This is a genomic window from Idiomarina sp. ST10R2A5 (assembly GCF_051842325.1).
Taxonomy (GTDB): Bacteria; Pseudomonadota; Gammaproteobacteria; order Enterobacterales; family Alteromonadaceae; genus Idiomarina; species Idiomarina abyssalis.
Window position 1 is genome coordinate 1 of the sequence record NZ_JBNIEX010000006.1, and the last position, 57,671, is coordinate 57,671.

General features: G+C 48.7%; 51 protein-coding genes (1 of these 51 running past the window's edge). 33 read left to right on the plus strand and 18 right to left on the minus strand.

The features are described 5' to 3' along the window. The first annotated feature begins 244 nt into the window (after positions 1-244). On the plus strand, positions 245-2,590 hold the full coding sequence (locus ACP7FG_RS08745) for an Ig-like domain-containing protein (RefSeq protein WP_439226155.1): 2,346 nt from the start codon (positions 245-247) through the stop codon (positions 2,588-2,590). Positions 2,591-2,625: 35 nt separating this feature from the next. Further along, entirely contained in the window at positions 2,626-4,059 is a 1,434-nt protein-coding gene (locus ACP7FG_RS08750; RefSeq protein ID WP_439226156.1) for an OmpA family protein, read from the plus strand. 43 nt (positions 4,060-4,102) lie between these two features. Here ACP7FG_RS08750 and ACP7FG_RS08755 read toward each other — a convergent pair whose 3' ends face one another. Then, positions 4,103-4,867: a Crp/Fnr family transcriptional regulator gene (locus ACP7FG_RS08755; RefSeq protein ID WP_439226157.1), complete on the minus strand. Its 765-nt coding sequence runs from the start codon at positions 4,865-4,867 to the stop codon at positions 4,103-4,105. A 235-nt stretch (positions 4,868-5,102) separates the two neighbouring features. Between ACP7FG_RS08755 and ACP7FG_RS08760 the strand changes: the two genes are divergently transcribed. Together ACP7FG_RS08760 and ACP7FG_RS08765 are read left to right on the plus strand one after the other, a co-directional pair. Then, positions 5,103-5,651 (plus strand): cytochrome b, encoded by a 549-nt coding sequence (locus ACP7FG_RS08760; protein WP_222236036.1) that lies wholly within the window; start codon positions 5,103-5,105, stop codon positions 5,649-5,651. 2 nt (positions 5,652-5,653) lie between these two features. Continuing rightward, a complete protein-coding gene (locus ACP7FG_RS08765; RefSeq protein ID WP_439226158.1) occupies positions 5,654-6,235 on the plus strand; it encodes a YceI family protein in 582 nt (193 codons plus the stop codon). Between the two features lie 18 nt (positions 6,236-6,253). Here the strand turns inward: ACP7FG_RS08765 and ACP7FG_RS08770 are convergent, their stop codons facing one another. The 4 genes from ACP7FG_RS08770 to hemC are packed head-to-tail and all read right to left on the minus strand — an operon-like array spanning position 6,254 to position 10,208. After that, the gene (locus tag ACP7FG_RS08770) at positions 6,254-7,417 is read right to left on the minus strand and encodes a heme biosynthesis HemY N-terminal domain-containing protein (protein WP_199494860.1); all 1,164 of its coding nucleotides are present in this window, start codon (positions 7,415-7,417) and stop codon (positions 6,254-6,256) included. Continuing rightward, positions 7,414-8,538 (minus strand): uroporphyrinogen-III C-methyltransferase, encoded by a 1,125-nt coding sequence (locus ACP7FG_RS08775; protein ID WP_417440266.1) that lies wholly within the window; start codon positions 8,536-8,538, stop codon positions 7,414-7,416. The genes ACP7FG_RS08770 and ACP7FG_RS08775 overlap by 4 nt, the downstream gene beginning before the upstream one ends. Then, a complete protein-coding gene (locus tag ACP7FG_RS08780) occupies positions 8,531-9,292 on the minus strand; it encodes a uroporphyrinogen-III synthase (RefSeq protein ID WP_439226159.1) in 762 nt (253 codons plus the stop codon). Before ACP7FG_RS08780 ends, ACP7FG_RS08775 begins: the two co-directional genes overlap by 8 nt. Then, entirely contained in the window at positions 9,267-10,208 is a 942-nt protein-coding gene (gene hemC / locus ACP7FG_RS08785; RefSeq protein ID WP_222236032.1) for a hydroxymethylbilane synthase, read from the minus strand. Before hemC ends, ACP7FG_RS08780 begins: the two co-directional genes overlap by 26 nt. 92 nt (positions 10,209-10,300) lie before the next feature. On the opposite strand from hemC, the gene lptM reads away from it, so the two are divergent. The 8 genes from lptM to ACP7FG_RS08825 all read left to right on the plus strand — a co-directional run bounded on the left by lptM (position 10,301) and on the right by ACP7FG_RS08825 (position 17,620). Then, a complete protein-coding gene (lptM, locus tag ACP7FG_RS08790) occupies positions 10,301-10,447 on the plus strand; it encodes an LPS translocon maturation chaperone LptM (protein ID WP_126783178.1) in 147 nt (48 codons plus the stop codon). Next, entirely contained in the window at positions 10,444-11,706 is a 1,263-nt protein-coding gene (gene lysA / locus ACP7FG_RS08795; RefSeq protein WP_439226160.1) for a diaminopimelate decarboxylase, read from the plus strand. Before lptM ends, lysA begins: the two co-directional genes overlap by 4 nt. Before the next feature lies 1 nt (position 11,707). Further along, positions 11,708-12,535: a diaminopimelate epimerase gene (gene dapF / locus ACP7FG_RS08800; RefSeq protein WP_278357925.1), complete on the plus strand. Its 828-nt coding sequence runs from the start codon at positions 11,708-11,710 to the stop codon at positions 12,533-12,535. Next, positions 12,532-13,227, plus strand: a complete 696-nt coding sequence (locus ACP7FG_RS08805; RefSeq protein WP_054490489.1) for a DUF484 family protein — start codon at positions 12,532-12,534, stop codon at positions 13,225-13,227. The genes dapF and ACP7FG_RS08805 overlap by 4 nt, the downstream gene beginning before the upstream one ends. Continuing rightward, complete coding sequence (locus ACP7FG_RS08810) at positions 13,214-14,116, plus strand: tyrosine recombinase XerC (RefSeq protein ID WP_439226161.1); 903 nt, start codon at positions 13,214-13,216, stop codon at positions 14,114-14,116. The genes ACP7FG_RS08805 and ACP7FG_RS08810 overlap by 14 nt, the downstream gene beginning before the upstream one ends. Before the next feature lie 26 nt (positions 14,117-14,142). Continuing rightward, positions 14,143-14,853 (plus strand): HAD-IA family hydrolase, encoded by a 711-nt coding sequence (locus ACP7FG_RS08815; RefSeq protein ID WP_439226162.1) that lies wholly within the window; start codon positions 14,143-14,145, stop codon positions 14,851-14,853. A 97-nt stretch (positions 14,854-14,950) separates the two neighbouring features. Then, positions 14,951-17,122: a DNA helicase II gene (gene uvrD / locus ACP7FG_RS08820; protein ID WP_439226163.1), complete on the plus strand. Its 2,172-nt coding sequence runs from the start codon at positions 14,951-14,953 to the stop codon at positions 17,120-17,122. Positions 17,123-17,197: 75 nt separating this feature from the next. Further along, positions 17,198-17,620 (plus strand): OsmC family protein, encoded by a 423-nt coding sequence (locus ACP7FG_RS08825; RefSeq protein WP_054490482.1) that lies wholly within the window; start codon positions 17,198-17,200, stop codon positions 17,618-17,620. Here ACP7FG_RS08825 and rarD read toward each other — a convergent pair. Next, positions 17,597-18,532, minus strand: coding sequence for an EamA family transporter RarD (rarD, locus tag ACP7FG_RS08830; RefSeq protein ID WP_271332192.1), 936 nt, complete (start codon positions 18,530-18,532; stop codon positions 17,597-17,599). The genes ACP7FG_RS08825 and rarD overlap by 24 nt on opposite strands. Positions 18,533-18,557: 25 nt before the next feature. Continuing rightward, positions 18,558-19,022 carry a thioesterase family protein gene (locus tag ACP7FG_RS08835; protein WP_054490478.1) on the minus strand — a complete coding sequence of 155 codons (465 nt, stop codon included), beginning with the start codon at positions 19,020-19,022 and terminating at the stop codon, positions 18,558-18,560. Positions 19,023-19,082: 60 nt separating this feature from the next. On the opposite strand from ACP7FG_RS08835, the gene recQ reads away from it, so the two are divergent. From recQ to ACP7FG_RS08850, 3 genes are read left to right on the plus strand one after another with little or no spacing between them, the layout of a single operon-like run. Then, the gene (gene recQ, locus ACP7FG_RS08840) at positions 19,083-20,927 is read left to right on the plus strand and encodes a DNA helicase RecQ (RefSeq protein ID WP_439226164.1); all 1,845 of its coding nucleotides are present in this window, start codon (positions 19,083-19,085) and stop codon (positions 20,925-20,927) included. Between the two features lie 9 nt (positions 20,928-20,936). Next, complete coding sequence (locus tag ACP7FG_RS08845) at positions 20,937-21,197, plus strand: DUF3630 family protein (RefSeq protein ID WP_439226165.1); 261 nt, start codon at positions 20,937-20,939, stop codon at positions 21,195-21,197. Beyond that, the gene (locus tag ACP7FG_RS08850) at positions 21,190-23,973 is read left to right on the plus strand and encodes an EAL domain-containing protein (protein ID WP_439226166.1); all 2,784 of its coding nucleotides are present in this window, start codon (positions 21,190-21,192) and stop codon (positions 23,971-23,973) included. The genes ACP7FG_RS08845 and ACP7FG_RS08850 overlap by 8 nt, the downstream gene beginning before the upstream one ends. Positions 23,974-24,009: 36 nt before the next feature. Here the strand turns inward: ACP7FG_RS08850 and ACP7FG_RS08855 are convergent, their stop codons facing one another. Then, entirely contained in the window at positions 24,010-24,483 is a 474-nt protein-coding gene (locus ACP7FG_RS08855) for an Hsp20 family protein (RefSeq protein ID WP_199494850.1), read from the minus strand. A gap of 229 nt (positions 24,484-24,712) precedes the next feature. On the opposite strand from ACP7FG_RS08855, the gene ACP7FG_RS08860 reads away from it, so the two are divergent. After that, positions 24,713-25,717: a hypothetical protein gene (locus ACP7FG_RS08860; RefSeq protein ID WP_439226167.1), complete on the plus strand. Its 1,005-nt coding sequence runs from the start codon at positions 24,713-24,715 to the stop codon at positions 25,715-25,717. Between the two features lie 20 nt (positions 25,718-25,737). After that, positions 25,738-26,562, plus strand: a complete 825-nt coding sequence (locus ACP7FG_RS08865) for a mechanosensitive ion channel family protein (protein WP_278355206.1) — start codon at positions 25,738-25,740, stop codon at positions 26,560-26,562. Here the strand turns inward: ACP7FG_RS08865 and ACP7FG_RS08870 are convergent. Beyond that, positions 26,559-28,391 (minus strand): ABC transporter ATP-binding protein, encoded by a 1,833-nt coding sequence (locus tag ACP7FG_RS08870; RefSeq protein ID WP_439226168.1) that lies wholly within the window; start codon positions 28,389-28,391, stop codon positions 26,559-26,561. The genes ACP7FG_RS08865 and ACP7FG_RS08870 overlap by 4 nt on opposite strands. A gap of 114 nt (positions 28,392-28,505) precedes the next feature. Here ACP7FG_RS08870 and ACP7FG_RS08875 point away from each other — a divergent pair, with 114 nt between their 5' ends. Next, complete coding sequence (locus ACP7FG_RS08875; protein WP_439226169.1) at positions 28,506-28,931, plus strand: DUF6746 family protein; 426 nt, start codon at positions 28,506-28,508, stop codon at positions 28,929-28,931. Positions 28,932-28,935: 4 nt separating this feature from the next. Here the strand turns inward: ACP7FG_RS08875 and ACP7FG_RS08880 are convergent, their stop codons facing one another. Both ACP7FG_RS08880 and ACP7FG_RS08885 read right to left on the minus strand, forming a co-directional pair. Beyond that, on the minus strand, positions 28,936-30,042 hold the full coding sequence (locus ACP7FG_RS08880) for a threonine aldolase family protein (protein ID WP_439226170.1): 1,107 nt from the start codon (positions 30,040-30,042) through the stop codon (positions 28,936-28,938). Between the two features lie 7 nt (positions 30,043-30,049). Further along, positions 30,050-30,301: a hypothetical protein gene (locus tag ACP7FG_RS08885; RefSeq protein WP_053953456.1), complete on the minus strand. Its 252-nt coding sequence runs from the start codon at positions 30,299-30,301 to the stop codon at positions 30,050-30,052. A 94-nt stretch (positions 30,302-30,395) separates the two neighbouring features. Between ACP7FG_RS08885 and ACP7FG_RS08890 the strand changes: the two genes are divergently transcribed. After that, positions 30,396-32,249, plus strand: coding sequence for a DUF885 domain-containing protein (locus ACP7FG_RS08890; RefSeq protein WP_439226171.1), 1,854 nt, complete (start codon positions 30,396-30,398; stop codon positions 32,247-32,249). A 15-nt stretch (positions 32,250-32,264) separates the two neighbouring features. After that, a complete protein-coding gene (locus tag ACP7FG_RS08895; RefSeq protein WP_439226172.1) occupies positions 32,265-33,131 on the plus strand; it encodes a tetratricopeptide repeat protein in 867 nt (288 codons plus the stop codon). Here the strand turns inward: ACP7FG_RS08895 and ACP7FG_RS08900 are convergent. From ACP7FG_RS08900 to ACP7FG_RS08910, 3 genes are all read right to left on the minus strand, one after another. Beyond that, complete coding sequence (locus ACP7FG_RS08900) at positions 33,128-34,237, minus strand: sensor domain-containing diguanylate cyclase (RefSeq protein ID WP_439226173.1); 1,110 nt, start codon at positions 34,235-34,237, stop codon at positions 33,128-33,130. The two genes, ACP7FG_RS08895 and ACP7FG_RS08900, sit on opposite strands and share 4 nt — an antisense overlap. Before the next feature lie 87 nt (positions 34,238-34,324). Beyond that, the gene (locus tag ACP7FG_RS08905) at positions 34,325-34,939 is read right to left on the minus strand and encodes a LysE family translocator (RefSeq protein ID WP_273021753.1); all 615 of its coding nucleotides are present in this window, start codon (positions 34,937-34,939) and stop codon (positions 34,325-34,327) included. A gap of 12 nt (positions 34,940-34,951) precedes the next feature. Further along, complete coding sequence (locus ACP7FG_RS08910; RefSeq protein ID WP_439226174.1) at positions 34,952-35,272, minus strand: hypothetical protein; 321 nt, start codon at positions 35,270-35,272, stop codon at positions 34,952-34,954. A 120-nt stretch (positions 35,273-35,392) separates the two neighbouring features. Between ACP7FG_RS08910 and ACP7FG_RS08915 the strand changes: the two genes are divergently transcribed. The 9 genes from ACP7FG_RS08915 (at position 35,393) to ACP7FG_RS08955 (ending at position 50,599) form a co-directional block, all read left to right on the plus strand. Next, positions 35,393-35,659 carry a hypothetical protein gene (locus tag ACP7FG_RS08915; RefSeq protein ID WP_439226175.1) on the plus strand — a complete coding sequence of 89 codons (267 nt, stop codon included), beginning with the start codon at positions 35,393-35,395 and terminating at the stop codon, positions 35,657-35,659. A 178-nt stretch (positions 35,660-35,837) separates the two neighbouring features. Then, positions 35,838-36,209, plus strand: coding sequence for a hypothetical protein (locus ACP7FG_RS08920; protein WP_439226176.1), 372 nt, complete (start codon positions 35,838-35,840; stop codon positions 36,207-36,209). 90 nt (positions 36,210-36,299) lie between these two features. After that, the gene (recC, locus tag ACP7FG_RS08925) at positions 36,300-39,767 is read left to right on the plus strand and encodes an exodeoxyribonuclease V subunit gamma (RefSeq protein ID WP_439226177.1); all 3,468 of its coding nucleotides are present in this window, start codon (positions 36,300-36,302) and stop codon (positions 39,765-39,767) included. Beyond that, positions 39,764-43,474, plus strand: coding sequence for an exodeoxyribonuclease V subunit beta (recB, locus tag ACP7FG_RS08930; protein WP_439226178.1), 3,711 nt, complete (start codon positions 39,764-39,766; stop codon positions 43,472-43,474). Before recC ends, recB begins: the two co-directional genes overlap by 4 nt. Next, complete coding sequence (gene recD, locus ACP7FG_RS08935) at positions 43,471-45,411, plus strand: exodeoxyribonuclease V subunit alpha (RefSeq protein WP_439226179.1); 1,941 nt, start codon at positions 43,471-43,473, stop codon at positions 45,409-45,411. Before recB ends, recD begins: the two co-directional genes overlap by 4 nt. Next, positions 45,404-48,562, plus strand: coding sequence for a DUF3427 domain-containing protein (locus ACP7FG_RS08940; RefSeq protein ID WP_439226180.1), 3,159 nt, complete (start codon positions 45,404-45,406; stop codon positions 48,560-48,562). The genes recD and ACP7FG_RS08940 overlap by 8 nt, the downstream gene beginning before the upstream one ends. Before the next feature lie 193 nt (positions 48,563-48,755). Then, on the plus strand, positions 48,756-49,817 hold the full coding sequence (locus ACP7FG_RS08945; protein ID WP_439226181.1) for an alpha/beta hydrolase: 1,062 nt from the start codon (positions 48,756-48,758) through the stop codon (positions 49,815-49,817). 93 nt (positions 49,818-49,910) lie between these two features. Beyond that, positions 49,911-50,204 carry a type I toxin-antitoxin system antitoxin YafN gene (gene yafN / locus ACP7FG_RS08950; RefSeq protein WP_011235749.1) on the plus strand — a complete coding sequence of 98 codons (294 nt, stop codon included), beginning with the start codon at positions 49,911-49,913 and terminating at the stop codon, positions 50,202-50,204. Beyond that, positions 50,201-50,599: a type II toxin-antitoxin system YafO family toxin gene (locus tag ACP7FG_RS08955; RefSeq protein ID WP_224798424.1), complete on the plus strand. Its 399-nt coding sequence runs from the start codon at positions 50,201-50,203 to the stop codon at positions 50,597-50,599. Before yafN ends, ACP7FG_RS08955 begins: the two co-directional genes overlap by 4 nt. On the opposite strand, the gene ACP7FG_RS08960 is transcribed toward ACP7FG_RS08955, so the two are convergent. After that, positions 50,596-51,243: a hypothetical protein gene (locus ACP7FG_RS08960; RefSeq protein ID WP_439226182.1), complete on the minus strand. Its 648-nt coding sequence runs from the start codon at positions 51,241-51,243 to the stop codon at positions 50,596-50,598. The two genes, ACP7FG_RS08955 and ACP7FG_RS08960, sit on opposite strands and share 4 nt — an antisense overlap. A 182-nt stretch (positions 51,244-51,425) precedes the next feature. Between ACP7FG_RS08960 and ACP7FG_RS08965 the strand changes: the two genes are divergently transcribed. After that, positions 51,426-51,914: a DNA-binding protein gene (locus tag ACP7FG_RS08965; protein WP_439226183.1), complete on the plus strand. Its 489-nt coding sequence runs from the start codon at positions 51,426-51,428 to the stop codon at positions 51,912-51,914. Between the two features lie 20 nt (positions 51,915-51,934). Here the strand turns inward: ACP7FG_RS08965 and ACP7FG_RS08970 are convergent, their stop codons facing one another. Together ACP7FG_RS08970 and ACP7FG_RS08975 are read right to left on the minus strand one after the other, a co-directional pair. After that, positions 51,935-52,258: a HigA family addiction module antitoxin gene (locus ACP7FG_RS08970; protein ID WP_011235745.1), complete on the minus strand. Its 324-nt coding sequence runs from the start codon at positions 52,256-52,258 to the stop codon at positions 51,935-51,937. An 11-nt stretch (positions 52,259-52,269) separates the two neighbouring features. Further along, positions 52,270-52,563 carry a type II toxin-antitoxin system RelE/ParE family toxin gene (locus ACP7FG_RS08975; protein ID WP_114982298.1) on the minus strand — a complete coding sequence of 98 codons (294 nt, stop codon included), beginning with the start codon at positions 52,561-52,563 and terminating at the stop codon, positions 52,270-52,272. Between the two features lie 202 nt (positions 52,564-52,765). Between ACP7FG_RS08975 and ACP7FG_RS08980 the strand changes: the two genes are divergently transcribed. Next, complete coding sequence (locus ACP7FG_RS08980) at positions 52,766-54,046, plus strand: anti-phage deoxyguanosine triphosphatase (RefSeq protein WP_439226184.1); 1,281 nt, start codon at positions 52,766-52,768, stop codon at positions 54,044-54,046. Positions 54,047-54,048: 2 nt separating this feature from the next. Next, the gene (locus tag ACP7FG_RS08985; RefSeq protein WP_224798420.1) at positions 54,049-54,756 is read left to right on the plus strand and encodes a ZIP family metal transporter; all 708 of its coding nucleotides are present in this window, start codon (positions 54,049-54,051) and stop codon (positions 54,754-54,756) included. A 64-nt stretch (positions 54,757-54,820) separates the two neighbouring features. Here ACP7FG_RS08985 and ACP7FG_RS08990 read toward each other — a convergent pair whose 3' ends face one another. Further along, positions 54,821-56,758 (minus strand): S8 family serine peptidase, encoded by a 1,938-nt coding sequence (locus tag ACP7FG_RS08990; protein ID WP_439226185.1) that lies wholly within the window; start codon positions 56,756-56,758, stop codon positions 54,821-54,823. A 336-nt stretch (positions 56,759-57,094) separates the two neighbouring features. On the opposite strand from ACP7FG_RS08990, the gene ACP7FG_RS08995 reads away from it, so the two are divergent. Next, positions 57,095-57,671, plus strand: the 5' portion of a protein-coding gene (locus ACP7FG_RS08995) for an epoxyqueuosine reductase QueH (protein ID WP_054490416.1). Its footprint extends 80 nt past the window's final position; 577 of the gene's 657 nt are visible here — the first part of the coding sequence; the start codon lies at positions 57,095-57,097; its stop codon lies off the right edge, out of view.

Below are 57,671 nucleotides of genomic sequence, written 5' to 3' on the forward strand. Positions count from 1 at the left end.
TGGGGTCTCCCCATGCGAGAGTAGGTCACCGCCAGACTACAAATAAATAACCCCAGCCCAATCGGCTGGGGTTTTTTTATGTCCGTTTATAGCCAAGCGACTAATTTCGCACATATTTCTCAATATAAGTGTGGTAGCGCACAGACGACTCTCCGAGATAAGAAGATAGTGGCGACATAACCGACCGTACATCATTCAGATGTACCCGGAAATGTTTACAAACTATACCGAGAGGGCTTATCTAATGCGTTTCAATTTATCTACTCTTATCAGTTTAAACAAATGGCTGATACTGGTTTTTGCCAGTGCCTTTTTAGCTGCTTGTGGAGACGGCGGTCGTGACCCCATATTAGGTAACCCGGGCGATGTTGCATTAGCGCCGACAGTAACTGCCGTGACCCCCGAAAATAATGCAGAAGACGTTGTTATTGCGGAGGTCCAAATAACAGCAGAATTCAGTCAGTCGGTTGCCCCATTGACAGAGAATGACTTCACTCTCGACTGCGCAGACCCTTGTATTAGTCCTACCGGTACAATAACGATGAATGACGCTGGCACCATTGCGATATTCACACCTGACGACGCAGATGCCTTTGATGAGTCCACATTGTACACTGCAACCATTCACAATGCTGTTGGTAGCAGTAACGGTCTCGCGCTCGAAGAGTCCTATTCATGGTCTTTTACCACAGCAGCAGTACTGGATACGACACAGCCAAAGGTTAGTTCAACACAGCCGCTGACAACATTAACGGGTCCAACAACAGATATTCCGATAAACACGACTATTTTTGCTGTGTTTAATGAGAGTATGCTGGCATCAACAGTCACTGCTGCCCGCTTTACTGTTTCCTGTGAAACACCATGCGTAGCACCCACCGGTGTCGTTTCCTATGATTCAGCGTCCAAAACCGTGTTATTTGCGCCGGAACAAGAGCTGGATTCAGAAACGACTTATACCGTCACTGTGAGCAGTGCAGTCACCGACTTGGTGGGCAATAGGCTTGAAGGTAATCAAGCCGCTCAGGGTACTGCTAGCGACTATATTTGGCAGTTTACTACTGGGTTAACGCCCGATGCCACGCGTCCGCGTGTCACTATCACCGAACCGCTAACCACCAGCCCGGGCCCAACCGAAGATGTTCCGGTGAATACAGCAATTACCGCCATATTTACTGAAGATATGCTGCCGGCAACCATCACAGACAGTAGCTTTACCGTAACTTGTGAAACGCCCTGTGTGTCTCCTGTTGGTGACGTATCCTACGTCCTTGGTTCAAGAAGCGCCGTATTTACACCAGAGCAGAATCTGGAAGAATCAGCTGTCTACACTGTGACACTAGAGAGTTCGTTAACCGATGTAGCCGGCAATGAATTAGCTGGAAACCAGGCACCGGTTGCTGAAGCGAGTGATTATATTTGGACTTTCACAACCGTAGAGGCAATACCTGATGCAACTATTTCAGTGGCATCTACAGATCCTTTAAACGGTGGAATGCCTCCTGTCTGCCCTAATGCCAGTGTCAACGCTACTTTTGATATCCCATCAGGAACGCGCTTAAACCCGGCTACCGTCAATGACTTAACCTTTATTTTGGTGGAGGATGATAACCCAGCGAATGCCGTGGTAGCAGAGTCTATTGAGATTGATGTTGATACGGGAACGGTTGTCACTTTCATACCTCAGGATCAGCTTGCTGAAAATGTCACTTATCGCGCCACTCTTAAAGGTGGAGCGAACGGAGTGAAAGACTTAATAGTACCGGGAAATGAAATGGAGGAAGACTATGTATGGACATTTACTACAATTCCTCCTGTTGAAAGCTGTTTAGAGCCTATACCTCTTCAGACAGTTGCACCATTTGGCTCTTTTGGTGGAACTGCAGGTGTCACTAACGAAGGTTTACTGACTGTCGTTAACGGTGATCTTGGTACGACAGCTGTATCGACGCTTGTAACCGGTTTTGTTTCTGAACCAGGCTGTGAGTACACCATTACTCCGCTTAATGAAGGACAGGTTAACGGTAAGATCTTTACCGCCCCGCCTCCGCCAACAGTTGCCTGCCCTCAGGACGGAACTGCGGTAACTGAAGCTATTGCCACTGAGGCGAGACTTGACGCAGAAGAAGCCTATATAGCTATGACACCTGCAAATATGCCAGGTGGTCAGGACCCCGGTAACGATAACTTGGGAAGTTTGACCTTAGTTCCTGGCATTTATACAGCGCAAAGTGGTGCCTTCAGTATTCAGGGTGGTGATCTGACTCTGGATGCGCAGGGAAATCAAAATGCGGTCTGGGTGTTCCAGATGGCCACCACACTTACCGTGGGTGGGCCCGGAGCAGACTTTCCTCAAAGCGTGACTTTAATTAACGGCGCACAAGCGAAGAATATATTCTGGCAGGTAGGTAGTTCGGCAACAATTAATGCGGCCGGTGGTGGCTTCATGAAAGGCACTATCATAGCGCAGTCGGGTGTCAGTATCTCTACCGCAGGAAACGTGAATATTGTGACCCTGGACGGTCGGGCTCTTTCTCTGGGTGCATCCGTTACGGTCGTTAATACCGTGATAAATGTGCCAGCAGAGTAACGATCAATATCAACAAGGTTTCAGCGGAGATTAAGATGAAAACGAATAAAATTACACAAGCAATTATGGCATTAGCGTTGGCCGGAATGGCGCTTCCTGCGTTGGCAGCTAACCAGGATGGATGGTACCTGGGTGTAGGTGGTGGTGGCTCAAAATCACATATTGATGATGAAGAGATTGTTGCCAATATGCTTGAGCAGGGTTACCAGGTAACAGGCTTCAAGCTGGATGATAAGGATGTTGGTTACAAGCTTTTTGCTGGCTATCAGTTCAATAAAAACTTTGCGATTGAAGGTGGTTACTTTGACCTTGGTAAGTTCAACTACAATGTGACAACTGCCCCTGAAGGAAGTCTCGCTGGTGAACTCGATTTCAGCGGGTGGAATCTTGATTTACTCGGGATTCTGCCAGTAGCAAGTCGATCAACACTATTTGCAGTTATCGGTGTTCACAGAGGCTCCGCATCAGTAGATTTTGTTGGTACGGGTGCGGTTAACGTTCTTACTCCACGCTATAGCGAAGACGATACCAATTATAAATTTGGTGTTGGATATCAACTGCAAATGAATGACCGATTTGCCATAAGGCTTGAAGCAGAGCGTTATCATATGGATGACGCGGTTGGGAATAATGGCGACTTGGATCTCGTCTCACTGAACCTGATTTATCGATTCGGAGCGTCTGGCTATTCACATACTCCGAAAAGCCGAACTCAACCAGTCGCAGTGCAAAGTGCTGCGGTAACAGAGCAATACTGCAGTGCTTTAGAGATTCAGTTCGAGATAGCGAAGGATGATATCGAACGAGTTAACCGTGAGCATATGCTGGTTCTTGCTAGGTTCCTCGACAAGTACCCGGAAACTAACGCATTAATTGAAGGGCACTCCGATAATGTTGGCAACGATGCTGACAATATGCGGTTGTCGAAGCAGCGTGCGCAAAGCGCTGTAAATTACTTAGTAAGAGAGCATAATATTGCCAGAAACAGGCTCAGTGCAGTGGGTTATGGAGAAACTCAACCGATTGCTGACAACAGTACAGATGTCGGCAAGCAAATGAATCGGCGTATCAACGCAGTTATCGGTTGTGCGACTGACATGGAAGGTTTACAGCCCTTGCCAGCCAGAATAACCCTGGCCATGGAGCTTGAGTTTGACACCAATGACTCAAAAGTTCATCCGAAGTATCATGATCAGCTGGGAACGGTTGCTAAATACCTGCAAACACACCCGGATTTAACGGCCACCCTGGAAGGACATACAGATAACGCCAGTCCTGACAGAGCACAACGGATATCGCGGGCCCGGGCGCAAAGTGTCGCTGATTATTTAGTGGATGAGTTTAAAGTCGATAGTTCACGTCTTAATGTCGAAGGCTTCGGCGGGACTCGTCGTAATACTTACAACATTACAGAGTCAGAACGTCAGGATAATCGTCGGGTAAATATTATTCTTGGTTACCCCGAGTAACGGTTTGTTTTCAGCGCATGCCTACATTATGTCGGCATGCGCTTTATTCGTCTGAGTCGTAATCTTCCGGAAGATAATGAAGCAAGCGATAACATTCTTTTTTTACCGCCTCGTAACACTCGCAACTTAAAGTCTCTAACTTTTCCCGGTCAGTTACTGTAACTACCCCGCGGTGGTACTCTATAACACCGAGTTTTTGTAGTTTACCGGCTGCGACAGAAACCCCCTCACGCCTGACACCGAGCATATCGGCAATGAGTTCCTGAGTCATGGTCAGAACATTTGATGGTATACGGTCCAAAGAAAGTAATATCCAGCGGCACAGCTGTTGTTCAATGGTATGGTGGCGATTGCATACCGCCGTTTGAGCCATTTGAGTCATTAAAGATTGCGTATAACGTAATAGCAGATCATGCAGTTTCTCATGGAGTTTAAACTCTTCTTTTAACATACGCGCGGGAAGCCGATAAGCACTACCGGCGCTTTGAACAATGGCTCGGTTTGGTGTGCTTCCACCACCCATAAAGAGAGATGTGCCAAGTATACCTTCGTTACCGACAACTGATATTTCTGCAGAGTCGCCATTAAACATAACGTAAACCAATGAAATAATTGAGTTTGTTGGAAAGTAGACATATTTTTGCTCGTCGCCGGATTCATACAAACACCGGCCCAGAGGCAGTGAAACCAGCTCAAGGTGAGGAGTGAGTCGCTTTTTCACATCGCCAGGCAAGGCGCTCAATAAGTAGTTTTGTTCCAGCGATGGTTTTGGATGTTCACCAATAGGGAGTTCCTTTATCGTATTCAAGTCAGCTACCCTGCCTTTTTAATTTGAATCCAACTAGCTAGCATAGCTTATTCTCAATAAAACGTATCATTAATGTCGAATATAAACGCTCTAAAACGTTCTAATAAGTCGTTGGTAAGGAAGTTAATAAAACCTTTATTTCTATTTTTTAGAAAATAAACGGCGATATTTACTGATATTCATTTCATATAATTGGACTAAGATACTATTTGTACGAACGAAAGAGATGAAAGCAATGTTTAGAAATACACAGACAGGCTACGGTGCCATTACCATCGTTATTCATTGGTTAACGGCTCTGATGGTTATCGGGCTTTTCGCCCTTGGCTGGTGGATGCTCACTCTAACCTATTATGACGAGTGGTATCGATTGGGGCCTTGGTGGCATAAGTCCTTCGGTATCGTATTACTTGCTTTAACTGTTCTGCGAGTCATCTGGACTTTATTGAATACTAAGCCTAAACCTTTAGGCAGCAGGTTGGAACGTGTTGGTGCTAAGGCAGGCCATTTGTTGCTTTATGTACTGTTATTTACGGTCATGATCAGCGGTTTTTTAATATCCACCGCAGACGGCAGTTCTATCAGCGTTTTTGATTGGTTTTCGGTGCCTGCTGTGATTACCGATTTACCAAAACAAGAAGACATTGCCGGTGAAGTGCATTGGTATTCCGCGTTGGCGTTAGTAATTTTAGCCGGCGGTCATGGTTTAGCGGCAATGAAACATCACTTTATTAATAAAGACAGCACCCTAATTCGAATGTTTGGAAAAACTAAGAGGAAATGATTATGAAAAAGACATTAATTGCAGCCGCTGTAGCGGGTAGCGCATTATTTACTTCGGCAGCTATGGCAGAAGATTATCAAATTGATATTGAGGGTCAACATGCCTTTATTCAATTTAAAATCAGTCACTTAGGTTATAGTTGGTTATATGGTCGTTTTAATGATTTTGAAGGGTCTTTTAGTTACGACGAAGATGCCCCTGAAAATGCGTCAGTGAACGTAACCATCGATACTTCCAGCGTTGATACAAACCATGCTGAGCGTGACAAGCATTTACGTGGAGACGACTTCTTAAGCGTATCTGATCATCCGACGGCGACATTTAAAAGCACCAAGTACGTGCCGGATGAAGATGATAAAGAGGAAGGTACTCTACATGGCGAATTCACACTTAACGGTGTTACCAAAGAAATCGCTATCGATGTTGAGCATGTCGGCGCAGGCGAAGACCCCTGGGGCGGATTCCGTCGCGGTTTTGCGGGTGAAGTTGATTTAACCCTGGCGGACTATGGAATTGACTACAACTTAGGCCCGGATGCCAAAGAAGTACAGTTGATGCTGTCTATTGAAGGTGTACGTCAATAATCACAGCACCAACCTTAGTTAGTGAGCTAACGCCTCTTTGTAGGCGTTAGCTGCTAATTGGCTATCGCCCAGCGCATGGTAAGCATCGCCTAAAAGACGATAAACATGACTGCTAGGCTCAATCTCCGCTAGTTTCTTCAACGCTCGCTGCGCTAACGAGAAGTCCTGATTGTCCATCGCAATTTGCGCCAGAGCATACAAGTAGTCTCTGCTCTCAGGGTTTTGCTTTAACTGAGCCTGTACAAATTCCAGCAGTTTTTCCGATTTCGCATTAAATAGATGCAGAGAGTTTACCGCAGCCGGCTCTAAGTCACCTCTTTTAAGCCCTTTTAGAATCACTCTTGCGGATATTTCGTGATCGCCCAAATGCTTCAACGCGGCGGCATAACTTAAACGAACGGTTGCATCAGCACGTTGCTTACTTGGTAAGCTGCGCCACTCGTTGTAGAGCATTTCGTTACTTTTACGCCCTTCAGCAACAAAGCGTTCGAAATACACCTGATACTCAAGGCGTTCGAACTCAGCTGGAGCAAGGTCAGTTACCTGGCGAAGCTCCGGCAAAAGATCCTTAAGTTGCTGCCAGTTTCCCGACGCGCTAAATACGCGGTAAGCCAATTTCAATACGTTAGCCGTATGAGGTTTTGTTTTTAACAGGCTTTGGATTTTGCGGTCAGCTTCTGCCGGGTTCACTTTAACCTGTTGCTCAATAACGACCAATTGTAAGAGTGTGTCGGAGTTTTCATAAAAACTGCCGGCTTCTTCCTGCCAGTAGGTTGCTTTACCAGCATCTTTATCAAGACAGGCGGCAGCGGCAGTTAATGCCGCAAGGTTATTATCAGGCGCCTTTTTATAGGCTTTGGCAAAGCTCTCGGCGGCTTTATTGGGTTCATCATTGAGTAACTCACGAATACCCTGCTGATACATTGTCTGGGCTTTGCGTTCGCTGCGATTGGCCAGCCATTTTCGACCCTGGCGAGTTTTACTCAGCAGCCGACGCAGTAACGACCAAACAACGGCCAACACAGCAACAGCCACAACAGTTACCACAAATAGACCTACAACGGTTGTCTCAATGGCAACGCCAGCAAACTGAACCAGAACGTAACCCGCGTTACCAGAGGCCATGGGGCCAATAATGGCACCTAATATAATGATAACAACCAGCGCAATGATCCACTTCATGACGCGTCTCCCTGCTCAATTGTCTGAGCAATGAAGTCCAGTGACTCAAGCTGATCGAGGCTTCGCTCTTCAAAGTCCTCGCGGCTTAGCGCCTGAATGCGGGCCACGACATCTTGCGTGGCCGCTTTATCGCCTTTTACTTCTAGAATCAGTTCTGATAACTGCTCTAGATAACGCTGCCATAATTGTTCGTTGTTCTTAACTGCGGCTTGCTGAGCCAGAGTAAAGGTTAACTGAATTCGCTCGTTAATAGCCGTACGTTGAGTGACATTTAATAAAGGTTCCGGGTCACTTTCTACCGGCTGAATGCGGATAAAGTTATCAAGGAACGACTGCCAGTTAGCACTCAGGTTAGTTTGCCAGTCGTTAACGTCGTCGCTGACGGCCTGAGTGTCAGAGCTGAGACGCTGCTGATTGTTATTTACTTTATCTGGTAAGTCAGCCACCCGTTGCTGAAGTCCCACTAGCTGTAAAGCCAGATCAGTGTTGTCGGCTTCTACTATGGCATTAACCCGTTCAATATCTCCTGCTAATTTTTCGCGGGTACGAATGGCGTCCCGGTTGTCGATACCCACTAACTGCTGGTCCGCAAGCTTTAAAAGTCTAAGCGCCGCTTTGTAGTCTTCCTGGCTCCACATCATTCGTGCTGCGGCTGATAGCGTTTGTTTAATTTCCACTAAGCGCCAGTAAGCTGCTTTTTCTGCCGGCGTTTTACGGACATCATCGCGTAAATCTTCCAGGCTTTGGCGTAGATTGGTGAGTTCGCGTTGTAACTGCTGATCGGTATTACTGAATTTATCGAGTTCCCGTGCCTGAACGGTGCTTTGCAGTTGTTGCTCTAAATTGGCGACTGAGCGTTCCAATTGGTTAAAACGAGCGTCAATCGGGTCCTGTCTTGGTTGCTCTACAACCTGCTCAGCGTCCGCGTTAAATATAGCGGGGAAGCGAGTGTAACCCCAGTAGGCTGCAGCCGCTATAGCCACTAAAATAACGAGCCACATTAATCGCTTAAAGAAGCGCCCACTACTTTTCTCTGCCGTCAGCGTCTCTTCTTCGGGTTGATCGTTGTTCTGGTCATTATTCTGTAACTCGTCGTTCTCTACTCTATTCTCTTCAGTCATGAGTTTTTCCATCCGCTATTAGCGCATTCATTAATATGGCGTCCGCTGCACTGCCTGTTACTTTGATACTGTCTGATTGTCCAAAAGGAATCAAACCTTTCAAGCGGTGACTTGGCACTATCCACTGACAATTATCCAGCCATGTCTTTGCCGAGCTTGGCAGTGATGACAGAAAGTATCCCAGTTGCTCAGCACTTGTAACTACTATAGTACCTACTGATTTTATCCACTGTTCAATAAGTTCGGGATCATTCAATGTGAGTTGTTTCCTGCGGTAAACTTCCCAGTAGTCAACGGATGCGCCTCGTGCCCGTAGCGCATCGGCCAGTAACTCGCGTCCGCCCTCACCCCGAATAATTAACCAGCTTTGCTGTTCCAGCTTTTGCAGCTCAGCCAAGTCCAGCAACCCCTCGGACTGATGTATAAAAGTAGGGCAACTTACCGGCGTGTTTAAGTGCTTTGCAGCAAATGAAGCCGTACCGGGGCCAACGGCATAATATTTAGAGGGAACATCGGTAAAGCCAGCTTTTGCAGCGTAATGTGCCGCGTTTTTGCTGACAACAACAATACCATCCCAATGCCGTTGCTTAAGATCGGTTAACTGCTTTTTATCCAAAGGCAGGGGCTCTATTTCAATAAAACTGTGAACAAAGCACTCTCGGCCGGTCTCGCGTAACTGGCGAGTGAAGGCGTCCGGCATATTACCCGGACGCAGCAGTAAAACCGCTTTATGACTGACTGGATTCACTGTCATAGACTGCACTTAAAATTTCGGCTGCACCTTGTTTAAGTAACCGCTCAGCAAGCTCTGAACCTAATTCTTCCGCCTTAGACGCCGGGCCGCGCACTTCATCTCGAAGTACTTTACCACCGTCAGGCTCGCCAACCAGGCCGCGTAAGTAGACGTTGTCGCCTTCCAGTTCAGCATAAGCACCAATAGGCACCTGACAACCACCATCCAGACCGCGGTTCATTGCACGTTCGGCTAATACTCGTGTACGGGTTTCCTGACATTGCAGTGGCGCCAGTAAGGCCTTCATTTCGTCGTCATCGCTGCGACATTCAATGCCCAGTGCACCTTGTCCGTTAGCCGGTAATGACTGCTCCACCGGAATAAAGGAGGTAATACGGTCGCCAAGCTCTAATCGAATTAAGCCTGAAGCGGCCAGTATAATGGCATCAAATTCACCGTCATCCAGTTTGCGTAAACGGGTCTGAACATTGCCGCGTAAATCTTTTATGACTAAATGCGGAAACTGCTCTTTAACCTGACAACGACGACGCAAACTACAGGTTCCGACCACTGCGCCTTCCGGCAGTTCATTAAGGTTTTTGTAGTTGTTGGATACAAAAGCATCACGCGGATCTTCGCGTTCACAAATGGTGTGAAGCTCCAGCCCCGGCGGGAACTCAACCGGTAAGTCTTTCATGCTGTGTACGGCAATATCCGCACGCCCTTCCAGCATAGCTACTTCCAGTTCCTTTACGAATAAACCTTTGCCGCCAATCTTTGCGAGCGGAGTATCCAGAATGACATCGCCTTTGGTGGACATAGGAACCAGCTCTACCGACAGGCCCGGGTGAAGCTCTTCAAGGCGTTGTTGAATGTGTTCAGCCTGCCATAAAGCCAGCTTGCTTTTGCGTGTTGCAATTCTAACGCGTTGGGTCATTCGTTTTCCTTTACGACGATTAATGACTTTTTGGGTATCTGGTGCGATGATAGGCACCAGAGAAACCCAAACGGAATACCTATAGTTTAGCGATGTTTAGTCGAATTGTAATCAAGACGCTGGTGCTATCAGCCATTTTAATGACTTTAGTTGGTTGTGGTCAGAAAGGACCATTAACACCTGAGCCTATGCCTGAGCAAAATACACCTGCAGAGCCGCCGGCGGAAGATAAAGAATGAGCGAATTAATTGACTATAAAAATGGCCAGTTTCACATTGAAGGCTGCGATGTTGAGAGCCTGATTGAGCGTTTTAGCTCGCCTTTGTATGTTTACTCTAAAGGTCAGATTTTAAAAAACTGGCGCGAGTTTCAACAGTACTGGCCAACGCCTCACAAACTTTGCTACGCGGTCAAAGCGAACAGCAACTTAGCTATTTTACAGCTACTGGCTGAGCACGGTGCCGGGTTCGATATTGTGTCCGGTGGTGAGCTTCAGCGCGTACTCATGGCTGGTGGCAAAGCGGAAGATATTGTCTTTTCCGGTGTGGCTAAGTCAAAAGATGAAATCATTATGGCGCTGGAAGCGGGCATTGGCTGCTTTAACGTAGAGTCGGAGGCGGAGCTTGAGCGTATTCAGGACATTGCTGCTGCCATGGACAAACAGGCTCCGGTATCGTTAAGAGTGAACCCCGATGTTGATGCCAAAACGCATCCGTACATTGCCACAGGCATGAAAGCCAACAAGTTTGGCATCAGCATGTCACTGGCCAAGCCGGTTTTTCTGAAAGCGCATAGCTTACCCAATATTAATTTGATTGGTGCGGACTGTCACATTGGCTCGCAGATAATGACAGCCGAACCTTTCCTCGATGCCGCGCAGCGCATGTTTAACCTGGTTTCGGAACTGGAAAAAGACGGTATCCAGCTGACACATCTGGATTTAGGTGGCGGTTTTGGTGTGGCGTATCAGCTGGAAGAGCCTTTGGATAAAGCCTTTTATTTAAAAGAGCTGGTTAAACTCGCCGAAAGTTACCCGCAAATTACAATGGTACTGGAACCCGGTCGCGCTATTACCGCAGATGCCGGAGTTCTGCTGACAACGGTCGAATACATTAAACCCTCAGACGATAAGAACTTTGTGCTGGTAGATGCCGGCATGAATGACTTATTACGTCCGTCTTTGTATCAGGCCTGGCACGACATTCTGCCGGCACACGAGAACAAACGCGGTGGCGACCAACTAAACGATGTGGTGGGACCGGTGTGTGAAACCGGAGACTTTTTCGGACACGCGCGGCATTTGCATGTGCAGCAGGGCGATGTACTTATCGTCAAGCATGCTGGTGCTTATGGCTTCACCATGGCATCAAATTATAACAGCCGAGGCCGTCCGCCCGAGGTTTTGGTCTCAGGTGAAAATGCTACACTTATCCGCGAGCGAGAGAGCTTTAATGATCTTGTCCGGGGCGAGCACTTGTTACACCAGGAAGGCCAATAAAATGTTATTACATTTTTCAAAAATGCACGGGCTCGGCAACGACTTTATGGTGGTGGATAATGTCACCCAGAATTTATATGTGAATCCGGACCAAATTCGTCGTTGGGCGGATCGGCATACAGGCATTGGCTTTGACCAAATGCTGCTGGTTGAACCACCCTATGACCCCGACCTGGATTTCCATTACCGCATTTTTAACGCAGACGGCAGCGAAGTCGCGCAATGTGGTAACGGTGCCCGTTGTTTCGCGAAGTTTGTCAAAGCCAAAGGCTTAAGCAATAAAAACCATCTTAAGGTCAGTACCAAAGCGGGCAAAATGGTTTTGCATTTAGAAAAGGACGGACAAGTAACGGTGGATATGGGCGAACCCTTATTCGAACCGGCGGCAGTGCCTTTTAAAGCGCAAAAAGTGGAACAGACTTACGTTTTACGAGTAAAAGATGAAACCGTTTTGTGCGGCGTTTTGGGGTTAGGCAATCCGCATTGTGTTATTGCAGTGGATAACGTCGATACGGCACCAGTGCAGACTCTTGGCGCTGACTTAGCTGCGCATGAGCGCTTTCCGGAAAGTGTGAATGTAGGTTTCATGCAGAAAATATCCGCGGATGAAATAAAACTGCGCGTATTTGAGCGTGGAGTCGGTGAAACCATGGCCTGCGGAAGTGGTGCCTGTGCTGCGGCTGTCGCGGGCATTCAACAGGGTTTACTGAACGAACGAGTAAAAGTCAGCTTGCCGGGTGGAGATTTGCTCATTCGCTGGCAACAAGGGCATCCGGTTAAAATGACCGGCCCCGCAGAATTGATTTACGATGGACAAATGGTGTTATGAGTAGCGAATCGAACATAATGGCAAATGAACGGCTGGACGACAGCCTTATCAGAGAATACTTACAAGAGAACCCTGACTTTTTCACGCGAAACGATGATCTGCTGACTCAACTGCAGTTTCAGCACAGTGAAAAAGGAGCAGTGTCGTTAATAGAGCGTCAGCAACAGAAGCTGCGTTTGCGCGTGAATCAACTGGAAGAAGAAATTACCGAGTTGATGATTAACGCACGTCGTAACGAGGCTATTTTTTCTGCTTACAGTAATTTGTATGTTCGCCTTCTGCGTTGCCAAAGTCTGACTCAGGTACTGGAAGAGTTAGAAAACACCTTTGAAAATGAACTGGAAATGCCGGCTTTGTCACTCAAGTTCTTTGACAGCCCTGTGGAGCTGGATGAGCAATACAGCTTTGCTTCCGACACTCACAAAAAGCTGTTGAGCAAGCGCTTTAATGACAGCTCTATTTATCTTGGACGTTTAACCGAGCAGGAGCATAAGCTGTTGTTCCAGGACGAAGACATAGCCTCAGTTGCTTTACTGCTGCTGGGCGACAACGGTGAATTGGGTATGCTTGCGGTTGGCAATACCAATGCCAGCCACTTTGAGCCGGCAATGGACAAATTATTGATCAATCAGCTACAGGCTCTGCTAAGTGCATTGTTACCGGGGCTACTGAAAAACCATGAAGCTGCATGACTGGCAGCAAAAATGGATGCAACAACTGCAGGGAGAGCGAGGGTTAGCAGAGCTGACGCTGAAGAACTATCAGCGTCTTATTGCCGCTGACCTGGCTGCTCTTGAACTGCAAAAAATAACTGAACCTAAAGCGCTGCGTGTGCCTGTTATTGAGCGGCTTTTAGTTGGCTGGCGCCGTAATGGCCTGGGTGAGCGCAGTATCGCTTTAAAGCTATCGGCGTGGCGGACATTTTGCCAGTTCATGGTGGAATCTAACGCTATGGACGACAACCCCGCCATGTCGGTATCAGCTCCGAAGATCCCCAAACGCTTACCCAAAAACCTCGATGTGGACAGTATTTCCCATTTACTGGACTTACCCACAGATGATGATCTGGCGATTCGCGATGCCGCCATGATGGAGCTGCTGTATGCCAGTGGTATTCGTCTGGCTGAGCTGGTCAGCCTTGATCGAGATGACATTGATCACCGTATGATGCAATTAAGGGTAACGGGTAAAGGCAGCAAAACGCGCATTGTGCCCTTTGGCCGTTGCGCAGAAAATGCCTTAAAGAAATGGTTGTCAGTCCGTCAGGCCTGGCTGAATGAAAAGCCTGAGTTGGCGCTATTTGTCAGTAAAAGGCTGCAGCGTATTAGTCCGCGTACTGTGCAGCAGCGGCTAAATTACTGGGGTAAGCAGCAAGGTGTAGTGGGTGACTTGCATCCGCATAAACTGCGGCATTCATTTGCTTCTCACATGCTGGAATCCAGTGGTGACCTGCGTGCTGTGCAGGAAATGTTGGGGCACGCTAACTTATCCACAACTCAGGTGTATACACATTTAGATTTTAAGCGTTTAGCCAGTGTTTATGACAGCGCTCACCCGCGTGCCCGGAAAAAATCGACCTAAATTCAACTCAATGAGAGTAATGCGTTATGCAGCTTCATCGCCGTTGGTATTTGCCCAAAGTCATTAGTTTTGATTTAGACGACACACTGTACGACAACGTGCCGGTTATGCAGCGCGCAGAGAAAGCGGTGCATAACTACATTACAGAACAATTTCCGCAAACCGCTGAGTGGGATATGCACCACTGGCGTCGTTTTCGTGACGAAGTCAGCCGAACCGATCAAGCTCTGGCCAGCGATATGACCAAGCTTCGACTGAAAACACTGGAGTTAGGGTTAAAAAAGTTCGGTATTGGTGACGTATCAAAGGCCGCAAACACCATAATGGATGTGTTTTTGTCTGAGCGTAGTAATTTTCAGGTGCCATACAACAGTTTTGAGTTACTTGAAGCATTATCGCAGCATTACAAACTGATAGCGCTTAGCAATGGTAATGTCGATGCCGGAAAAATAGGCTTGGCGAAATACTTTGATCAGGTGATTCAGCCGGGAGATGGTATTCGGGGTAAACCTTTGCCCGATATGTTTGCGGCTGCGCAACGTGAATTGCCTAATTTGCAGCCGCATGAGTTTTTACACGTGGGTGATCATCCTTATTCCGATGTTCTTGGTGCGCAGCGTCATGGCTGGCAGTCGGCCTGGCTAACCTCCGGCCTGGGAACCTCAGAACACTTGTCGGTATTACCAACGGTTACTTTGCATAATCTGAGTCAGCTTCAGCAACTTCTGCTGGACTAAAGCGTCTGATTAACTACTGGTTGCTTATACAGTGATGCACTATTACACTGGCGCATTAACGCAACACAGTTCCCAATAATGACTTAGGTGACCGCAGATGAGTACACACCCGCTTCTGGCAGATTTAAATGAACGACAGCAGCAAGCCGTGTCTGCAACAGACGGGCATATGCTGGTTCTGGCGGGAGCCGGTAGTGGCAAAACCCGTGTGTTAGTGCACCGCATCGCCTGGCTTATTCAGGAGCGGCAGTATTCGCCTTTTAGTGTGCTGGCGGTTACCTTTACCAATAAAGCCGCGGCGGAAATGCGTGGTCGTGTTGAGCAACTGGTTGGCAGCTCAGTGCGCGGCATGTGGATTGGTACCTTCCATGGTCTGGCGCACCGCCTGTTGCGCGCGCACTACATGGATGTCGGGTTGCCCCAGAACTTTCAGATCCTCGACAGCGATGACCAGCAGCGGCTGATTAAACGCTTAATTAAAAGTTTAAACCTGGACGACAAACGTTGGCCGGCAAAGCAGGCGCAGTGGTACATCAACGGTAAAAAAGACGAAGGTTTGCGCCCGCAGCACATTGAAACTTACGACCCGACAGAGCAAACCCTAAAAGAAATCTATACTTTGTATCAGGAAAGCTGTGATCGGGCTGGTCTGGTCGACTTTGCGGAGTTGTTATTACGGGCACACGAATTACTGCGCAATAACCGGATTGTCCGCGAGCATTACCAAAATCGTTTCCGCCATATTCTGGTGGACGAGTTTCAGGACACCAACTCCATACAATATGCCTGGGTGCGTTTACTGGCTGGCGAACAAAACAGTGTGACTATTGTGGGTGACGATGATCAGTCCATTTACGGTTGGCGTGGCGCTAAAGTCGAAAACATTCATCAGTTTTTATCCGACTTTGAAGGCGCAGAAACCATTCGTCTGGAGCAAAATTATCGTTCAACCAGTACCATATTGCGCGCAGCAAACTCGGTTATTTCCAATAACTCTGGGCGGCTGGGTAAGGACTTATGGACTGACGGTAACGATGGCGAGCCTATTAGCCTTTACGCCGGCTTCAATGAAATGGATGAAGCCCGGTACATTGTTGCCCGAATTGAGGAGTGGAGGGATCAGGGCGGTTCGCTGCAGGATGCGGCTCTTTTGTACCGAAGTAACGCACAATCGCGTATTTTAGAGGAAGCTTTGCTGCACGCACGTATTCCCTATCGTATTTATGGCGGTTTACGTTTCTTCGACCGTCAGGAAATTAAAGATGCACTCGCCTATTTGCGAATTCTGGGTAATCGGGACGATGACGCCGCCATTGAACGAGTGATCAACACACCAACCCGGGGTATCGGAAACAGAACTCTGGAAATGATCCGTCAGGCCGCCCGCGAACGTGGCGAGTCTTTATGGCAGGCTTCAAAGTACATGGTGAATGAAAAGCAGCTTGCCGGTCGTGCGCGCAATGCGGTTGGCTCTTTTCTCGATTTTATGGAAGCTCTGGACGACGAAACCGAAGAGTTTTCGTTAGGTCGCCTTAGCGACGAAGTTATTAAGAAGAGCGGCCTTATGGCCATGTACGAAGCCGAAAAAGGCGAAAAAGCTGAAACTCGGGTAGAAAACTTAAAAGAGCTGGTTACGGCTTGTGAAAACTTTACCCTGGATGACGCCGAAGAGGACATGACCCCTTTGAACGCTTTTCTGGCGCACGCTGCTCTTGAGGCTGGTGAAGAGCAGGCCGATGAATATCAGGACGCGGTGCAGCTAATGACGTTACACAGTGCCAAGGGTCTGGAGTTTCCGTTGGTGTTTATGACCGGTGTAGAGGAAGGCTTGTTTCCGTCACAGCAGTCTATGGATGAACCCGGAAGGCTGGAAGAGGAGCGGCGACTTTGCTACGTGGGAATGACCCGCGCCATGCAAAAGTTGGTGCTTACTTACGCTGAGCAGCGCCGTATTTATGGCCAGGAATTGTTTCACAAAGTCAGTCGCTTTATTAGCGAAATTCCGCCGGACACGCTGCACGAAGTGCGCATACAAACCAAGGTTGAAAAGCCCAGCAGTTACAGTCGCTTTAATAACGCAGCCAGCCATGAGGCCTTTGAGCTGACTGGGTACTCACTTGGGCAACGTGTACGCCACCCGAAATTTGGCGAGGGTACGGTATTGAACTACGAAGGCACCGGGCCGCAATCCAGAGTTCAGATCAATTTCGATAACGTCGGCAGTAAGTGGCTGGTTGTTTCGTATGCGCGCCTGGATCCCGTCTTCTGAAGTGTAAAGTAGTGATCAAAAAATGCGTTCTTCGACTATGTTTAAAGTACATACATACTATGTCGGAGGCATTTTATGAAACGCTCTGCAAATGCACAGTGGAAAGGCAGTATTAAAGAAGGTTCAGGTGTTGTTTCAACGCCAAGTGGTGTTTTAGACAGTACCCAATACTCATTTAAGAGCCGATTTGAAGACGGTAAGGGCACTAACCCTGAAGAGCTTCTTGGTGCTGCGCACGCAGGCTGCTACGCCATGGCGTTTTCGTTAATGCTGGGAGAATCAGGCTATGAGCCGGACAGTATTGACGCCAAAGCCGAAGTCTCCTTAGAGGAAGACGGTGATGGCTTCAGCATTGCGAAAATTCACTTAACGGTTAAAGCCAGCATTCCGGATATTGACGAAAGCAAATTCCAGAAACTGGCAGAAAAAGCGAAAGACGGCTGTCCGGTCAGTAAGGTGTTGAACGCTGACATCTCAATGGATGCCAGCCTCAGCTGAAGCTAATCGCTTCTTCGCCTTACGATCCCGCTGGCGCTGTATTATTGAATCGAAACTGTACAGTGCCAGCGCACTCCAGATAATAATGAAGGTAACCAGCTTACTTTCTTCTAAAGGCTCACCGTAAACCACCACCGCTAATATGAACATTAATGTTGGCGCAATATACTGAAAGAAGCCCAGTGTCGCATAACGTAAGCGTTGTGCTGCAGCCGTAAAACACAGCAGTGGAATAGTTGTTACCAGCCCCGCAGCAACCAAAAGCAGGTTTAAGGTCCACGGGTTAGCGGTTAAATCACTGCTGGCAGACTGTGCGAAGCCAAATAGGTAAATCAGCATAACCGGCAGCAAAATAGCCGTTTCGAGCCACAGCCCGCTAATGGAATCGACCGGCAGACGTTTTCGAATGGCACCATAAATGGCAAAGCTAGAGGCTAAAGCCAGGGCAACCCAGGGCACAGAGCCAAAGGTAATAACCTGAATAGAAACCCCTACCACCGCCATACCAATGGCAATTAACTGTAACCGACGCATACGCTCGGCGAAAAAGGCCATACCAATAGCTACGTTCAGTAGTGGGTTAATGTAGTAGCCCAGGCTGGCGTCCAGCATATGGTCGGTGTTTACCGCCCAAATAAACAAAAACCAGTTGCCGCCCAGTAAGCAAGTGGCAAGAGTCAGACGCAGTACCAGTTTGCGGCTTTTCAGAATAGGACGAATGCGATCCAGCCGCTTCATGGCAACGATCAGCACAAAAACCATTAAAAACGCCCAAATAATACGGTGGGAGAGTATCTCGAACGCAGGCACCTGCTTTACCAGTTTGAAATAAACCGGTGCAATGCCCCAAAAGGTGTAGGCAGCAAGTGCGAAAAAAACGCCATGCCGCGCCCGAACTGCGTCATCGGACATAATGGGAATCCTTATTTAATCTGCGTTAGCCGACCAGGTAAGTACCGGTTCCAAACGCTATGTGCGTGCCTTCTTCGTTGTGCAATTCCATCCGCGCTACCGCCACTTTGTTGCCTGAGCGGATAATGGTTGCGCTGGCAATAAACTCAGTGCCACGGCCCGGACGGAGGTAATCAACCCGAAGGTCAATAGTACCACAACGGCTCAGCCGCTCCATTAAATAAGCTTCAGAAGGTGACTCTAGTCTGTCGACCATGCCGGCAATAGCGACCAGTCCTCCGGCGGTATCCAGCGCCGTAGCCGTAACCCCGCCGTGCAACATACGCTGTGGTACATTGCCCATAAGCTGGTCTTGCCATTTAAATCGAATTTCACCACGGGCAGGGTTAAATTCCGTAATTTCCAGGCCAAGCAGTGCCTGGAACGGAACCTGAGTGTTCATAAACTCGGAAACTTTTGTCAGTATTGTTTGTGTATTCATTTTCGGCATGGTGATTAACGAACAGGACGCTTACAATAAGAGCATGTTACTCGGGAAGTCAATATAACCATGCACAGCAGTACCGCCGAAAAAACGCAGTTTGATCCGCTTCAGCAGCAGCTTGAGTCTACCTTTGGCTACCATCAGTTTCGCGATGGTCAGCAGGATATTATGCAGGCCGCTATGCAAGGCCGTGACTCTCTGGTACTGATGCCAACCGGTGGCGGCAAGTCGCTTTGTTACCAGTTGCCGGCCATTTGTGGTGACGGCCTTACTCTGGTTATTTCGCCATTGCTGTCATTAATGCAAGACCAGGTAGAGGCACTTAAGGCACTAGATATTTCAGCGGCAACGCTGCATTCGGGGGTAACATCACAAGAATCCATGGCAACAATGCAAGGGCTACAGAACGGCGACATTAAGCTGTTGTACGTAAGCCCTGAGCGGGTTTTGCAGCCTTCTTTTATTGAAAGGTTGCAGTCACTAAAGCTCAATTTTATTGCGGTGGACGAAGCGCACTGTATCAGCCAGTGGGGGCACGACTTCCGGCCTGAGTACGGAAAACTTGGGGTGCTGCGTAATTATTTGCCCAATGTGCCTTTTATGGCATTAACGGCAACTGCCGACTCTGCCACCCAGCACGACATTATTGAACGACTGTGTTTGCGCGAACCTTTGGTGCACCGCAGTTCATTTGACCGTCCCAACATTCGTTACGTGGTACAGGAAAAGTACAAGCCGCTAAAGCAGGTCCGTGACTACGTTAAGAAACAGAAAGGCGCTGCGGGTATTATTTATTGCGGTAGCCGCAAGAAAACCGAAGAGCTGTCTGAAAGTCTGCAACAAGCCGGTGTACGCGCTGCGCCCTACCACGCCGGTATTGAGCATCAAATAAAGGAAAGTACCCTGAGGCAGTTTCTGCGTGACGACATAGATGTTGTTGTGGCAACGGTGGCCTTTGGTATGGGTATTAATAAGCCCAACATTCGCTTTGTCATTCACTTTGATATTCCGCGCAGCGTTGAATCTTACTACCAGGAAACCGGCCGTGCCGGTCGCGACGGCCTGCCGGCAGAAGCGCTTATGCTTTATGACCCGCGCGACGCGCAGTGGATACGGAGGATGATAGAGGAGCAGGAAAATGAGCAGCGACGCTTGGTTGAGGCGCAAAAGTTTTCAGCAATGCAAGCCATGGCAGAAGCCCAGACCTGTCGACGGTTGGTGGTGCTGAATTATTTTAATGAATACTCCGATAAAGAATGTGGAAACTGTGACTTGTGCCTGGATCCGCCGCAACGCTATGACGGTCTGGAAGATGCCCAAAAAGCCTTGAGTTGTGTGTACCGGGTGGGTCAGCAGTTTGGTATTAACCATGTGGTTGAGGTTTTACGAGGTTCAAAGGCACAGCGGGTTATCGAGCTTGGACACGACCAGCTTAGTACCTATGGCCTGGGCAAATCGGAAACACAGGAGCACTGGTTCTCGGTGTTAAGACAGTTGATTCATCGAGGGCTTATTCTGCAGGATATACGCCGTTTTGCGGCGCTTCAGCTTACTGACGCAGCGCGTCCGGTGTTAAAGGGCGAAGTTCCGTTGGAACTGGCCAAGCCAAGAATCGAGTTAACCGCCACCAAAACCCGTATTACCGACCGTGGCGACTATAATAAAATATTGTTCCGGCGTTTACGCAAATTACGTAAAGACATTGCCGACCGTGACCAAGTGCCACCATTCGTTGTCTTTAGCGATGCTGCATTAGTTGAAATGTGTGTGCACTATCCCACAACAGCCAAAGATATGTTAGAAATCAATGGCGTTGGGGAAGTGAAACTGGCACGTTATGGTGATGACTTCATGCACGCCGTGGAAGCCTTTTTGTCCGGAGCCAGCGAGCGACAATTATTTAACGGGTAATAAACAGCAATGGAAGACAATGTCATTACGTTAAAAAGTACACCACCGGAAGCCGAGCTTGAGCTTTGGGTTGATGAGCTTTGTGAGCGTATTGGAGCCACTGTTCGTGAAAGAGAACAAGCGGCAGATCAGTTTTGCTGGCGCTTAAGTATTAACCAGCGCCATTGGTTATTGTTTTACTCTGAAATTTGCGATGCCGCCTGGCTGCAGGCTTTGGAAGAGCCGCAGCCTGCGGTAGAAGCGAAACTGGCGGAGCATGGCTATGTTTAGGTATTGGCTGGTCGGGTTATTATTCGTTTTAGGGTTAAGCCAGTCTGCGGCTGCTCAGGAGCCGCTTACCGTTTCTCCGCAAACTTCCAGACTCATGCTGAATGAATATCTGAACTATCGTGTTGTGGATAAGAGTTTAAATGTTGAAAATATAGCGGTGAATGAACCCCAGCGATGGCTCAGCCCTTCACAACTGCAGGACCATAATTACGCCGGTGAGCGCCCAAATGTCTGGGGCGTTATCCCGCTGTTTAACCGCAGTAATGCCCCCCTGACTTTTCATCTTAAATTCGGCGATCCTTATTTGGAAAAAGTTGGTGTCTATTTATTGGATAAAGAAGGCCAAATAACAAGCCAAAGCATCAGTCGTTTTTCGACGCCAATTTTACAGCGAGAGTATCTATCGCACGAGCAGGTGCTACCCGTTACCATACCCGCTAACGAAATTGTCTGGCTGGCCGTATCGGTTCAGCAGTGGCCAGAGCAAATGCCTTCCGTAAGCTTATGGCAACCCGGTGACTTGCAGCTGCGCCTGCAGCAACAACAAACTGCGCTGGGTGTTAATGCTGGTATCCTAATTTTATTAGCTCTGGCTGCAGCCACCTCGGCGAGGTTATTCGGTAGTCGCCTGTTAATTGCGTTTGGCACACTAACACTCGCATTTACTTTGTCACTGCTGCTTCATAGTGGTGTCTGGATAACCTATTTTACGCCATACTCGCCGGACATAGCGGCAGTTTTGAAAGGCTACATTAGCCAGCTACTGATTGTTGCACTCAGTTGGTTTATCTGGGAGTGGTCGCGCTTTCGTTTCAAGCTATCGAGGTTTAACCGAATTGGTTACTCGGTAATGTTAATTGCTATCGCTATGACCATTTTATTGCCGTGGCTTCCGGAGCCTTGGCAATTGGCCTTCATTTCCTGGGAAATTAACGCGCTATTACTCTGGGGCGGTGTTGTCGTTGGGCGCAGTTTGCAGAAACAGCCTGTGTCAGGGCATCGCTGGCAAACCGCACTGATGGTACTCACCGTATTATCCGCCTGGTTATTAGTCTCTCCTCGTTATAATCCAATTTGGGAAGGGCTTTCAGGGCTTCTTTTGTATAGTGGTCTGACGCTGGTCACTATTATGTTTTTACTGGCATTAGAGCGTTACCGTCTAAGCCGTTTAATGCAACGTATTAGCCATTTAAAGCAAAACCGAAAAGCCTTGCGGCGTAGGTTATGGCGGCTGTTGAAACGAACCGGGGAAGGTTGGTTCCGGGTGAATTCTGACGGCAGTATTAAGCAAGTTAACCGGCAAATGATGAGAATTCTCGCGGCGCACTCCGAAGAACAAATTCGGGCCAACTGGCCTAACGGGTTTAATATTGATGGTCAGCGGCAATTGGTTTCTATTGAACGTCTTGATGGTCGAAAAGTGTGGCTGGATATCGAGCTTTTCACTGATAATACCGGGCGTATAGCAGATGTTACTAAACGTATGGAAGCGGAAGTTCATTTGAATTTCCTGGCGCATCACGACGCCGTTACCGGGCTGCTCAACGTGCGGGAATTTCGGCGTTTATTACAAGACAGGCTGGATCAGAAAAAGACTGCAAGTGTGACTATTATTCGCCTCACAGGCTTGCAGGTTATTGCTGACCAAGCGGGCTCCGACGGGCGTGATCAGGCTATATTGCAGTTGACCTTGTCGCTTCAGCAAAAAGCTCCGAAAAGTGCGCGGGTTGCCCGTATTAGTGAAACCGAAATTGCCTTGTTAAGCCGTGAGGATGAGCAAGCCGCGTTTGCACAGGCTCATCGCTTGCTTCAGTTTTGCCGTGAGTTCCGTTTCAGCAGTGATAAGCGCATATTTCAGCTTACTGCACACGCCGGTATTTCCTACAGCGCAGATGAGGACGTTGCAGCCAGTACGTTAATGCGACAAGCGCGTGAGGCCGTTCAGCTCGCTATGCAGCAAGGTGACTACCGGGTGCACTCCTACAGTGAAGCCGATCAGAAACGTTTAATAGGCCAGGCAGAGGCGGAATGGGAAACTCGATTGAAAAAGGCTTTAAGGGAAGAAGACTGGCAATTGTTTTCGCAGCCGCTTATCAGTGCGTCTAAAAGCGAAGATAAACACTGTTTCGAGGTATTGCTGAGGCTGCCCGGCTCAGGCTCTGATGAAGCTATTGCGCCGCAACAGTTTCTGAGATCAGCATTGCGGGCGGGAGTGATGGGTAAAGCCGACCGCTGGCTAGTTCGCGAAGTTATTGAGCACTTTAACGAACAACCGTTTCAGGCAAACAGAACCTGGCGTTGCCACATAAATTTGTCGGCGCAAAGTCTGGAGGACGTCGACTTCATTCGTTTTCTTGAGCAAATTCTTAAGCAGTCGGTGCTGCAGCCAGAGCAATTAATGTTTGAAGTGGCTGAGCCCGACGCCGACAAGTATTTTGATGAGACCTACCGTCTGTTCAAAGAGCTTCAGGGGCTGGGGGTTGGTACAGCGCTGGATCAGTTCGGAACGGGCTTTAATTCATTTCGTTTAATGCGGCAGCTGCCGTTAACGCAAATTAAGGTCAATCGCTTTTGGGTGCAGGACATGCTGGTGGACGCTGTTGATGCAGAACTGGTAGCTAGTTGTGTTCGTATTGCTAAAGTGCTTGGTATTGAGGTGTGCGCAGTAGGCGTTGAAAGTGATGAAGCGCGCATTAAGCTCACTCAGCTGGGTGTAGACTATGTCCAGGGGTTCGTCTGTGGGCACCCAGTAGAGTGGCAACGTCAGGAAAAATAGGGCGGCTAATTGCCGCCCCTCATCCAGTGCTTAAGTTTAAGCAGCATTTTCCTTACTTTTGGAACGATCTTCCAGCAGGTCTTTAGTCGAGCTGCCAATGTTGATGCGTTTCGGCTTCATGGCTTCAGGAATGTTTTTCACCAAGCCGACCGTTAACAGACCGTTCTTTAAGGCTGCGCCTGTGACTTCAATGTGTTCAGCCAGGCTGAACTTACGTTCGAAGGCACGGTTTGCAATGCCGCGGTGCAGATACTCGCGTTTTTCGTTTTCTTCGGCTTTCTTGCCGGTCACACGAAGCACGCCGTTCTCTACTTCAATTTCCAGATCATCCTCTTCAAAACCTGCAACCGCCAGGGTAATGGCGTACTGGTTTTCTGCTACCAGTTCAATGTTGTAGGGAGGGTATCCGGTTGCACCAGTATCTGAGCGTAGTGCCGAATCCAGCAAAGATGCCATACGGTCAAAACCTACACTGCTGCGATATAGAGGGCTTAAGTCGATAGTTGCCATAATAGTCATTCTCCTAAGAAGCAATAACGTTAGTTGTAATAAACAAGTGACACACCATGTGTCGGTTTAAGGCGGCTCTCTCAGAGACACCGGCCTTAACTCTTATATGTGCACTGGTTAAATTGGTTTCAAGAGTCTATTTGCAAATTTTTCATTGGACTCTGGTTCAGGGCCCTCTATTATCGTTGTTAAGCACTCACTTATTTTATCCGTTAAAAGGGACCTTAGAATGGCCGAAGAGCCAAAGAAAACGTGGCAATGGGTTACGGTTGACGATTATGAAAAACCTGCGGTGCCGACCGTTATTAAGGTTAAAAAGTGGTGGGGAAAATTTATTCGATGGATAACCCCCGAGCAAGAGCAAGAAAGCGAGGATGACCAGTCGAGGGCGCTGGAACTCAGTTTTGACGACGCAGCAGATGCTTTGGAACAGTGTTTTTCTGAGTGGCTGGAGGACGATGAAGATAACAGCTTACGCTGGATAATAGCACCACCCCACTCAGGTGTTGAAGAAGCCGTAAAGAAGTGGGCTGAGAAGCATAGTCTCAGGGAAATGGACCTGCCCGACAGAGAGCCTCTTTGCGACCCGGGTGACTCTACTCTGCCTGAATTTGTAACCAAGTCCGATGATAATAAGCCCTGGATAATGCCTCAGTTAGCGCATGGCTTCCTTCGCCAAACCAATGGGTTGCGGTGGGTGCGTGAATTCTTTTCGGCTGTGCTTTCAGGCGAAGCAGGCAAAGGCGTTATTGTTTGTGACAGCTGGGCCTGGGCCTTTCTTGAAAAGGTCTGGCCGGTTCCGGTAAGCCAACTGTGGACTTTGCAGGGGTTAGATCAACCGGCGCTGGAGGAGCTTGGTTTGGCTCGTGGCGATGGTCGTTTGCGGGCATTAGCGGCATTAAGCCGCGGTAACGCAGGTGTAGCCGCGGCCTATTCCGACCGTTACCAGCGCAGTAGCGAGAAACCTTTTGAAACACCCAGCATGCCTTCAGAGATTAACGATGCCACGGCTTTTGTCTGTTATGCTCTGCTGTTACACCGAGGTTTGAATAAAGGGCAGCTGGTTAAAGTGTTGCCAATAATATCCGGTAGTCAGCTTGAAATTCAGCTACAGGTTCTGCATCAGAGAGGTTTGATAGAGCTTGAGCAAGAGCTTTGGTATGTCACTGCACGCGGTTACCCGGTTGTCCGGGAGCTTTTGGCCTCGCGGGGCTTTTGGCTAGACCGGTTTTAACGAGAACGAGGGAGACGGCAATGGACACAGGTTCAGTAGACGACGTTACCGGACTATTTAAATCGCTGGACGGCTTCGCGATCTTTGAAATAGCAGTGATTTTCGTTTTTGCACTGGCGGTCGTCTGGCTGACTCAGCGTGTTCTACCCTGGGTTGCCTCACACCTGCACGGCAAGCGCCGACTGTACACTCTGGCCTTAGTACCAATGATTCGCATACTGGTATTGGTTGTTGCTCTGGTTATGATCATGCCCCGGATCATTGAGCCAACGTTGCAGAACATGGTGGCAACACTGGGTGCTGCGGGTCTGGCTATAGGTTTTGCGCTAAAAGACTATGTGAGTAGTTTAATTGCCGGGGTGGTGGCTATTCATGAAATGCCCTACAGACCGGGTGACTGGATAGAAGTTGACGGTAGTTATGGCGAAGTTACCCATATAGGCATGCGTACGGTCGAGTTAGTAACCAACGACGACACCGTTATTTGGGTACCACACTTAAAACTCTGGGATAACCTTATTCACAATGCGAACAACGGCGGCCCCAGTTTAATGTGCATTGCTGAATTTTATACTCAGCCGGAAGCCGACGCTTATCAAATACGAGATGCTCTGGAAGAAGTGGCTCTGACCAGCCCGTATTTACAGCTGGGCAAGCCCATAGCGGTAACAGCGGCGGAACAACCCTGGGGCACCAAATACCGCTTAAAAGCCTACCCGATAGACCCCAGACAGCAGTTTCAGTTTATTACTGACATGACAGCCCGGGGTAAAAAACGCTTAATGGAACTGGATGTACGCTTCGCCAAAATTGAATCTGACGAAGCGTACGAGCTGAAACACTAAGCTTCTTTTGCTAAAAAACCACCCGACTGATGACGCCACAACTTAGCGTATAAACCATCCTGGGCAAGCAGCTGTTCGTGGCTGCCCTGCTCAATAATCTCACCCTGATCCATAACCACCAGCTTATCCATAGCAGCAATAGTCGATAAACGGTGAGCAATGGCAATAACGGTTTTGCCCTGCATCAGTTGGTACAGGTTTTCCTGAATGGCATTTTCCACCTCAGAGTCGAGTGCGGAAGTGGCTTCGTCCAGAATCAGAATGGGGGCATCTTTTAGCATGACGCGGGCTATGGCAATGCGCTGGCGCTGGCCGCCGGACAGTTTCACGCCACGTTCACCCACGTGGGCATCCAGACCGGTGCGCCCTTTGCTGTCACTTAAGTCCGCAATGAACTCTTCGCAATGAGCACGTCGCACCGCATTCATGAGTTCCTCTTCACTGGCTCCCGGGCGACCATACAAAATGTTGTCACGCACTGAACGGTGTAGCAAAGAAGTGTCCTGAGTTACCATACCAATATTGGCGCGCAGACTGTCCTGCTGCACCTTATGAATGGCCTGATCATCAATCCGGATTTCACCGCCTTCAACATCATAAAAACGCAGTAACAAGTTCACCAGAGTGGATTTTCCGGCACCGGAGCGGCCAACAATGCCGACTTTCTCACCGGGCTTAATGTGCAGATTAAAGTCGTCCATTACGCCATGCCCCTTGCCGTAATGGAAACGCACATGATCGAACGCTATGTCACCGCACGCTACTTTTAAAGGCGGTGCGTCAGGTTCATCAACAATGCGTTGAGGTACGGCAATAGAGCCTATTCCGTCCTGAACAGTACCTATACTTTCAAACAGGGTCGACATTTGCCACATGACCATTTGTGACATACCAAATAAGCGCAGAACCAGGCCAATAACCACGGCAACAGCCCCCAGAGTGACGGCATTATCCATCCATAACACAATGGCGGTAGCGGCTGAGCTGAACAGTAGAGCGCAGTTAATAAAATAAAGGAAACCATAAAGCTGAGTGACCAGGCGCATTTGCTTGTGCACCGTGCCTAAAAAGGTATCCATACCGTCGTGGGCGAAAGCGGCTTCGCGCTGAGAATGCGAAAACAGCTTAACGGTTTGTATATTGGTGTAAGAGTCGACTATGCGACCGGTCATATTGGAGCGAGCGTCAGCCTGTTCGGCAGAAACTTTACCCAGCTTAGGCACAAAGAAACGCAGCAGCAGTGCGTAAAGAGTAAGCCAACATGCCAGTGGCAGCATCATGCGCCAGTCGGCACTGCCAATAATGACAAACATCCCCAGAAAATAGACGACGACGTAGTTCACTATTTCAATAAAGGTCATGATGCACTGGCGCAGGGCGAGCGAGGTTTGCATCAACTTGGTGGCGACCCGGCCGGCAAACTCATCCTGGTAGTAGCTCATGGACTGTTTCATCAGGTAGCGGTGGCCCAGCCAGCGGATACGCATGGGGAAGTTGCCAAGCAGTGTCTGGTGGGTCAGTAAGGAGTGGAACCAGACCAGCAGAGGCAGGCCTAACAAAACCAGCGCGCTCATGCCTAACAGCGGCCAGAACTGGTCGCTTAACAAGGTCTCCTTGTCCTGAGCGGCAAGCCAGTCGACAATCTGCCCTAAAAAGCCGAATAGCCAGACTTCAGCTACGGCAATGGCAGCCATAAGTAGCGCCGTAACGGCAAGGAAGGGGGTCGCACCTTTCGTATAATGCCAGCAGAAAGCAAAAAATCCGGTAGGAGCCTGAGTGGGTTCCTCCGCAGGGAAAGGGTTTAATCGGCGCTCGAACCACGAAAACATTGCGTCACTCCTTGATATACATCAAGCTAAGAATATCAGGTTCGCATTCATTCAGCTTGTAAAAAATGGACATTTGAACAATAATGAGAACCATTAACAACTAATGAGGTTTTTATGAAAGCGTTAACAATGATACTAGCAGGCGCAGCACTGCTTTTTAATGTAACCGCAACGGCCAGTGACAATGATGACGAGCAGCGCTACGACCACTTTAAGCCTGAGGCTTCTGAAAATTTAGAACAGGCTATTATGAACCTGACGGAATATAACGCCAAATTACAGGAAATTGTGAATGGCGATTTAGACTCACAGGACATGGCGAAAGTACACGAATTGACTTACACACTGGAAGTGGCACTGGCCCGTTTAAGTAAAGAGCTTGATGTCGCGGCAAACTCTCTGGAAGAAGTGCATTTAGGCTCTGAGGCAATGAACAAACAACGTGTTAAAGGCTTTGGTAAAAGCTACTTAGATACCCTGAACCACGTGTTAGGCGAGCATAGCAAACACCATGAAGGTGATCACAAAGAGCACCACTAAAAGCCTAAAGCGTTTCTAAAAACGCCTTAAAGTGTCGCAGCCAGAAGCTTTGTGGTTGCGACATGGCGTTTCTTCCAATTGAAATCTCACAAATGGCTTCGCCATTTATTTCAGCTCTTGGCAGCGGTAATAGCATGACGCCTGTATTGCTGGCGTAGTCTGTTATTTTCTCACCGAGCGTATTGGCCGGCAGAGCAAAATGAAGGTGAAACATCGCGGCTTGCGGGATTTCCGGATTTACCTTTAGCATTTCTAACTCGTTGAGTGCCTCGCCGAGTGCTTTGGCGTAGTTAACCGCGTCCGGCATAATGGGTAAATTCTCTCTTAAGCCGTAACGAGCAGACAAAAGCTGCGGGTACTGGGTAATGATATTGCCACCGGCACGGCGAGCCCAAATTTTGGCTTGCTCTATGAAGGCTTCTGAACCCGCCAGAATAGCACCCGAGATAGCACCTAAATCTTTATAAAAACTCACATAAACCGAGTCAAATAACTCACAGACTTCAGGCAGTGAACAGTCATAAGCGGTTGGTACCTGCCAGAGCCGGGCTCCGTCTAAGTGCATGGCGATATTATTCTGGCGAGCCCATTGCGACTGTGCGACCAGGTCGTCCCAGTCGGGTAACTGCCCCCCAATTTCACGCATGGGCAGTTCCAGTAAAACGGCAGCCAGATCCTGTGTTTGCACGGACTTTAAATCGCTCAGTGTTATCGGTTTATTGGCAAAGCCTGTGGTGGTGCCGTTAAGCTGCCACAAAGCTTCAAAACCCATTTGTTCGTGCAGCATTAAGTGCGACGTGGGATGCAGTGCCACGCCATTAAGCTGACGCTGATCGGCGTGTATACGCAGGGCCAGTGGTTGCGCCAGGGTTCCGGTGGGTAAAAACAAAGCGGCTGGCTTGCCCAGTAATTTTGCAACGTCTTCTTCAAAGTCGTTAATGAGCGCCCCACTGCCATAGACGTCTCTTGTCTCATTGCCCTGAAGTTGTTCAGACAATAATTTGAGCTCATCCGCCATGCCAGGCTGGGATTGACGCAAAAGAGATGTGCTCGCCTGCTCGGCAGCGTGCTGGTACGCCTGTTTTGTTTTTACCGTTATTGAGGTTGTCATGGTTTTCCTACTTTGAATGGACTTTACCGCCAATAATTTTGTAGGCAGGAGTGCCACGTATCATAGTCTCGCGCGCAAATTCCTGCCCACAACCGGGGCAATGGCACGGCTTAGTGGTGTGGTCTTCAACAATACGCTCAATAAAGCATTTTACCAAAGCGCCTTTGCCACCCTTGCGATATTTAAATATGGGCGTTTTGCACTGCAGACAAGAAATCTGCACGGTGCGAACCGGCCCTTTCTTGTTAGGTTTCGCCATAAAACAGTCGGTTACAATTTAAGCATTTCCATTAGTGTAACAAGCACGCTATAGTTTTTCTTCCTGTATCAAAAGAAGAATAAAGGACACTGCTATGCGTTATTCCATTGCCGCCCTGGCTGTTTTGGGCTTATTAACGGCCTGCGGACAACCGCAGCAAAACAATTCTGAACAAAATTCACAAACGGCGGTTGAGCAAACGGCGCAGTCAGAAACTGAGCGTCTGAATCAGTGGTTTGAAGAAAAGTACGAACAACAGCTTCAACAAAGCCCCATTCAAATGACCTTTCTGGGTCGCAAAGACCGCTACGGTGACATTGACGATATGACTGTCGCTGCTGAGAAAAAGCAGCTGCAGTGGCTGGAAAATAGCGTTGAAGAGCTGAAAGCCAACTTTGATTACGACAAGCTGAACCTAGAAGCTCAGACGTCTTACGACGTTTGGGTTTACCAATATGAACAAGCCAAGCGTAATGCCGAATTCCGTGGCATGGACTACGTATTTGACCAAATGCGTGGCGCACACACCTTTTTACCGCAGTTTTTAATCAACTTCCATCGAGTGGATGACGCGGAAGATATGGAAGCCTACATTTCTCGTATTAAGGGTGGTGCAACGGCCATTGAGCAATTATTGCAGCGCGCGAAAGAACAAGTAGAGAACGGCGTTCGTGCTCCGCGATTTGCGTATGAGCAGGTTATTAAAGAGGCAAAAGGCCTGACTTCAGGTGCCCCTTTTGATGAAGAAGGTGACTCAAGCTTACTGGAAGATGCTAAAAACAAGCTCAGCACGCTTCAGGAAAATGACGCGATCTCCGCCGAACAAGCCGATAAATACGAAAAAGAAGTGCGTAAAGCTCTATTGGAGCGTTTCCGTCCGAGTTACGAAGCGCTTATTAGCTTCCTTGAAAGCGACATTGAGAATACCGACGAAATCGCAACCGGCGTGCATCGTCTGGAAAACGGCGAAGCTTACTATAACGCCCGTTTGGCCAACTACACGACGACTGACTTAACCGCTGATGAAATTCATGAGATAGGTCTGAGTGAAGTCGAGCGACTGACTAGTGAGATGATCGCGATTAAAGAGAAAGTTGAATTTGATGGCGATTTGCAGGACTTCTTTGATTATATCCGCACCGACGAGCGCTTCTTCTATCCGAACAACGACGAAGGCGCTGAAATGTATCTGGAAGACTCGCGCGAATACCTGGCGTACATTAATGAAAAGCTGCCTGAATATTTTGGTATTTTGCCAAAAGCCGACTTGGTGGTGAAACGGGTTGAGCCTTTCCGTGAACAAGACGGTGCGGCCCAGCATTATTACCCTGGTTCGCCTGACGGTGAGCGCCCGGGCATTTACTATGCGCATTTGTCGGACATGAGCTCCATGCCGAAAAATGAAATGGAAGCCATTGCCTATCATGAAGGTAACCCGGGTCACCATATGCAAATTTCTATTGCTCAGGAACTGGAGTCGGTACCAGAATTCCGTACTCAGGCTGGCTTTACGGTTTACAGCGAAGGCTGGGGTTTATATTCAGAACAGTTAGCCAAGGAAATGGGTGCTTATGAAGACCCTTACTCTGACTTTGGCCGCTTAACCACCGAAATTTGGCGTGCCGTGCGTTTGGTTGTGGATACCGGCATGCACGCAAAAGGCTGGACTGAAGAGGAAGCAGTTAAGTATTTCCAGCAACACACCCCAATTGCTGAAGGCGCTGTGCGTTCAGAAGTTCGTCGCTACCTGGTCATGCCGGGTCAGGCAACAGCCTACAAAATTGGCATGATCCGTATTCTGGAACTGCGTGAAGAAGCCAAAGAAGCTTTGGGCGATAAATTTGATATCCGTGGCTTCCACGACACCATTCTTGGCGGTGGCGCATTGCCGCTGCATATTCTGGAGCGTCGTGTTGACCAATGGGTTGAAGATCAGAAAAAAGCCTAACTAAGGAGAGTTATTATGAAATGGATAACATTGGCGCTAACTGTGGCCTTTTTTCTCCCCGGCGCTTATGCCGGGGAGTCAAATCAGCAGCTTATTCAACAGCATTTATCTGAAAAGCAGCTTGATAACGCAGAAGACATTGCTGAAGACTGGGTTAAGAACGAACCTGAAAATGCCGCCGCCTGGCATACTCGTGGTGTTGTCATGGCTCAGCAAGCGCAGGACGCTTTTTTTAGTGCGTTAAGTTATGCGGGGAAGTCACTTGAGTCGTTCGAAAAAGCCGTAGAGCTTAAGCCTGATTCGCTGAAATACAGAAACGCCTTAATGCAGTTCTATTTAATGGCGCCTTCTATGGCGGGTGGCGATGACGAAAAAGCTCTGGCTCAAATTGAAGCAATTGAGAAAATTGATCCGGCACAGGGGGCGCTGGCGAAAGTTGGATACTTCCGACAGCATGAGCAGGAGGAACAGGCCAGCGCATTACTAAAGGAAGCTTTAACTGAATATCCCAATAACGCCGATGTTCTCGTTTATGCAGGGTTTCAGGAACAAAGAAACGAGAACTACGAAAAAGCGATCTTTCTTTTTGAAAAGGCAGCTGCTGGCGAGTCTGCAGAGGGTGATGCTCCCGTTATGGCGTTGTATCAAATTGGAAAAACGTCAGTTTTGGCTGAAACCCAGCTTGATGATGGCATACAGGCTTTAAAGCAATATCTTAAATCGGAATTACCGGAGAATGCTCCAGGCAGTCATTGGGCAAACTTCCGGTTGGCTCAACTGCTTACCTTAAAAGGCAATGAAGAAGAATCTAAGCAGCTGTTAGCCGGGCTCAAAGAGGTTGATGATAAAGAGTTACAGAAGCAAATATCCAGTTGGAATTAATTATCTAAATAGCCCCGGTTACGACCATCAGATTTGGCGCGATAAAGCGCCGAGTCTGCTTTTGAAATCATTCGGCTAATTAAGACTTCGGTATTTTCGTCAGCAGTCGGTGTGTGCAGGTAGCCGCCAATACTAATACTTAGATAGGGCGCAACCTGCGACTGTTCATGTTCTATTTTGAGATTCCGAACAGCCTCCAGCAATTGCTGAAGGCTGTCCTTGGTTTTCTGCTCGTCGGTGGCTGAAATTACCGCAACAAACTCTTCTCCGCCATAACGCGCCAGAAAATCTGTATTACGCTGCAACTGATCAAACATCGCGTCGGCGACAGATTTAAGCGCCTGGTCTCCCTGCAAGTGGCCGTAGTGATCGTTGTACGATTTAAATTGATCAATATCGATTAAGAGCAGCGCTAAAGGAGTTTTGTGACGAGAAGCACGCTGAATTTCGTTAGTAATGCGTTCGTCAAAGGCGCGACGATTGGCAATGCCGGTCAAACCATCTTGTGCTACTTGCGCCTGCAGCATACGGTTGGCTTTTTCCAGCTCCCGTTGGGTGTGGATGAGCTCTGCATAGGTACGTTGCCGTTCAAGGGTATTGGCTATCATGTCGGCAACCAGGCTCAAGCGACGTAGGTCTGTTGGCTGCCATTGGCGTTTTTTCTGCACCATATCGCAGCCGACAAAACCCAGAAGTTTGTGGTTAGCGACCATACCAATGCAAATAACGGATTTTATGTCTTCGCGGTCAAACTCTGCTTTTTCGGCATTAGCTTCAGGGGGCAGCGTCTGGACATCATTAACAATGCAAACGTGGTTTTCTTTCATTTCTCTAAAAAACCAGGGTAAATCGTCAGCTTCGATTGCCTGCAGACTATCAATATGTGCCTGGTGACCGTCACGAACCCATTCATGGGTATTGGTCATGTGCTGAATATGGTCATCAAACTCAAATACGTAACAACGGTCTGCCTCTGTGTAGTCGCCAATAGCCGCAATAACTTCCTCAATACATTCGTAGGTTTCCGTGGGCTCACTGTTAATTAGGCGAGTTGACAATTCTGAGATGAGTTGATCAAAAGATACTTGCTTGGTTTTCACGTCCATGACTCATCCTTATTGCCTTTATGGTCAATAGTTAACCATATCGTCAGGTAAGCGTAAATTGTTATTTTTATGTTGTTCAAATTGAGGCTAACTAAAATAGAACTGCCATATATCCAGTACGACCGGTATAACAGAAAAGACCAGCAATAACGCCATGGAGATATTAAAAATTCTTTGTGCCCGGTGGTTGGTGAGTAATTGTCTCAGTCCGGCGCCGGCCACCAGCCAAACGCCCACACAGGGAAACGCCACCGCCAGAAAAGCGGCAGTTATTTCCATCACTTCTGACCAAAGCGTGCCTGCAACTGTGGTAAATGCTGCCACTGCGCCTGTTGCCATAACCCAGGCTTTGCCATTTACCCACTGAAACAAAACTGCCTGCCAGAAAGTTAATGGCTTACGGTCACCCTTTTCAATTGCCTTGGGAGTTTGTGAGCCAATGACCCAAGCCAGCCAAAGCAAATAGACAGTACCGGCAATTTTAATCATTTGGTGCAGAAGCGGGAACTGCTCCAGCACTGAACCAAAGCCCATACCAACCACCAGCACCATGGCCGGAAAGCCAAGGCAAATGCCGAGAAAGTGCGGCAGGCTGGACTTAACACCATAGTTCACGCCTGACGACATAATCATAATATTGTTGGGGCCCGGCGTAATAGTTGTCGAAAAAGCAAAGAAAAATACCGCAATAAAAATTTCCATTCTCTGATCCTTTTACTTCTTCTCTAAGGTTGGCGGCAGACCAAAATGTGCGATTAAATTCTGTAATTGTGCGTCATTGCCGCCATCTTCGCGCTTATCAAAGCAACCCGGCGGGAAAAGCACCCCGGCCCCACTGGTAAAAAACAGGCGCGGATCGGGACCCCGTACCTCTGTTTTCGGGTACCATTGCCTGTAGGGTCTTATTTCTCCGCTTGTTGCACGGCGTAAATAATGTGCCCGCCAACACAGAATCTCCTGATCATTACCCGTATACGCATTGACCAGAGTTGCCAGCCAGTTAGGTCGATAATAAATGTCATCATCGGCGGTCACATGAAAGGCATCGGGAAAGCTTTTAAGTGCCGGAAGTTTGGCAAAGCGTCCAGTTCTTCTGTAGCTTGTGTTGAAAGTACCATAGTACGTTCAAAGAAAGCGAATGCGAGGTAATGCTGAATGGCACTAAGAAGTTGGTTACAGCAAAGTAAAGAGTTCATATTGCGATTTGCGGTATCCAGTCCCGTTCCGGCTAGTTGGCTATATGATGTACCGGAGTCAACCGAAATTGAAGACCTGACCAGCACACCTGAACATATTGAAATTGTCAGTCACTGCTGGAACTATTCGCATTTATTTGTGTATCAGTTGAAGTCGCTGGTGGATAATGCCCCGGAGGACTTTAAAGTTACGCTGACCGGTTTTTATTGCGCTCAACAAAGGTGACTTACTACGCCGTAGTATAGGCCGTAATAAAGCTGCAAAAGAAACGAAAGCAGACTGGATTTGGTTTACCGACTGCGACTTACTGTTTGGGGAAAATACCTTCCCAAGCTTAAAACAGACCTTACGCAAAGAGTCCTGCGTTCTGGCGTTTCCGGAACAGGTTTCCCGAACTTCGTTATTGAGCGAAGAGCATGATGTTCTGTGTAATGGTAAAGAAACCTCAGTTGAAGAATGTTTGCAGCAGGCGGATGTTACCACCCACACCTTTTCAAAAGCCTCTGGCTCGGCGCAGATAGTTCATGGTGACACGGCACGCCGCTATGGCTATTGCGAGCAGATAGACTGCTATCAGCAGCCGAAAGACCGATGGGTAAAAACATACGAGGATCGCGCGTTTCGCTGGTTACTGGGTACGCACGGAAAACCATTAAACATTGAAGATGTATCGATAATTCGCCACGTAGAGAAGGGGCGCTATAAAAAGAACTCGACCTTCTCAGAAATGCGTAAAGCGAACCGTCAGACCAAAGACAAACTACTGGCTAAATAAGCGCGTCGATAAGTTGCTCTATAACTAGTAAGATAATTCCCTATTGATTAGGATGGATGTCTTACAGTAACCCTACAGGGAGAGCAGCGAGTGAGTGAATTGACCCCCGGCTTTATTGTCGCGCATGGACATCGGCTGGAAGACTTAACCGATGTGGCGGTTACATTCACCCAAAACTACCCGCTGGCGCCGCTGGAGCAGGAAACCGTACTGGTGCAGAGTAACGGTATTGCCCAGTGGCTCAAAATTAATTTAGCCCAGGCCAGTGGCATTGCTGCCATGATAGATGTCACCCTGCCGGCAAGGTTTCAGTGGCAGGCATACAGAGCCGTGCTCGGTGACGACATTCCCAAAACCTCTCCCTTTGATAAAGACCGCTTAACCTGGCGGCTAATGCGTTTGTTACCCGAGCTAATTGAGCACAACCCGCACTTTGCGCCACTCAAGCACTACACCTCCGACGACAACGACGGTCGCAAGCTGTATCAGCTGAGTGGGCGACTGGCCGATTTGTTTGATCAGTACGCGGTTTACCGTGCCGACTGGCTGGATAACTGGGTGCGTGGTCAGGACGTGTTGGAACACGGGCAACCCGTTGAAGCCGAACAGTTGTGGCAGCCGGAGTTATGGCGCGCTGTCAGCAACGATATTGGTATAGATGACTACTGGAATAACCGGGCGGAGCTGCATCAGCGCTTTATTGATACGGCAAAGGCGTTAACTGAACGTCCGGCAGGTCTGCCGCCACGTGTGGTGGTGTTTGGTATTTCCTCGCTGCCGCAGCAAATGCTGCAGGTACTGGATGCCATTAAGGGTTACACCCAAATTTTGTTGTGTGTGCATAACCCCTCGCAGTACCACTGGGCCGATATTGTCGATGGTAAAGAAGCCTTGCGGCAGGCGGTTAAAGCCTCTTCGCGCTTAAAACATAAACCGGAACTGCCCGATGACCCGAACGACGACGAGCTGCATCAGCTGGCGCATCCTTTGTTGGCGTCCTGGGGTAAGCAGGGCCGGGACTACATTCGCCTGCTGGATTTATACGACGAAACCCTGGCCAAACAGGAAGCGTTTAACACCATTAAACTGGAGCTGTTTGAGCCGCATAACACCGACCATTTACTCGCCCAGTTGCAGGACGACATTCTAAATCTGCGGCCGGTGCAGGAAACCCGAGAGCTTTGGCCTACGCCAAATGCAGGGGACAAGTCACTGCAGTTTCACGTGTGCCACAGCCCGCAGCGCGAGCTGGAAGTGCTGCATGATCAGCTATTGGACGCCTTTGCCAAAGACCCGGAACTCAAACCGCGCGACATTATGGTGATGCTGCCCGACGTCAACACCTACGCGCCCTACATTGATGCCGTATTTGGCCGGTATCATAACCGTTTTGGTGAGCGTGACCCGCGTGCCATTCCTTATACCATTGCCGACCAGGGGGAGCGTCACCAACGGCCGTTAATGATAGCGCTGGAGCTATTGTTGCAAGTTGACCAGCTGCGTTTTACCCAGACCGATTTATTCAATTTGCTGTCGGTTCCGGCGGTGCAGCAACGCTTTGATATGAGTGACGATGACTTGCCACAGTTAAAGCGCTGGGTAAAAGAAGCCGGCGCACGCTGGGGGCTGAATGCTGAGCAACGCGGGCAGTTTTATATGCCGGCAGCGGAAGAAACCAACAGCTGGTGGTTTGGCTTAAAACGCATGATAGCCGGTTACGCCATGGGTGATTTGGCCGACGTTGGTATAGAAAACGACTCACCCTGGGCCAATGTAGAGCCTTATACCGAAGTGGCCGGGCTAAGTGCCGCGCTGGTGGGCTGTTTGGCGGACGTAGTGCGCACGCTGGAACAATGGTGGCAGCGTGCGCAGGGTGAACACGCTTTACCGGAATGGGTCACTCAGGGCGAGTGGCTGCTGGAACAATTTTTCGAGGCCGAAGAAGACAGTGATCGCTTACTGTTAGCCAAGCTGGGTGACGAGCTGTATCAGCTGCGGGACATTTGCGTAGAAGCGGATAACGAATCACAACTGCGCCTTCCCATATTTAAAGACGCCTGGTTAGAGCGCGTGGACCAGCAGAACCTGAACCAACGCTTTTTGGCCGGGGCGGTGAACTTTGCCACCTTAATGCCTATGCGGGCCATTCCGTTTAAGTACGTGTGTGTGCTGGGTATGAACGAAAGTGATTACCCACGTTCAACACCGCGTGTGGACTTTGACTTAATGACCGACCGGTATCGGCCGGGTGATCGCTCCCGTCGTGATGATGACCGCTATTTATTCCTGGAAGCCATGCTCTCCGCCCGTGACTGTTTTTACTTAAGCTGGGTAGGCTACAGCGCCAAAGACAATAGCGAGCGCACGCCGTCGGTGCTGGTGGCGCAACTGCGTGACCACCTACATCAGGGTTGGGAAGTGGACATTGACGACCTGACGGTTGAGCACAAATTACAGACGTTCAACCCGTATTACTTTAACCAGGAAAACCCGGACTATTTCACCTATGCCAGTGAATGGGCACAGGCGCATCAGGGCTCGTTGGCTGCTACGAGCCGCACGGCTTCGGGAACCGCCGCGGACGACGAGCTGGAACGCACCCTGAGCATTAATGATATTAAACGTTTTATTGAAGAGCCCGCCCGCCTGTATTTTAACTGGCGGCTGGATACTTACTTCAGCCGCAACGGTGAAGACCTGGACGACAGCGAAGCCTTTGTGATGGATAACCTGCAAAGCTGGTCGTTAACCACGCGTCTGGTTGACTCGGGCAAGCGAGCGCTGCTGGCAGGGGCAGGCATTGAAGCCTCGCTGCTGAAAGAGCTGAACCGCATAAAGCGTGAAGGAGCCCTGGGTATTGGGGCTATAGCGGAGCAAAATGGGTTTCAGTTGCTGGAGCAGTCGCAGGAGATACTGGAAACCTATCAACAGAGCATTGCCGGTTACTCGGGTCTGAATGAGTTTCCGGTTGAGGTGTTTTTTGAGCACAGTGGGCTGACTATTGATGACACCCTAACCGGGCTGCATACCAATGAAAGCGGAGAGCGCCTATGGGTGGTTACCTCGGCCAGCAATATTGCTGCTAAAAACGGTAAAGGCATTAACAGCGGCGGCTGGAAACACGCCAGCGCGTATTACCTTGGTCTATTGTTATTGAATTTACAAAAGCCGACACGGCTTTTAATTGTGTCCAAAGGTGGTTGCCAGTTGCAGGTGGCGCCGGTGCCCGCTGAGCTTGCAGTGCAACAACTGGAACAAATACTGGAGCTAGTGGCTCTGTCAGCGCAGCAGCCGCAGCCCATGCATCTGGACGTAGCCATGACCTGGCTAAGCGCAATGGACAAGAACGGCCAGGACGAAATGCTGGCGCATGAAGCCGCCCGACAAAAATACGAAGAAGAAGGCTTTCAAGATCCGGCGCTGGTGACTAAAAGCGATTACTGCGGGCGCGTTGCCGAAAGTTACGAAGCCATTCAGGCATCACCGCACTTCCGCCGCTTTATGGACGAACTTTATGATCCCATGCGCTTAACCCTGGTGCCGGAGGACAAGTCATGAGCCAGTTACCGTCACATACCTCAGGGCATACGCTAGAGAACCCGCTCGATTTTCCGCTGAACAGCAGCCGCTTAATTGAGGCCAGCGCCGGTACCGGTAAAACCTACACCATTGCTGCGCTTTATGTGCGTTTGGTTATTGGACATGGCACACATAATGGTGCGGAAGAAACCGCGTTTGACCGCGAACTGGTGCCGAAAAACATTCTGGTCATGACCTTTACCAAAGCCGCCACCGAAGAGCTGAGTGACCGTATTCGCGCACGCTTAGCCGAAGCCGCAGCTTACTTCCGTGACCCGGAAGCCTTAGAAGGTGACCCCTTCTTAGCCAGCCTGCGGGAAGACTGCGCCGCGCAGGGGCAGAACTTGATGCATCTGGCGCGTTTGCTGGATTTAGCCTCACAGTCCATGGACGAAGCGGCGGTGAAAACCATTCACGGCTGGTGCCAGTCCATGCTAAAAGAACACGCCTTTGCCAGCGGCAGTTTGTTCAGTCAGGACGTTGAAACCGACAACGAAGAGCTGCGCCTGCAGGCCGCCGAAGACTACTTCCGGCGTTTTATTTACCCTGCGGATGCTGAACTCAGCGCCCGACTGCTGGAAGACTTTAAATCACCCGAAGCTTTGTTAGGGCTCACTTACAGTTTGAGCAAAAGCGGACAGGCACCGGTCAATGGTGACTTGCACAGCCTGCTGAAAGAAGCTGAAAGCGCGCATCAGCAACGAATGGTCTTTATAAAGCAGGAAGTTGCGCCTATTGTGCAGGAATTGGTTGATAAAACCTCACAAGCTAAGGGCGCGGCAACCAAACTTAAGCAATTTCAGAAATTTGCGGACTGGTGTGCCGACCATGACTTAGTTGAGCCCGACGCCACCGCGGCTAACTGGAAAAACATTAGCACTAACGAGTTACAGAAGTTTGCCGATGCCAAACTTGGCGGTATGCCACAAAGCTGGGCAGTTTTAGGTGAGCTGCAGGAGCGCATTAAGCGCAGCAAAGTACAGCAGCAGGAAGAGCTGGCTAAAGTAAAACAACACGCGGCTTTCTGGGTCAGTAGCCGCTTTGCCGAACTGCAAAACCAGCGCGCCGAAATGGGTCACGATGATATGCTGACGCGTTTACGGGACGCACTGAAAGGCCCCAGTGGTGAAGCCTTAGCTGCCGCTATTCGCAAGCAATATCCGGTGGCTATGGTAGACGAGTTTCAGGACACCGACCCGGTGCAGTACGAGATTTTTAACCGCATTTATAATTTGGCGGAGCCGCACCCAAGCACCGGTATTTTCCTGATTGGTGACCCCAAACAGGCCATTTACAGCTTCCGCAACGCCGATATATACACCTATTTGAAAGCCCGGCGTGATACCGAAGGCCGGCATTATAATCTGGCGCGGAACTTCCGCTCGTCGCAGGCCATGGTGGATGGCGTTAATGCGCTGTTTGAGCGCGCCGAAGAGCTGCCGAGCGGCGCGTTCCTGTTTAAAACCGAAGCAGAAAACCAGCTGCCCTTTAACCCAGTGGGTGCAAATGGGCTGAAGCGCACTTTCAAGCATTGCCTGTTATCCAGCAATTTAAAAACTGCACCGGCGCTGCTGTGGTCGGTGTCCGGCGAAGAAAAACGCAATAAAAATGACTTTTTCCGGGCTGCCGCGAACCATCACGCTAACTTGATTTCCTCCCTGCTTAATGACCCGCAGGCGGGCTATTACAACAGCGACGACAAGCTCGAGCAGCGCGTCAAAACCAGTGACATTGCGGTGCTGGTAAACAACTTTAATGAAGCCAATGCCATTAAAAAGGCGTTGAGCGATCGCGGGCTGAAAAGCGTTTATTTATCAGACAGGGAATCGGTATTTGCGCAGCGCGTTGCTAAAGACCTGCTGGCGCTGGTGAGTGCCTGCGCCGAGCCGCGCGACCCGTCGCTGATACGCAGTGCCCTGGCGACACAGTTGCTTGGTCTGCCGCTGAGTGAGCTGGAACATATTCACAGTCACGAACGCGAGTGGGAACAGCGAGTAGAACAGTTTTTAAGTTATCACGACCAGTGGCAGCGACAGGGCGTACTCGCCATGTTGCACAGCCTGCTGCACGACCATCAGGTGCCGGCTAAGCTGCTGGAAGACCGCATTCACGGCGAACGCCAGCTGTCCGACGTGCTGCACATTGCCGAGCTGCTGCAACAGCAAAGCCTGGTGCTGGACGGTATTCCGGCGCTGGTGAACCACTTTGCCGAACAGGTGAACGAACGCCACGGCTTTGGCAGTAACAGCCGCACTCAGAGTGACGAGCAGCAACTGCGCTTAGAAAGCGACGATGAACTGATAAAAATTATCACCATTCATAAGTCAAAAGGCCTGCAGTACCCGCTAGTGTTCATGCCTTTTGTGGCGTACACCCAGGCGGAAGCCTACCGGATAAAGCCACCGGCGGTGTATCACGATGAAAACGGTGAGCTACAGATATTGTGGTCAAAAGACGACGACAATAAACAGCGTTTGAGTAATGAGATCCTCGCCGAAGACTTACGTAAAATGTACGTGGCCGTTACCCGCGCGCAATACGCCACCTTTATTGCGCTGGAAGCGGTGAAAGAGCATCGCAACAATCCGCTGTTCTATTTGTTGAACGGTGGCGAGTCATTAACCGATGAGCTGTACAACGAAGTCAGCGAACGTTGGCAGCAGGCGCCACACACGCAGTTAACGCGACTGGAAGACGACGAGCCTTTAGTCCGTGCGCTGGAGCAGGAGCAAACAAGGCCCAAACTGACACCGCGCAGCATGCCTGCAGGCCGTAAGCTTGAACGTTGGTGGGTGGCCAGCTACAGCGCGCTGAAGTACGAAGGTGCGGTGACAAAAAGCGTGCAGGCACCGCAGTCGCCCGATGAAATGAACCTGTTGGACGAGCGCGACGATGACGCAGAAGTCGCCAGTGTCGCCGAGCCAAGCCCGGACAGCATTCATCATTTACCCAAAGGCGCCGGGCCGGGTACCTTTTTGCATAACTTGTTGGAAGAGTCGGCCAATATCGGGTTTGCGCAAATAGCAGGTGACGCCGCCGAGCGTACCGAGCTGGTAGAGGGCTTTTGTGTCAGCCCGTATTGGCAGGAACACCAAAACAGCCTGGAGCATTGGCTGGAGGCCTATTTGCACAACCAATTCCCCATTAACGGTAGTGGTGACCGCATTAGTTTAAGCGCGCTGGAGCAATACAAAGCTGAGCCGGAATTCTGGTTCGGCGCCAGTGAAGTTAACGCACAAAGGCTGGATGCTCTGGTTCACGAACACATTCTGCCGGGGCACGAACGCCCGGCACTGGAACCTAATGTGCTGAACGGTATGCTCAAAGGCTTTATCGATTTGGTGTTTGAGTACAACGGCAAATATTACGTGGCGGACTATAAGTCCAACTGGCTGGGCGAAGACGACCACGCTTACACCGAACAAGCTATGCGCGAGAAAATTCTGCACAGCCGTTATGACCTGCAATACGTCATTTATACGCTGGCGCTGCATCGCCTGTTAAAAGCGCGGCTAGGCAGTGACTACGACTATGACACTCATGTAGGCGGTGCCGTGTATCTGTTTTTGCGCGGGCATAGGGCGGAGACCGGCGGGGCATTTTGTGACAGGCCGCCACGGGAACTGATAGAGAAGCTGGACGCACTTTTTGCGGGTAAGAACCTTTCAGATAAGGAGTCGGTATGACAGAAGTAACCTCAAACACCTTATTTGATGCCCTGCGTGAGTGGCGTGATGCCGGCTGGATACGCTCAATAGACCTGGCCTTTGTGGAGTTCTTGCAGCAAGCCGGCGAGACGCGCAGTGGGGTATTACTGGCCGCCCTGTGCGCCTCGCACGAAGCTGGCCGCGGGCATACCAGTATTGATATAAAGGCGTTGCAGAGTGAGCCCGAAAGCGTACTGAATTTACCACCCGAAAACCGCTATTCACCAAATTGCGATACTCCCAGTGCGTTGTTCCGTCAGTTTGGTACCGATGTTGAAGCGGCATTAACCCAAAGCCATTGTGTAGATGCCGACGGCAAAGGAAATCAGCCGCTGGTGTTAAGCAGCGGCAAACTGTATTTGCGCCGCTACTGGCAATACGAAGCCTTTATAGAAAGCGACTTGCAGGCACGTATGAGCGATCGCCCGGTTACGAATGACGACTTACTGAAAAGTACTTTGACGAAGCTGTTTGCCCGGGCTGACGACGAAAAAACGGATGAGATTAACTGGCAGCGCGTTGCCTGTGCCAATACCGTGCGCAACCGTTTTAGCGTAATAACCGGGGGGCCCGGCACCGGTAAAACCTACACCGTAGTGCGCTTGCTAACTGCGTTGCAGCATCAGACCTTATTCCTCGGCTTGCCGCCGCTGCGCGTATCGCTGGCTGCGCCTACCGGTAAGGCCGCCGCGCGGCTAACCGAATCCATAGAAAGCGAGCTGAATACACTGCGGGGTGATGCAAAGCTCGCTACCTTAAAAGACGCCTTAGACTCCATAAAACCCGAAGGTAAAACCCTGCACCGCTTACTGGGGGTAAAACCGAATTCGCGGGCGTTTAAACACCGCGCCGACAACCCGCTGCGCACCGACGTTGTGATAGTCGACGAAGCCTCAATGATAGACATTGAAATGATGACCGCGCTGCTAAAAGCCACACCCAAAAACGCGCGGCTGGTGCTTATTGGTGACAAAGACCAGCTAGCTTCCGTAGAAGCCGGCGCCGTGTTGGGCAACCTCTGTGAAGGCGCTGACCAAGGCCACTACCGCACAGAAACCGCCCAGTGGCTGCAGCAAGTCGCCGATACACCGGCCTTCCCAAGCGACTTAATTGACGACAACGGCGAGCAACGCCTGCAACACGTCGTGAAATTCCGCAAAAGCTATCGCTTCAAAGGACCTATTGCCGACCTGGCTAACGCCATTAACCGACAAGACAACGCCGCAACAAAACAGGAACTCGAAAAAGCCAAAAACGCCGATGAAGACTACCCCGTCAGCTTGTACGAAGTCAGCAGCCTAGACGATCCAGCCTTCGAAGCTTTGGTTAAACGTAACCTGACGACTTCGGGTAGCCTGACGTTCCACGTCAGGAACAATACCGAAACCACCACCGATGCCAACAACATCAACGATATCGCTCAAGAAGCCCTACAAAACCTAAGCAACTTCCAAATCTTGACCGCCCTGCGCGAAGGCCCCTGGGGCGTAAAAGCCGTTAACCAAAAAGTCGGCGACATACTCGGCGTAAACGCCAACACCTGGTACGAAGGCCGCCCCGTTATGGTCACTAAAAACGACTACGGACTGAAGCTGAACAACGGCGACATTGGCCTAACCTTTAAAGACCCAGAACACGGCCACCTGCGCGTCGCCTTTCCCGACCAGACCAACAAATCTGAAAATAAAGGCGTGCGCTGGGTACTGCCCAGTCGCCTCACCCACATAGAAACCGTGTACGCTATGACTGTGCATAAGTCTCAAGGCTCCGAATTCAAACACACCGTCATGGTCCTGCCCGACCACGACAGCCCTGTGCTAAGCAAAGAACTGCTGTATACAGGGATTACTCGGGCTAAAGAGCGGTTGAGTTTGGTGGGTAGTAAACTATTTAGCCAGGGAGGCAAGCGTGTCTAATTTACACCGTGGCATTTATGACTTGTTGCAAACTTCTACTGTTAAGGATGGGTTATCTGAACAGGACGGTCATCTTGTTTCTGATTTAGAAAGTCTAAGCCTTGAAGTTAGCCATAATCGTTTAGTGGAGTCATTGTCAGAACAACTTTCGCGTGTGCTAGCGGCAGTGGGAGAAGGTGAAAAACTAACTAATAACGAAAAACTGAGTCAACAAGTTGAGCTTTTAAACGGGCTACTTCAACACGCTCGCAGTGCGCTTAAAGATGCGACTGCTGCTGAAATTATTGACGAGTTTATCTCTCCTCCTCAAGTGTTGCGATCGCTTTACCGAAAAGGTGAGCAGCCAGAACTGCCTCAAATTGGGCTAGCACAGCCGTGGCTATTTACCGCGGGAAAAGACTCACCAGCTTTGCTTAATGAACTCATTGCAGAGCTATCCAGTTGCAACCATGTAGATATTCTAGTTAGTTTCATTACAGTCTCTGGTGTCCGAAAAATTCATGATGTTTTAAAGCAAATTACAGCGACTGACGCGACCGGAAAAAGTAAAACGTCGATTCGTGTACTTACCACGACATATATTGGCGCTACAGAGAAAAACGCGTTGGATATGCTCGCTAAGCTTCCTAACTGCGAGGTTCGTATCTCTTTAGATGGACGGCGGACTAGACTTCATGCAAAGGCCTGGATATTTGAACGTAAGACAGGTTTTGGTAGCGCTTATGTGGGCAGCGCCAATTTATCTGGAGCGGCCTTAATGGGCGGATTAGAGTGGACTGTGAAGTTCACAGAACGAGGGCAAGAGAATCTCTATTCGAGAGCAAAGGCACACTTTGAGACCTTATGGGAAGATGGAGAATTTCAACCTTATGATCCGAATGATCGCGAGCATGTTGACGCACTAGAGCAAGCCTTAATTCGAGAGTCTGGTGGCAAGTATTCACTTGAGCATGTCACCACAACGTTTTTTGATATTACCCCAAAACCGTTTCAATCGGATATTCTTGAGCAACTAGATAATGAAAGGGCACACGGGCGCTATAAAAATTTGTTGGTTGCTGCCACAGGGACAGGGAAAACAGTCATGGCGGCGTTTGATTACCGCCGAATTTGTGAACAGGAGAAAGGAAGACCTCGATTATTATTTGTTGCGCATAGAGAAGAAATTCTTAGTCAGTCATTAATGACTTATCGGCAAATACTAAAGGACTCGAACTTTGGCGACCTATTAACAGGGCGACATAGACCTCAACAGTATGACCACTTATTTGCCACCATCCAGAGTCTACGTTCGCAAGGGATCTTAGAGCGTTTCCCGGAAAACCATTGGCAAGTTGTGGTCGTTGATGAATGTCACCATATTGCGGCGCAAAGTTTTGATGACGTTGTGTCTCGTATGCAGCCGAAATACCTACTTGGTTTAACAGCGACGCCCGAACGTGCGGATAACAAAAACGTACTAGCGTATTTTGATTCTCGTCCAGATGGCTCCCCATCAGTACAAATGCGGCTTTGGAATGCGTTAGACCAGCAGTTGTTGGCTCCATTTGAATATTATGCCTGTGACGATGGACAAGACTATCGTGATGTTAACTGGGCCAATGGGGATGGACGTACAGATCTTCATAATATTCTCTCTGAAAATTACGTGCGCGCGCGCAATGTTATTCGAGCATGGTCCGAAGTTGTTAATACGGTAAGTGACTCAAGAGCGTTAGCATTTTGCGTTGATGTCGAACACGCAAGATTCATGACGCAACAGTTTAACAAGGCAGGGATTTCTGCTGCACTGATTTATGGTGAAAGCTCTAGAGACGAGCGATTGTCGTTACCTAAAAAGCTGGCTAACAAGGAAATCAATGTCCTTGTGACGGTCGACCTTTATAACGAAGGCGTCGATTTGCCTTTTGTCGATACGCTTTTATTATTAAGACCTACTCAAAGTGTCACTTTATTTCAGCAGCAAATAGGGCGCGGATTGCGTTTACATCCCGAAAAAGATAGTTGCCTAGTTCTAGACTTTGTCGGTCAACACCGAGCAGGATTTCGTTTCGACGTGTTATATGGAGCTATCACAGGTTTAACGCGAAACGAAGTATTTGAAGGTGTTAAAAATGGTTTTGGAAAATTACCTAGCGGTTGTTATTTACAGTTACAAAAACAGGCACGCGAGTCTGTTTTAGGAAGTTTGCGCGAAGCTATAAATCAAAGATGGAACCAGCTTCGAAACGAACTCAATCACTTTGCTCGAATAAAAGGCCGTAGCCAAGTTGGACTGTCAGAGTTTTTAACGGAACAACAGTTAGAGCTCACTGATATTTATCGAGGAAATGGCAACAATACGGGATGGACAAACTTACAGCGGGCAGCCCAACTGTTGCAAGGCGAAGCCAATGATGTGGAAACCTATTTTAGTCGTCGCTTTATTAGCTTATTGCATATTGATGATCCAGAGTATTTGCAGTTTATTCAGAGAATATCAGAATCCAGTCGCCCGGTTAGTCTGAGCCAACGAGAAAAGCTATACGCGCAGATGTTGGCCTATCAAATAGATGGGCAAAATAGGCAAGTCGGGAGCGGCAAAGCATTTATTCAGCGACTGCATGATGAATCGGAAGCATGCGGTGAATTAAATCAGCTATCGCGATATCTTGATGCGAAAACAAACTATGTATTTCACGACTTACCAGGGCTAGAACATACAGCGTTAAAACTTCATGCGTCCTATCAAATACGCGAAATACTCACTGCAGTTGGTTTTCTAAGTGAAGATCATCGTGCCCCATTCCAAGCAGGGGTATTGCGTTTGCAAGGTAGGAAAGTGGAGCTGCTATTTGTTACCTTGGACAAAGCAGAAGCGTTGCACGAAGGTGTTGCCTACAATGATTATGCAATAAGTCGCGATAAATTCCATTGGCAGTCGCAAAATACCGCTTCTTCGAATACTCCAACGGGTCGTCGCTATATTGAGAGTGATACTAATGGTTGGCAGTTCCAATTATTTGTAAGAGAGAATAAGCAAAAAGCTTACAAAGCTTGTGGGCCTGTGACGTTTATTGACAGTCACGGAGAGCGACCAATGAATATAACTTGGGAGTTGAAAAACAAACTTCCAACTCGGCTTTATCAAGCATTTAGTGTGTTGCGGTAGGGATAGCCTACCGTATCGCTTAGATCTAGCAGCTCCCCCAATTGCCCCCACCCCAAAATAGCTCTAATATGCCCCCACGACAAAGTAACTTATTGATCTCATGCCTCTTTCCTTTAAAAGCCTAACCCGTTCATTTGCCTGTCTGCTCGTTCTATTCACCGCTGCCAGCGTGCATGCATCCGAAATCTTCACTATGGAATCTAAGCTCCTTGATGAAGGAGTCACGGCGAGGCTTGCGTTACCGGAAAGTTATCACCATTCAGACAGTTTTCAGTATCCGGTGCTGCTGGTTATGGACGGTTCAACGCAGTTTGAGCACATAGCGGGCAACGTTAATTTTTTAAGTACGTTTTCTATTGTTCCGGAAATGATTGTTGTTGGGGTCAGTGCGAGGAACCGCTTAAAGCGCTTTACTCACACCAAAATGGAAGCCTACGCTGACCGCTCTGGCGGTGCCGAGCAGTACACCCAGTTTTTGCGCAATGAGCTGATGCCGGCGTTGCAGAAAAAGTACAGAGTGTCGCCTTATACGGTGGTTACTGGGCATTCTCTGTCAGGGCTCTATACTAGCTATCTGGCTACTCACCACTCAGATTTTATCAATGCTGCAATATCGGTCAGCCCAAGCCTTTGGTGGGATGACTTTGCGCTTATAAAAGACATAAAAGTGGCAGAGCAAGAGGCAGAAAAACAGGCGGTACGTTGGTTTGTCAGTATGGCGAATGAGCCTAACGAAATGGCCGAGAGCTATGAGCGTTTATTGAACGTGCTTGAAGCGAAGCCGGAATCGGCTTTTAACTGGGAGTCAAAGCAGTTCCCCAACGAAACCCATGACAGCACGCCACTAATTGGTAATGTCGAGGGACTTAAATCCGTTTTTCGAGGGTTTAACGCGGTGCCGAACATCGAAATTAAGTCGCTGGAGCAGTTGCAGGCATTCTACGCTGATTACGAAAAAGCGGTGGGTTACGACTTTCCTATGTCGGTTCAGCAATACAACGTGTATGGCTTAAAGGCCGCTTATGAAGGTCAAGTTGACTGGGGACAGGCTATTTTGGAGAAAGGCGTTGAGGTATTCGGCCAGTCCGAGATTTTATGGGACAGCCTGGCAACGGTTTATTCAATGAATGACAACAACGAAAGTGCGTTAAAGGCCTCGAATAAAGCCGTGCAGTTCGCACACGAGCATCAGTCAAAGTACATCAGTGAAATTGAAGCGCAGAATAGTGATTTGAAAAAACAGACAGAAAATTAAATTGTACATATTTATGTATATTATTTTGTTTGTAATTTCGTGTGTTTTGTGGCTATAATTTAGTCAATAGGTATAAAAGTGGTGAGGTAAAGTATGAACACACAAACTATATTGGCTGAAAAAACGGTATCTGCCAGTGATGTGCGCAAGCACCCCTGCCAGTATTTTGAAGCTGAGCCTGTGGCGGTACTTTCCCACAATAAAACCGCTGGTTACATGGTAGGTGCTGAGTTATTTGAAGCTATGGTGCGCCAGTTGGAAGCCTGTAACCCTAAAGTAGAGTCCCTTTTTAGGCCGACGACAGCGCGGCTAAAGGCTATTAGTGCCGAAGCAGAGAAGCTTTTAGCTGAAGCGAAAAAGTCTGATCTGGATGACTTTGAAGAGTGATTCGGGTTTTTAAAAGCAAACAGATTCGTCAGCAATTAACTGATATTGAACTGGATGCATTAGTAAAAGACTTTAAGCGTTATAAAAGTGGTGAGGGCGTGCCTGACCTGTTCGGGCGCGATGAACGTTACGATCATCCAGATACTTTTCCGGTTCTTCGTGACAACGAAGTAATGCATTTGCATCTACAAGATCCCGATGAGCCTTGGCCTTTGCATTGCATTCAGTTTGCTAAGAAAAGTGATACGCACTTAGTCTATTGTCCGGCAGCGATGACGCCCAACTGCTATTTGCTTATGATAATTCTTGATCCTCCTGCTCACAACAAAGCATGGAGCAGTGCGGTTATGCTCCCGTTGGGCACAATGGCTGAAAAGTTCAGGAATAAGTATTAAACCTGCCGCAGCACATCTAAAATTCCCTGGTCTTTCGCTTTTTCTTTTGCTGATACATCAAAATAGTCGTTGGCTTTTACTCTATCTTCCCAAAACTTCACAAAATCCATAGGCTCATCCGGGTCTATCTGCTGAGACTCTGGCGTAAAGGTTTTGTGTAGGCTGGTTTTGGAGATTTGAAAACTCATCGCGCTACGCTGTTCATGAGTAATAACGCCGGCTTCAAACAACTGGCTGGCTAGTTCGCTCATGTCGTTAGGCGAAATCTTACGCGCATTAAAGTTTTCAGTTATTGCTATGGGAATATTGGACTGGCTGCTGTTATTGCCTTCTTCGGCCTGGCGACGCATAGCATCTTCAAATAGCTGATCGCGCGCTTCCATCAGGCTGTTAAGTTCGTCTTTTTCTTCTTTAGTCAGGCTGGATTTACTCTCAAGCTCTTCTATCTTTTGCTCAATTTCTTCCAGATGCCCGGTATCAACACCCATACGATTCAACAATATGCTGCGGTAGGCATTGTCTATCAGTGACCCACGGTCTTGTTCCGGCGCAATGTCCCTGTTGCCAGGTTCCTCAGCTCTATTACTTTGGGTCGTTGTTGTCGTCGGATAACTCGCGTTATTACTCACAGGGTTCATATTCATGGCTTTCCCTTATCCAAAATTGGCATTGCCGGGTGGCAATGTTTTGCCTGTCTAGTGCGTTATTCGCGTTTATGGATAGGGGGTAGCAAGAGGTGTGCCAGTAAATCAAAGGTTGTCAATTGACAACTTTCGGGGGGAACTATATTCTTCTGTTACTGAGATGATTAAAGGAGATGACGACAATGAATGAATATGATTTTACGCTGAAGTTTGTCATCCCTAAAGACTTGAAGACAGATGATCTTAGCAGCCAGATTTTCGCCGGCGGATGTGATGATGCAATTATTGGCGTGGGAGTTGCGGGTCGATTGGCGTTAAATTTTGTACGTGAATCAAATAATGCAACAGAGGCAATTCGCTCTGCGTTATCTGATATTCAAAAAATAATCCCTCAGGCTAAGCTAGTTGAAATAGGCCCGGATTTGGTTGGCTTGTCAGACGCTGGTGAGCAACTCAATATGAGCAGGCAATATCTGAGAAAAGTACGGGATCAGGAATTGGAGAAGTTTCCACTACCGGTGCATGAGGGCAACCCGTCACTTTGGCATTTGTGCCACCTGCTTGAATATTTCCGTCAGGAAAAGCTACGCGATATTCCAGAATGTGAAATTGAACTAGCGAAAGCCGCTATGACACTTAATTACGAGCAACAGAAGCGGCGGGTTTATTAGGTTTAAAAGCCGCCGATCCCTCAAGCCTGCTGATAAGGCTTAGCGTGAGGTTTCAGGCGTTTTACATTTTCAGCTTCTTGTTCGTATGCCCGGTGGCGTACGTCCCAGATTTCGACGGCGTGCTGAATGTTCAACCAGAATTCTGGGGTGTTACCCAAAGCGGCAGCTAATTTAATAGCCATAGGTGCGGTCAAGGCTCCTTTGTCATGAACAATTCGGCTGAGCGTGTTTCTGTGCACTCTCATGGCATCAGCGAGCTCTTTTATTTCAATGTTCATCGGTTCAAGAAACTCGGTTATTAGCATCTGGCCAACGGATACCGGGCGACGTTTTGTGTCTCTCATAATTATCCTTTTTAACTTTGGTAAACGTGTGGATCCAGGTATGTATCTTGGGCGATACCGTCTTCCCAGTGGAAAATAAGTCGATACTGTTTGTTAACCCGGATAGAACAACACCCCGAAAGTTTTCCTTTTAAATATTCGAAGCGATTACCTGGGGGAACCCTTAAATCTGACTCCTGCGTTGCAGCATCCAAAATTTCGAGCTTCCTGAAGAGCGCTCCTTTGATGATCTTTGGTATTTTCTTGTGGCTGATATCATCTTCGTAGAATCGTTCTAGCCAATCGTCCCTGAATTTAACGGCCATGGTTTACTGATCACTTTGTATTTATTCTATGCACAACAGTATTGTGCGTCAAGTTGGTGTATTTATACTAAATTTGAGTTCTTAAACTATCAATTGGTAAGGCATTGATATAAATGTCTTACATTGGCGGTATTAAAACTGGGCAAACCCGCAAAAATTTGTTTTGCTGTGGTTATAGGAAACCAAAAACGAATGGACTGATATGCACCAACGCCGCTCAGGAAAAAACACGACCTTTAATGCCGCTACGCCGGACAGCGATGCTCAGCGTGACCGGGCGCGTATTATTCACTCGTCGGCGTTTCGTCGCTTGCAGGCAAAAACTCAGGTGCTGGGTGTGGGCGAGAGTGACTTTTACCGCACACGCTTAACGCATTCTATGGAAGTGGCTCAGATTGGCTCGGGCATTTGTGAGAAGTTAAAGCAAAAGTATGCCAACAACGACGCTATTTCGACGCATATCCCGTCTTACTTTCAAATTGAAGCCATTTGTCTGGCGCATGATATTGGTCACCCGCCGTTCGGGCACGGTGGCGAAGTGGCGCTGAACTATCACATGCACAGCAGCGGTGGTTTTGAAGGGAACGGGCAGACGCTGCGTATTATTTCAAAGCTGGGTGAATATTCCGACCACGACGGTCTGGATTTAACCCGGCGCACTTTGTTGGGTGTGCTTAAATATCCGGTTTTGCATAGCGAAGTTAGTACTCGCTCACTTTCTGCCGAAGATCATCTAAGTGCTTTTAAACCGCCCAAATCTATTCATGACGACGAACAAGATGTGCTGGACTGGATACTGGAACCGCTGACTCCCAAAGACAAAGCGACTTTTCGCTCCACTAAAACGAAAGGTGGCAAAACCAAAGCGCAGTATAAAGCTTTTGATACCTCCATTATGGAACTGGCAGATGATATATCGTACGGCGTGCACGATTTAGAAGACTCATTGGCACTGAACCTGGTAACCGAAAAGCAGTGGCGTGAAGACGTACTGGCTGTGCTCGGCGATAACAGCGTCATTATACAGAAAGAACGGTTTTACACAGAAGCGCTTTTCTCAGGCCAAAGCCGGGCGCGTAAGCACGCAATTAGTAAACTTGTCGGTCATTTTGTGGAGGCGATTGAAGTCACAGAACAGAACCTGTTTGAATCGCCCTGGTTAGATCTGCAGGCCCAGTTGCCTGAGCACATTGAACATACCCTGCAAGCGTTGAAGGACTTTGTGTTTAAGCATGTTATTCGTAGCTCTTCGGTGCAGGTGCTGGAATACAAAGGCCAGATGATGATACTGAAGCTGTTTCAGGTACTGAGCGAAAACCCAGAGCAACTACTGCCTGGCTCTACTTTGCAAAAGTATAAAAACGCAGAAAACCCCAAACGCGTTATTTGCGACTATATTTCAGGTATGACGGACAACTACGCAACCAAGCTTTACAGTAAATTGTTTAGCCCGGACACCGGCTCTGTATTTGATAAGGTTTAATCATGAACGTTTATATCATGCTGCTTATAGCCTGGGGAGCCGGCTTAATGGCGGTTTTCGGCGGTTTTTTAGCGCACGTTGAAGGCAAAGCCAATACGACCGTTAAGAAAGAATTCGTACACGGTGTTACGGCATTTGGTGGTGGCATTTTAATGGCCGCCGTGGCTTTTGCATTAGTGCCAGAGGGAATGAAAGAGTTAAATGCCTGGCAACTGACAGGGTTATTTGCCGCTGGCGGCGTTACTTTTTGCCTTGTTGATGCTTGGTTGCAAAAGCATGAGGGCAATGTCTCACAATTTATGGCGATGGTGCTCGACTTTGTGCCTGAAGCGGTTTCTCTCGGGGCTGTGTTTGCCATTAATCCAAAAATGGGCATTCTGCTGGCTATTCTCATTGCCGCGCAAAATTTCCCGGAAGGGTTTAACGCCTATCGTGAATTAAAAACTGCAAAGTTAACAACAAAATCAGCTCTACTGGGTTTATTCGGTGTGTCCTTTTTCGGTCCGCTGGCAGCAATAATGGGTTACTGGTGGCTGAGCGATGCACCACAAATTACAGCGATGATCATGAGTTTTGCTGCAGGTGGTATTCTATATCTGGTGTTTCAGGACATTGCGCCACAGGCTCGTATGCGCAGGCACTGGACGCCGTCGCTTGGCGCTGTATTTGGCTTTATTGTTGGCATGTTGAGTAAACAATTACTTGGGTAACATAAAAAGGGCGCCGTATTGGCGCCCTTTGAGTTTAACGAGTAGTTTTAATTAGAGAATAAACTTATTCCCATTCAACTAACAGGTCTACGCCTGAGTAGTTAGTGTAGCCTTTAAGGCTAATGTACCAACGGTCTTCAGCCGGGCTGTCTATATTACAAGTTTCGTTATTACCTGAACGGTAAGGGCGGCACTCGTAGTTTGACTCGGTTGGCTGGCTGCCCTGACGAACATAAAGGTCAGCGTCGCCGCTTCCACCAGACATGGTTACGTCAAGTGATGACATGCCCGCAGGAATATCTACGTAGTAGTGAGTCCACTCGCCGCTGTTGCCAGATAGGTCAGTAGCAGAAGCAGAGTCACCTCCGCCGCCAGTGCTAGGTTCTGTGAACGAACCAGTCAGGTTCAGACCAGAGAAGCTAGAGTAAGCATTGACCATGACATAGTAAGTACCGGCTTGTACGTTAGAAATAGTACAGCTTTCGGTATTACCGCTTTGGTATGGACGACAGTCGTAGCTAGACTGAGTTGGCTCTGAACCGAAACGAACGTACAGGTCAGCATCGCCTGAACCGCCGTTAATGTTAAAGCTTAAGTCAGTTGCACCGGCTGGAACATCTAAGGTGTAGTACAGAGAGTCACCTGTTGTAGCGGACAGGTTGCTAACGGTTTGACCGTTCGTCAGTTCGTTGCCTGTTGGTGGCTCTGGATCTCCACCGCCGCCACCTGAGCCGTCACAGCCATTAGCGTCGATGTAGTCAACAGCGTCTTTGGTTTGTGCCAAACCGTAACCGAACTTAACGTCACGTCCTGCTGCACCTAAGTCCTGTGCTGTGGTGTTAAGAACGCTACGGATTTCCTGTGCGGTACAGGTTGGATGATGTGACCAAACTAACGCTGCAACACCAGCTACGTGAGGTGACGCCATAGACGTACCGCTCATGGTGCCGTAGTTACCTTGCTGGCCAGTGCCTTCTGGGTAAGTTGAAAGAACATCAACACCCGGGCCTGCAATTTCAACCTGGCTGTTTTTCTGTGAGAAAGACGCCAGGTTTTTACTGCTGTCTACTGCCGCAACTGAAACAACGGCGTTGTAAGACGCAGGGTAAGACATTGGGTCTGTTTCGCTATAAGCTGAACCGTCGTTACCAGCAGCTGCTACAAGCAGAACGCCCTGGTTATGAAGGTCTTGCATAGCGCTTGCTTCGGTCTGGCTTGATCCGCCACCACCTAAGCTCATGTTAACGACGTCTGCGCCGTTATTAGCACAAGTTTCAATCGCTGAAACCAGTGAAGATGAATAACCCCAGCCGCTTGAGTTAAATACTTTTACAATGTGCAGGTTAGGGTTGCTGCCAATAACGCCACGAACGCCCAGGCCGTTATCTAAAGCGGCAATAGTACCAGCAACGTGTGTGCCGTGAGGGCCACCATTATCATGCCAGTTACCTGTGCCGCTATCGTTAGTACCGTTGATGGTGCCGCCTCGTGTACCCATGTCTTCGTGCGGCAGCTCTAAACCTGAATCGATAACACAAATTTTCTTACCGCCGGCAGATGCAGCTGCAACGCTGTCATCAACTAAGTCAGCCTGAACCTGGCCGATGCCGTAAGGTACGTCTTGAGCCATGAAGCGACGTTTTTGGTCAACTTCAACGTATTCAATGTTAGGGTTTTTCTCAAGGCGCTTTTTCTGTTTTTCGGTAAGTTCAGCAGCAACTGCCAGGTTATGGCGCATGCTGAGTTTTACTTTACCGCCGGCTTTTTTGACCATGTTGTTTGCGCGAGATATCGCAAGTTCAGAACGGCCACGGTTCCCCATTTTCTGTACGGCGTTACCATTATTCTTAAATTTAATAATGTACCGTTGTGGAGCGGCGCTTTCGATTTGCTTCTGGTTGTCAAGTAGTGGCTGAGCTTGAGAATGCTCAGGTGGTTTTGCAAAAGCAGATGAAACCGACACTGCCAAAGCAGACAGTGTAAGAACACTTAGTTTATTCATAACGTAATATTCTCTTTTTGTTTTTATGTGGACTTCAAGGAGTCCTTCAAAGAAGGCAGCAGAGGATACGTCGTTTGGCTGCACGAAAATGACGTCGTTTGACATCATTTGTTGCATTTAATAACAAAAAATAAACGATTTAAAGGATGAGAATGTAAAGATTGTTTAAAGATTTTACAAAATTCCAACATATGTAGCGTTATAGCCTAGGTCTGATATGGCCATTGAGGTATTTGCAGGTTTCAGGATTTTTCGTTCGATAAACGGGTGAATACGTGATCACCCCCGCCTGTTTGAGTTATAATTCGCACAAATTTCAGCCGCGAAGAGAGAGTTATGGCTAGAAACAAGAAAGAATCCATTGTTTTAGAGACGCCTACGGGCTCTGACCATGTGCTGCTGCACTCTTGCTGCGCACCTTGTTCAGGTGAAGTAATGGAGCGTATGGCTGAAGCGGGCATTAAGTTTACGATTTTCTTCTATAACCCAAATATTCACCCTGAAAAGGAGTATTTGCTGCGTAAAGAAGAGAATATTCGCTTTGCAGAAAAGCTGGGTGTGGACTTTATTGACTGTGACTACGACACCAAAAACTGGTTTGAGCGGGTGAAAGGCCTGGAGTGGGAACCTGAGCGTGGTGAGCGTTGCAGAGTATGTTTTGATATGCGTTTTGAGCGTACGGCGTTGTATGCGCATGAAAACGGCTTTGACACCATTACCAGCTGCTTAGGTATTTCACGCTGGAAGAATATGGAACAGATTAACGACTGCGGCCAGCGTGCGGTTGCGCGTTATCCCGGCCTGCACTACTGGACTTTTAACTGGCGTAAAAAAGGTGGCTCTGCCCGTATGGTAGAAATTGCCAAGCGTGAGCGTTTTTACCAGCAGGAATATTGCGGCTGCGTTTACTCAT

What these genes read in the sequence shown, in the direction of transcription:
- ACP7FG_RS08745 (WP_439226155.1), top strand. Translation starts at nt 245, where the DNA reads ATGCGTTTCAATTTATCTACTCTTATCAGTTTAAACAAATGGCTGATA.
- ACP7FG_RS08865 (WP_278355206.1), top strand. Translation starts at nt 25,738, where the DNA reads ATGGACACAGGTTCAGTAGACGACGTTACCGGACTATTTAAATCGCTG.
- recD (WP_439226179.1), top strand. Translation starts at nt 43,471, where the DNA reads ATGACAGAAGTAACCTCAAACACCTTATTTGATGCCCTGCGTGAGTGG.
- ACP7FG_RS08860 (WP_439226167.1), top strand. Translation starts at nt 24,713, where the DNA reads ATGGCCGAAGAGCCAAAGAAAACGTGGCAATGGGTTACGGTTGACGAT.
- uvrD (WP_439226163.1), top strand. Translation starts at nt 14,951, where the DNA reads ATGAGTACACACCCGCTTCTGGCAGATTTAAATGAACGACAGCAGCAA.
- ACP7FG_RS08975 (WP_114982298.1), bottom strand. Translation starts at nt 52,563, where the DNA reads ATGGCCGTTAAATTCAGGGACGATTGGCTAGAACGATTCTACGAAGAT.
- ACP7FG_RS08855 (WP_199494850.1), bottom strand. Translation starts at nt 24,483, where the DNA reads ATGGCAACTATCGACTTAAGCCCTCTATATCGCAGCAGTGTAGGTTTT.
- ACP7FG_RS08765 (WP_439226158.1), top strand. Translation starts at nt 5,654, where the DNA reads ATGAAAAAGACATTAATTGCAGCCGCTGTAGCGGGTAGCGCATTATTT.
- ACP7FG_RS08985 (WP_224798420.1), top strand. Translation starts at nt 54,049, where the DNA reads ATGAACGTTTATATCATGCTGCTTATAGCCTGGGGAGCCGGCTTAATG.
- ACP7FG_RS08845 (WP_439226165.1), top strand. Translation starts at nt 20,937, where the DNA reads ATGGAAGACAATGTCATTACGTTAAAAAGTACACCACCGGAAGCCGAG.
- ACP7FG_RS08805 (WP_054490489.1), top strand. Translation starts at nt 12,532, where the DNA reads ATGAGTAGCGAATCGAACATAATGGCAAATGAACGGCTGGACGACAGC.
- ACP7FG_RS08945 (WP_439226181.1), top strand. Translation starts at nt 48,756, where the DNA reads ATGGAATCTAAGCTCCTTGATGAAGGAGTCACGGCGAGGCTTGCGTTA.
- lysA (WP_439226160.1), top strand. Translation starts at nt 10,444, where the DNA reads ATGAGCGAATTAATTGACTATAAAAATGGCCAGTTTCACATTGAAGGC.
- ACP7FG_RS08815 (WP_439226162.1), top strand. Translation starts at nt 14,143, where the DNA reads ATGCAGCTTCATCGCCGTTGGTATTTGCCCAAAGTCATTAGTTTTGAT.
- recQ (WP_439226164.1), top strand. Translation starts at nt 19,083, where the DNA reads ATGCACAGCAGTACCGCCGAAAAAACGCAGTTTGATCCGCTTCAGCAG.
- ACP7FG_RS08850 (WP_439226166.1), top strand. Translation starts at nt 21,190, where the DNA reads ATGTTTAGGTATTGGCTGGTCGGGTTATTATTCGTTTTAGGGTTAAGC.
- ACP7FG_RS08875 (WP_439226169.1), top strand. Translation starts at nt 28,506, where the DNA reads ATGAAAGCGTTAACAATGATACTAGCAGGCGCAGCACTGCTTTTTAAT.
- ACP7FG_RS08810 (WP_439226161.1), top strand. Translation starts at nt 13,214, where the DNA reads ATGAAGCTGCATGACTGGCAGCAAAAATGGATGCAACAACTGCAGGGA.
- ACP7FG_RS08780 (WP_439226159.1), bottom strand. Translation starts at nt 9,292, where the DNA reads ATGACAGTGAATCCAGTCAGTCATAAAGCGGTTTTACTGCTGCGTCCG.
- ACP7FG_RS08970 (WP_011235745.1), bottom strand. Translation starts at nt 52,258, where the DNA reads ATGAGAGACACAAAACGTCGCCCGGTATCCGTTGGCCAGATGCTAATA.
- ACP7FG_RS08895 (WP_439226172.1), top strand. Translation starts at nt 32,265, where the DNA reads ATGAAATGGATAACATTGGCGCTAACTGTGGCCTTTTTTCTCCCCGGC.
- dapF (WP_278357925.1), top strand. Translation starts at nt 11,708, where the DNA reads ATGTTATTACATTTTTCAAAAATGCACGGGCTCGGCAACGACTTTATG.
- ACP7FG_RS08905 (WP_273021753.1), bottom strand. Translation starts at nt 34,939, where the DNA reads ATGGAAATTTTTATTGCGGTATTTTTCTTTGCTTTTTCGACAACTATT.
- ACP7FG_RS08900 (WP_439226173.1), bottom strand. Translation starts at nt 34,237, where the DNA reads ATGGACGTGAAAACCAAGCAAGTATCTTTTGATCAACTCATCTCAGAA.
- recB (WP_439226178.1), top strand. Translation starts at nt 39,764, where the DNA reads ATGAGCCAGTTACCGTCACATACCTCAGGGCATACGCTAGAGAACCCG.
- yafN (WP_011235749.1), top strand. Translation starts at nt 49,911, where the DNA reads ATGAACACACAAACTATATTGGCTGAAAAAACGGTATCTGCCAGTGAT.
- ACP7FG_RS08770 (WP_199494860.1), bottom strand. Translation starts at nt 7,417, where the DNA reads ATGAAGTGGATCATTGCGCTGGTTGTTATCATTATATTAGGTGCCATT.
- ACP7FG_RS08885 (WP_053953456.1), bottom strand. Translation starts at nt 30,301, where the DNA reads ATGGCGAAACCTAACAAGAAAGGGCCGGTTCGCACCGTGCAGATTTCT.
- ACP7FG_RS08980 (WP_439226184.1), top strand. Translation starts at nt 52,766, where the DNA reads ATGCACCAACGCCGCTCAGGAAAAAACACGACCTTTAATGCCGCTACG.
- ACP7FG_RS08825 (WP_054490482.1), top strand. Translation starts at nt 17,198, where the DNA reads ATGAAACGCTCTGCAAATGCACAGTGGAAAGGCAGTATTAAAGAAGGT.
- hemC (WP_222236032.1), bottom strand. Translation starts at nt 10,208, where the DNA reads ATGACCCAACGCGTTAGAATTGCAACACGCAAAAGCAAGCTGGCTTTA.
- ACP7FG_RS08750 (WP_439226156.1), top strand. Translation starts at nt 2,626, where the DNA reads ATGAAAACGAATAAAATTACACAAGCAATTATGGCATTAGCGTTGGCC.
- ACP7FG_RS08990 (WP_439226185.1), bottom strand. Translation starts at nt 56,758, where the DNA reads ATGAATAAACTAAGTGTTCTTACACTGTCTGCTTTGGCAGTGTCGGTT.
- lptM (WP_126783178.1), top strand. Translation starts at nt 10,301, where the DNA reads ATGTTTAGTCGAATTGTAATCAAGACGCTGGTGCTATCAGCCATTTTA.
- ACP7FG_RS08775 (WP_417440266.1), bottom strand. Translation starts at nt 8,538, where the DNA reads ATGACTGAAGAGAATAGAGTAGAGAACGACGAGTTACAGAATAATGAC.
- ACP7FG_RS08915 (WP_439226175.1), top strand. Translation starts at nt 35,393, where the DNA reads ATGGCACTAAGAAGTTGGTTACAGCAAAGTAAAGAGTTCATATTGCGA.
- rarD (WP_271332192.1), bottom strand. Translation starts at nt 18,532, where the DNA reads ATGTCCGATGACGCAGTTCGGGCGCGGCATGGCGTTTTTTTCGCACTT.
- ACP7FG_RS08965 (WP_439226183.1), top strand. Translation starts at nt 51,426, where the DNA reads ATGAATGAATATGATTTTACGCTGAAGTTTGTCATCCCTAAAGACTTG.
- ACP7FG_RS08835 (WP_054490478.1), bottom strand. Translation starts at nt 19,022, where the DNA reads ATGCCGAAAATGAATACACAAACAATACTGACAAAAGTTTCCGAGTTT.
- ACP7FG_RS08960 (WP_439226182.1), bottom strand. Translation starts at nt 51,243, where the DNA reads ATGAATATGAACCCTGTGAGTAATAACGCGAGTTATCCGACGACAACA.
- ACP7FG_RS08760 (WP_222236036.1), top strand. Translation starts at nt 5,103, where the DNA reads ATGTTTAGAAATACACAGACAGGCTACGGTGCCATTACCATCGTTATT.
- ACP7FG_RS08870 (WP_439226168.1), bottom strand. Translation starts at nt 28,391, where the DNA reads ATGTTTTCGTGGTTCGAGCGCCGATTAAACCCTTTCCCTGCGGAGGAA.
- ACP7FG_RS08880 (WP_439226170.1), bottom strand. Translation starts at nt 30,042, where the DNA reads ATGACAACCTCAATAACGGTAAAAACAAAACAGGCGTACCAGCACGCT.
- ACP7FG_RS08890 (WP_439226171.1), top strand. Translation starts at nt 30,396, where the DNA reads ATGCGTTATTCCATTGCCGCCCTGGCTGTTTTGGGCTTATTAACGGCC.